This window comes from Streptococcus equinus (genome assembly GCF_900104225.1).
GTDB classification, from domain to species: Bacteria; Bacillota; Bacilli; order Lactobacillales; family Streptococcaceae; genus Streptococcus; species Streptococcus equinus_D.
In genome coordinates this window covers 288,357-346,027 of sequence record NZ_FNJK01000001.1, presented here as the reverse complement: position 1 = coordinate 346,027, position 57,671 = coordinate 288,357, and the positions used below count along the sequence as shown (strand labels likewise).

The window sequence follows — 57,671 nt, the reverse complement described above, 5'->3', positions numbered from 1 at the left end:
TCTAGCATGGAAAAAACGAACAAAAGAAGAAACCGATTCAGCCTTGACTACTATTAAGTAAAAATTTCCACCTTTCTTTTCACCAGAATATCAAAAAATCAGACAATACTATTACCTTAGGTTGGCCAAATCCCTTTAAAATAGGGTACAGTTCCTTGTACTAAAAATCTTTTCTTTATGATATAATTGAAATTGAGATTTTATCTTTAGGAAAAAAAGAATAAAGGAAGTTCCTACAGTGAAAAAAATGAAACAAATTGTCTCTCACGTGGTTAATACACGTTTGGGATTTATTTTGACACTTTTGGCCTTATACTGGCTTAAAACTATGTGGGCTTATCACGTTGACTTTAGTCTTGGACTAGAGAATCCGTACCAACTTTTATTATCACTTATCAATCCTATTCCACTCGGATTGTTATTGCTCGGGTTAAGCCTTTATATCAAGAGAACGCGTGTTTTTTATATTGTTAGTTGGATTATCTACACAATATTAAATATTCTTCTTATTTCTAACGCGATTTATTTCCGTGAATTTTCGGATTTTATCACGGTAAGTGCAATGCTAGCAAGTAGTAAAGTTTCTGCTGGTCTTGGTGATTCAGCCCTTAACTTGCTACGTGTTTGGGATATTGTATACATTATTGATTACATCGTTCTCCTTGCACTATTTGCTACTAAGAAAATAAAAGTTGATAATCGTCCGTTTAACAAGCGCGCTAGCTTTGCTATTACAGCTTTATCAACTCTTTTATTTTCAATTAACCTTTTCATGGCTGAAATTGATCGTCCTGAGTTGTTAACACGTGGTTTTTCAAATGTCTATGTTGTTAGAGCTCTTGGCTTACCGTCATTCACAGCCTACAGTGCTAATCAAACTTATCAAACTGAAAAAGTTCGTAGTGAAGCAACTGCCTCTGATTTAAAAGAAGCGCAAGATTATGTTTCTGAGCACTATGCAGCCCCTAACTCAAAATACTTCGGGATTGCAAAAGGACGAAATGTTATTGTTATTCACTTGGAAAGTTTCCAACAATTTTTGATTGACTATCATTTGCAAGTTGATGGAAAATCGTACGAAGTTACTCCTTTCCTTAACTCACTTTACCATTCAAATTCAACACTTGCATTTTCTAACTTCTTCCACCAAGTTAAGGCTGGTAAAACTTCTGATGCCGAAACATTAATGGAAACATCATTGTTTGGGCTTAGCAGTGGTTCTTACTTAGTTAACTACGGTGGTACAAACACAGCCTATGCTGCTCCATCTATCCTCGGACAAACCGGTGATTATACAAGTGCTGTTTTCCACGGTAACGTTGGTACCTTCTGGAATCGTAACAACGCTTATAAACAATGGGGCTACAACTATTTCTTTGATTCTTCTTACTTTACAAAACAAAATAGTGAAAATTCTTTCCAATATGGTTTGAATGATAAATACATGTTTGCTGACTCAATTAAATACCTTGAGCACATGCAACAACCTTTCTACACTAAATTTATTACGGTAAGTAACCACTACCCATACACTAGTTTGGCCGGAAATTCTGATGAAGAAGGTTTCCCACTTGCTAAAACTGATGATGAAACAATTAATGGTTACTTCGCTACTGCAAACTACCTTGATTCTGCCGTCAAAGCTTTCTTTGACTACTTAAAAGAATCTGGTTTATATGACAATTCAATTATCGTTCTTTACGGTGACCACTATGGTATCTCTAATTCAAGAAATACCAGCTTAGCACCACTTCTAGGAAAAGATTCTGAAACTTGGACTGATTATGACAACGCTATGTTGCAACGAGTTCCTTACATGATTCACATTCCTGGATTTACTGAAGGACACATTAGTAATACCTTCGGTGGTGAAGTAGACAACTTACCAACACTACTACACTTGCTAGGTATTGATACTAAAAACTATGTTCAACTTGGTCAAGACTTGTTATCAAGTGATAACAATCAAACAGTTGCCTTTAGAACATCTGGTGATTACGTCACACCAACTTATACAAGTTACAGTGGACATCTTTACTACACTGATTCTGGTCAAGAGATTACTAATCCTGACGAAAACACTCAAGCAGCAACTAAAGCTATTCGTGATGCAGTTGCTAAACAACTTTCCGTTAGTGATGAAGTTCAAACCGGAGATCTCCTTCGCTTCGATAATGATACAGGTTTGAAAGAAGTTGACAGTTCATCAATATCATATACTCACGCCTTGAAATCACTTAAATCAATCGAGAAAAAACGTGGTGATCAATCAACAAGCTTATACAGTGAGCGTGGTGACCAATCAACAGCTGATTTGTTCAAAGCACCAAGTTATATGCAACTACATGAAAGTTCAAGTAGCTCTAGTAGCAGTAATGAATAACCCAAAAAGAAACTGAGTAATTTAACTCAGTTTCTTTTTTTATCTCTATTAATGACCGCTTTGCTACTTCCACTTTAACATGAAAAAATCTTTAACTCAAAGTTATTTAAAACCTCCAATACATCATTGATAACTAAAAGAAGACTTGTTAATCATAAACTAAGTATTTTTAAAGAAAAAGCAGCTTAAAAGACTAATAAATAGACTTGCTACAATGCTGTTAGCAAGTTAATTTTTAATTTCCAAAGAGCGCAACTAACCTCAAATCAGATAGCAAACTAGTCTATAACTTCTCCTTAAACTCCGTTTTAAACCTGTGAGTGGACAAAGAAAAAAGCCAACCAAGTGGTTAGCTTTTTAATCATTCTTATTTACCAAGTTTAGCTTTAGCTGCATCTGCAAGAGCTGTGAAAGCTGCTGCATCGTTAACTGCTAAATCAGCAAGCATTTTACGGTTAACTTCGATTTCAGCCAATTTCAAACCGTGCATCAATTGTGAGTATGACAAACCGTTCATACGAGCTGCCGCATTGATACGAGTGATCCAAAGTTTACGGAAATCACGTTTTTTCTGACGACGGTCACGGTATGCATAGTAGTAAGAGTTCATTACTTGTTCTTTTGCAGTACGGAACAAGATATGTTTTGCACCATAGTAACCTTTAGCAAGTTTCAATACACGTTTACGACGTTTACGAGATACAACGCCACCTTTAACACGAGCCATTTATATTCTCCTCCAAATAATTCTTAATAATATCGAGTAATTGCTTTCGTCTTATTTAAGACCTGAAAGCATTGCTTTAATACGTTTGAAATCTCCTGAGTGCACCATAGCTGCTTTACGAAGATGACGACGTTGTTTTTTAGTTTTACCGTGGAAACGGTGTGAAGTAAATGCGCGGAAGCGTTTCAATCCACCAGAACCTGTACGTTTGAAACGTTTAGCTGATGCGCGGTGAGTTTTTTGTTTTGGCATTTTAGAATTCTCCTCTTAAAATAGTTTAAAATTGACAATTATTTTTTGTCTGGAATTGGAGCAAGTTGCATGAACATTTGACGTCCATCCATCTTAGCTCTTTGCTCAATAATAGCAATATCTTGCGTTCTTTCTGCAAATTCAGCCAATACCTTTGCTCCAATTTCTTTGTGAGTAATCATACGACCTCTAAAGCGAATTGAGACTTTCACTTTGTTTCCTTTTTCAAGGAATTTACGGCCATTACGAAGTTTAGTCTCGAAGTCACCTTTATCGATAACTGGGCTAAGACGAACTTCTTTAACAGTCACAACGCTTTGTTTTTTACGTTGTTCCTTACGTTTCTTTTGATACTCAAATTTGAACTTTCCGTAGTCCATAATTTTAGCAACAGGTGGCGTAGCTTGTGGTTGAATTAGAACCAAGTCAACATTAGCATCGTCAGCGATAGCTTGAGCTTCTGATAATGGTTTGATTCCTAATTGTTCACCATCAAGACCAACGAGACGAACTTCGCGAACGCGGATTTCATCGTTAATGAATAGATCTTTCTTAGCTATGATTTTCACCTCTTTATTTTTTTAGAGAAAAACGAAACGGACTTGATAACTCAAGCCCGCACACACGTAATATTCCTATCGGAATCTTTGACATGTTGGGCCAGACAACCGTAGTCGCAAGGCGAGAAGTTCTCACTTCTGCTTTTCTCATTGATTATATTCTATCATAGAGACTAGTCCATGTCAATGATTTTTTCTGCTTTTTCTTGAATAAATTTCACAACACCGTTAATATCAACACCTGTTGTATCAAATGTGATTGCATCTTCAGCAGCTTTTAATGGTGAAACTTTTCGATGACTATCTTTGTAGTCACGTTCTGCAATTTCACGTTTAAGTGTTTCAAAGTCTGTTTCAATTCCTTTTTCTTTATTTTCTTTGAAACGACGTTCTGCACGTTCTTCAACAGAAGCAATCAAGAAGATTTTTAGTTCTGCATCTGGTAAAACAACTGTACCAATATCGCGACCATCCATGATGATTGCACCATTTTCAGCAATGCGACGTTGTTGTCTTACGAGTTCTTCACGAACTTCTGGAATAGCAGCTACCCATGAGACGTTATTTGTCACATCGTTTTGGCGAATGGCAAGGGTAACATCTTTATCGCCAACAAATACTGTTTGACTACCATCTTCAGCACGACCAAATGACACTGGATTATTAGCCAAAGCTTTTAAAATACCTTCTACATCTTTTTCTGTTAATTTATTTTGTAATGCTAAATAAGTTGCTGAACGGTACATTGCTCCAGTATCAAGATAAGTATAGCCAAGATTTTTAGCAATAATCTTGGCTACCGTACTCTTTCCACTTGAAGCAGGACCATCAATCGCAATTCTAATTGATTTCATGATTCCTTTTTCTTCCTAATTAATATGTACTTCATCTCCAGGATTTGCATACCAGTATCCTGAAGTCATGTGGTCTGGATTGAGCTCGTATAGTTTATCAACTGAAATTCCTGCACGCGCAGCAATTGATGCCGCACCTTCACCAGACATGACTGTAATAGTATCTCCATTACTTTCACTTGATGACTCAGTTGTATCACTAGAACTATCATCTGTTGAAGGAGCCTCACTTGAAGCTGATTCAGAGCTTGTCGCTTCTGATGAAGAAACAACACTAGATGATGCGCCATAAAAGTTTGATGTTTCAGACGCTTTGTCACCACCACGATTTGAAGTGTAAAAAACAACAAACAAAATCGCAACAACAATAACAAAGAAAACACTCAATAAAGCTGTTAACAAAGGTGTGCTGATAACAGAACCTTTTGTTTTACGGCTAATTCTGATTTCGTTGTCATCGACTACTTTTTCTTCCCATGGTTGTTTTGCCATAATGTCCCCTTGTTAAATATATCAATTCATATTACAATGATAATATGAAAGTATCAATAATTCCTGAAAAATGTATTGCCTGTGGCCTCTGCCAAACATACTCTAATCATTTTGATTACCATGATGATGGCATTGTGAAATTTGCTGATTCTGATTTACTAGAACAAACAATCCCTGACTCAGACAAAGACACACTTCTCGCTGTCAAATCTTGTCCAACCAAAGCCCTTACAATTTAGTAGGGGCTTTTTTGTCAGACTTATAAGCCTCAAAATAATCAAGTTTAATAAAATTATCCGTCAATTCAACCGTACCACGAAAATCTGGATGAACTGCCAAAGCATCTAAGAAATACTTCTTAGGCCATTTTCGCATTGAAAAAATTCTATCTTTCTGATTTTTGACTTTTAAAATCAAACCTGACTTATTCACTTCAACACACTCAATTTGTGCAATTGCAAGTCTTGATCTCTTAAATGGATTTAACGAAACAATTCGAAGTTTTCCATCTTCTTCAATCACAAAATAACGATGGAATCCTAATCCAACTAAAATGATAAAAATAGCGAATAACACAAAAAATTGACTTGGTATCTTTGTCCGCTCAAATAATAATGATAAACCGATAAACATCGGAACCATTGCAATCGACCAATAAATAACTGACCAAGATAATTCTGGTTGCCAATGGTATCGAATCTTTCCAAAGATTTTAATCATTGCGGTCCTCCATTTAGCTAATTCTAACAAATAACGCTTAGATAAAGCTTAATTATTTTTGAACAATTCCAACAATAACATCAACTGCTTTTTCCATTGTTTGAAGGCTGACAAACTCAAAACGTCCATGCATGTTTTCTCCACCAGCAAACAAGTTTGGTGTTGGAATACCCATAAATGAAATCTTAGAACCATCAGTTCCACCACGAATTGGTTCAATAACTGGTGTAATGTCTAAATCTTCCATTACTTCCTTAGCTAATTCTACAGGAGTCATATCTTTTTCAATGACTTTTTTCATGTTGTAATACTGATCACTAAGCGTAACAAGAACACAGTCTTTGCCAAGTTCAGCATTCATTTTATCAGCAATTTCTTGAACTAATTTTTTACGATTTTCAAATGATTCATCTTCGAAATCACGAATAATATATGAACTGTGTGCTTTTTCAACACTACCTTCCATGCCATGCAAGTGGTAGAAACCTTCGTAACCTTCAGTATTTTCTGGACGATCAGCTTCTGGTAATTGATTATGGAAATCAATTGCTAATTGTAAAGCATTAATCATTTGATTTTTAGCTGTACCTGGGTGAACATTACGTCCCATGAAATCAATCTCTAAACTTGCAGCGCTGAATGTTTCATATTGAAGTTCACCAAGCGGACCACCATCAACAGTGTAGGCAAAATCAACATTGAAATCATCAACATCAAATTTATTAGCTCCGACACCAATTTCTTCATCTGGTCCAAATCCTACTCGAATTTCACCGTGTTTGATTTCAGGATGAGCCACCAAATACTCAATGGCTGTCATAATTTCAGCAATACCTGATTTATCATCTGAACCAAGAAGAGTTGTTCCGTCAGTTGTTACCAAGGTTTGACCTAAGTAATTATTCAAATTTGGAAATTCTTCTGGTGAAAGAGCATAACCAGATTTACCTAATTCAATAGAACCTCCAGCATAATTGTCGATAATTTGCGGATTGATTCCTTCTGCATTAAAATCGGCTGTATCCATGTGAGCAATAAATCCGATTTTACGTATTTTTGTTGAATCGTTAGCTGGTAGTGTACCAACAAGATAACCATTTGTTAAATAATGAACATCTTGCAAACCAACAGACTCCATCTCAGGTTTCAAAATGTTCAAAGCAAAATCGACTTGAGTTTGTGTCGATGGTGTTGTAGTACTATCTGGATTACTACGTGTATTAACTTTAACGTAGGTTAAAAAACGATTTAATAAGTTTTCGTAAGACATCATTCACCTCTATTTTTCTCGTTAACTATTATATCACATAATCGGTTACAAAAAAACAACCACATGGGTTGTTTTTTAGGTAAGCTTTACTTAAAAAAAGCAGAGTTATCGTGAAACATGATAGTAGGCCTTATTAGCCAAATCACCTGAATTGATGTCAGCTGATGAAATCACGCGATCTTTTGAAACGTCTGTGTTATCAGCTTGTCCATTTAGATAATCTGATGAAAATGAAGTCCCTGCAGGAACAATATACAAAGTAACATTTGATCTTGCACCAGTCTGAACATCTAATAACAGAATGCCATTTTGATCAATATCTAAGATATTAGGTGTCATGCCTTCAGTTGCTAAACCTTTGTCATTAAAAGTTAAAACATCACCTGCGGCATTTTGCCAATTTCCAGCCATAGTAGAATAATTTGCTTTTAAAATAGCACCTGTGTAAATTGGTTCAATGTCTTGTTCGGCTTGTGAAGATGAAGCTTCTGTTGATGATGATTGACTTTCTGAAGAAACCGATGACGAAATGCTACTTGAACTAGAAGTTGTGACTTTGGTACTTGTTTTAGTTGTTGAACTTTGTTTTGTATGATTTTCTGAGTGACTTGTACAAGCTGTCACCATACAAAGTGACAAGACTAAAGTCAGAACAAGTTTTAATCGCTTTTTCATCGTTATTCTCCCCCTTTTACAAAGTAAATCGACCAGTGTAATCAATACTTTCATCTAGCGCATGAGATAATTTTGGTGAAACACTTGTGTATTGCCATGCAGCTGTATTTGAATAGTAAGATAAAGACTTAGCTGATTCTTGATCCAAATAGGTATAAGCATACAAATAATGCGCTACCCAGAGATTTGACAAACCAAATTTAGCTGTGTTTAATTTTCCACCTTTAGTGTCCAACCAGCTCGCCATTGTGTAATAAACATTATTATTGTAACCAAGACGCTTCATCTCATCTTTCCATGCTTGTGTATTACCATTAAGGTCACCATTTAGCATTGCTCGTTCTTCCATATCATTAACCATTGTTGTTGATCCTGAAAGTCCCATTGATTTAGCAACACTGACAAAGTACTGCGCTTCTGCTCTTGCTTCTGCAGCTGTCTCATAATGAGAATAATGGTAGGCAGATACTTTTAAGCCAGCGGCTTGAGCATTGGTAATCTGTGCTCGAGCGTATGGATTCGTGTATGATGTTCCTTCAGTTAATTTAACAACAACCCCAGTAATTCCTTGACTCTTCAATGATTGATATTCACTAACTGAAATTACACCATTGTGGCTACTAATATCAATGAAATATGATGGGGCGTGAACCGGCTTGTCAGCGTTCAAAGCATAAGTTCCGAGATTGAATCCTGAAGTTGTGCCATCAGTGAAATCAACATAAACATGAACCGTATAGTCACCCTTGATATAACCATGATTTTTCTCATTAACCATCACAGTAACCACACCATCATAAATATCAGAAGTTGTATACCAGTGAAGATTAGATTGATTACTTTCTGACCATGCTGCAACACGAATCTGTTTAATACTTTTAGTATTTTCAGACTCAGCTACACGAACTTTTAAAGTACCACCACTTGCATCATGATTTTGAACCGTTACAGATGGGGCAACAACATATTTTTCAGTTGCTAAATCCACACCATTTGTCGCCGTTAATCCTTCAAAAGAATGACTAACTTGACTCTGACCATAGACATGAATGTTATAATGTCCTGATTCAAAATTGTGTTGTTTTGGTGAAAATGTTAATACATATGTGCCATCTGCTTGTTTAGTAGCCTGATACCATTTAATATCATCTTGACCATTCTTCTCTGTCCAAATTGGAAGCGTAATACCAGTAATATAAACAGGAACATTAGAAACCGTTACTTTAACCTTAACGTCACTTTCTTTAGTAATCGTTGCTTTAACCTCTGGTTTTGGAACGTTAATTGATGTCGCACTGATACATGTCATCTTGCCATTAATTACAGCATAGGTATGGATGAGATATGTACCATAATCACCTGTATAAGCAGCCGTCAATTGGCCATTAGCTGGAACTTTATACCACTTAAGATCATCTTGATCGTTTTTAGCTGACCAAACAGCATGTGACACTTGTAAATCTGTGCTAATATCACTTGGCATAGTAATTACAATACCATTTTGAGTGAGTTTTGCTTCGACATGGACATCGCCAAATTGATAACCTGCTTCAAAACGTGTTCCAAGAAGACCAACTAAACTATTTGTGACACGACTATTACCATACACATGAACATTGTATGTACCTGATTCAAAGTTATGTGTAGCTTCGCTAAAGATAACATAATAAGAACCGTCTGCTGCTTTAGTAGCTTTATACCATTGAATATCATCCTGACCGTTAGCTTCTGTCCAAGTTGGAACTTGAATACTATCAATATAGACAGGCACATCAGTAATGGTTACTTTATAAGTTGTGGCGCTCTCTTTTGTAATTTTTGCTTTAGCACTTGGTTTTGGAACATCAATAGATGTCGCACTCAAGCAAACCATTTGACCCTTGATGACTGCATAGGTATGAATCAAATAAGTACCATAATCACCTGTATACTTAGCTGTTAATTGACCATTAGCTGGGACTTTATACCAAATAAGATCATCTTGATCATTTTTAGCTGACCAAACGGCATGATAAACTGTCAAATCTGAACTGACATCACTTGTCATAGTAATTGCAATACCATTTTGAGTCAATTTTGCTCCGACATGAACATCGCCAAATTTATAATCACCTTGGAAGCTTGTCCCTGTTAAACCTGTTAGGGAATTAGTTACTGCACTTGTTCCATAAACGTGGACATTGTATTGTCCGCTTTCCATGTTATGCTCAGCAATGCTAAAAGTTCTAGTAAATGTACCATCCGCATTTTGACTTGTGCTATACCACTTGATATCATCTTGACCGCCTTTTTCAGTCCAAGTTGGTAGCTGAATACTTGTGATATAAGCTGGAATGTCACTAACGGTCACCTTGTAAGTTGTTCCATCAACTTTTGTAATTGTCACTTTAGCACTTGGTTTTGGAACATCAATAGAACGACCGTTTAGACCAGTCATTTGCCCATTAAGATTTTGGTAGGTATGAATATAGTATTTTCCATAAGAACCAGTATACTTAGCCACAACATGACCATTGCTATCAGCTGTGTACCAAATCAAATCATCTTGGCCATTGGCATCAGACCAAACGGCAAACATGATTTTAGCACCTGCGGGAATAGCTTGATTATACTGAATATCAAACCCTTTGTTTGTTAAGCTAGCACTAGTTACTTCTTTAACTGCTACTTTTGATGCAGCCAGTTGATTAAGTACTTTTTGACTGACAGCTTGAACATTTGATGTCGAAACTTTTGAGTCATTAATAACTGCTACTGCATCTTCTTTGGAAGTGTCATCAGCTAATTGATTATCTGTTTTTTGACTATCTGGTGATGACGTTAGCACATCTCCTTTAGAAGTTTCATCAGCTTCTTCTTTTTCTTCAGAAATGGAAGGATTAATCAGACTGGTTTGGTCATCGGCATTTTTTTCAGCTTCTTGACCATCAGCAATTGCTGAATCTTGCTTATCAGCATCGGTTAAATTTTGTGATTCATTTTGAACTTCAGATGATGGTAATGAGTTGTTTGTTTCATTATCATCAGAGATAACACTATCACTATTTAATTGAAGTGAACTAGACTGCTCTACCGATGATTGAACATTCTCAGTTACTGTCGTTGATTGGGTGGTTGTGTTTTCGTCAGCGAAAACTTGCCCCGAACTTAAAAAAGCTCCTATAATAATCGGAGATATTAGGCAGCTTCGAAGGATATTCTTTTTCAAATCAATCCCCCTCTTTCTATTCTTTACTCAAAGATATTGTAACATGATTTTGAAAGCCCTTCAAGCACATACACTTTCATCAAAACAAAAAAAGATAGCGTTTAAAAACGCCATCCTCTTTTAGATTAATCTGGATAAATGTAAGAAACATCACCACCCCAGAATGAATCAAGTGGGTTAAACCATCCGCGAAAATTACTAATGTATTGTTTGCCAGCGTAGTTTGCTTCTTTAACCTGAATACGTGTATTACTTGATACATCCGTTACGTAAGCAACGTGACCATAGCCACCACCATCATGAGGCCAAACAACAATTGAACCTACTCTTGGGGTTGTTCCAACTCTGAAGCCCTTAGCACGAGCATTGACTGCCCACCCACCAGCGTTTCCAAGCAAGTTAGGAATCCAAGGCGCCAAAGATTTTACAGCCCATGTACATTGACCAACTGGATATGTGTTAGTTTCATTGATATATGTTGTGATACGTGGAGTTGGAGTAGTGGTTGGTTTAGGAACATTAACTGCATTAAAGCCTGATGTTACTCTTAACCCTTCAAAATTATTACTAATAGCATTTTGTCCATAAATATGAACACTATAGTCACCAGATGCATAACCGTGATTCCCTAAATTGATTTGTGCTTTATAAATTCCATCTCCTATTTTTGTTGTCGTGTACCATTTGATATCATCTTGTCCATTTGCATTAGACCAAACTGGAACAGTAATTGAAGTAATATATTCTGGTACATTAGTTACTAATACATCATAAGTTGTGTCATTAACTTTATTAATCTGGTAAGAAACCTCTTGCTTATCAATTGTAATATCTTGACAACTTATCCCTGACATCTTTCCATCTTGTGATACATACGTATGAATATTGTATTTACCGTATCCACTATGATTTTTTAAGTCAGCAATTGTTGTTCCTGTACCATTATCAGCATACCATTTAAGATCATCTTGATCATTTTCTTCTGACCAAACTGCATAATAAAGCGTTCCATTAGTTGGAGCATAAATATCCGTAGACATTCGAATACCACCATCTTTGAGACTGAGTGTCGGCGCTTTTGGACTGATCCGTGTATTTTCCATGACAACTCCAGATCTACTACCATCAGTATAAGTAGTATAAACATGAGTATTATAATTTCCTGCATGATTACCATGATTAGCTAAATTAAATTGAACTTTAGCTTGACCATTCGAAACATTTGAACTTGAATACCATTTAAGATCATCTTGACCATTTTCTTCTGACCAAATAGCAACATCAATACTTTTAATCGCTTTACCATTAGTAGATTGCTGTGCAGTTACCTCAAAAGTCTTACTTGCTATATCAAATGGTGTTTTAATTACAAGGGCATCACCTTGTTGATCTGCCATAACCGAATTAGTAAGAAAAGCCATGCTAAGCACAGCAATTGACAATAGAGCTGATTTGATTTTATTCAAAAAGCTGTTCTCCTTTTTAATATAATGTTTTACATTATATCAATTCGGAAAAACAGCTAAAAACTTTGATAAAAATTTAAAATTATCCTTTTTCTTTAACGATATAAACAGGACGTTTTTTAGTTTCAAGGAATATCTTAGAAATGTATTTTCCGATAATCCCTAAAGCAAGCAACTGGATACCGCCAATAAACAAAATGATACAAACCAAACTTGCCCAACCTGAAACACTACCACCAATTGTGAGTTTACGAATAATGATAAATAGAATTCCAAGAATAGATATGATAAATGATGCTGCACCAGCCCAAAGAGATAAATCAAGCGGCGCTTCAGAAAAATTAATGAAACCTTCCATAGAATATTTTAACAAACTCCAAAAACTCCAAGAGGTTTCACCTGCAACACGTTCACGATTTTCGTAAGCGATGTATGTAACATCAAACCCAACCCAAGAAAAAATCCCTTTAGAAAAGCGGTTAACTTCGCCAAGTTCTAAGATGCTGTCTACAACTTGTCTTGTCATTAAACGAAAATCACGCGCACCATCAACCATTTCTGTATCAGAGACAGCATTAATAATTTTGTAAAACATTTTTGAAAAGAATGATCGGATAACGGGCTCACCTTTTCGATCGGCACGACGTGTCCCAACAACATCGTATCCCTCTTTGATTTTTTCATACATATCAATCAAAAGTTCAGGTGGGTCCTGCAAATCAGCATCCATAACAGTAATAAAATCACCATCTGCTGCTTCAAGACCAGCTAATAAACCAGCCTCTTTACCAAAATTACGTGAAAACGATAGATAATGGACGTTTTCAAAACGATTTGCAACATCTCGAAGGACTTTTAGTGTCTCGTCTTTTGAACCATCATTGACAAAAATATAATCAAAAATCAGTTGGTCCTTCATTTTTGTTTCAATTTTTTGAGTTTCCTCTAAAAATGGATAAATTGTTTCTTGTTCATTGTAGCAAGGAACAACAATAGATAGTTTTTTCATTGATTTCCTCTCAATCTGAGTTAACACGTCTATAAGTATAACACAGTCTAAAATAATTTTCATGAAAAACTATGAAAATAAAAAGAGAAGGTCTCCCTTCTCTAAAATAAAGATTAAGCGTCACTGCTTTTTCAATTTTTGTCTTACTCGATAAAGGGTATGGCTAATTTTACGAGCTCCTCTTTCAAGTTTGGTTGGTTCAGTATTCACGGTAATCAAGTCAGAAATGTGACGTAATGGTGTCTCAAGTGTTGATGAATCTTGATTTTTAATTTTTTCAATAATCTCTTTATAAGTTGTTTCAACACTATAAAGTTGTTTGGCTTTTGCTTTATCTTGACTAGCTTGTCCATAAATAGTTTCCTGATTATCCAACATTGATTTAATCATATCAGTCAATTCATCAATATCTCCAAGATGATACATAGAACCAATTTCAAAAATATCATAAGCAGTTTTGTGTCCCAAATTATCCGATAAAATCGTCGGAAGGCCTTTTAAAATTGCTTCAACATAGACTAAACCAAATGTTTCTTGGGCAGATGTGAAAACACAAATATCTTTATCTGTCAAATATTCCCATGGATTCGATTTGAAACCTAAAAACGAAATGTTTTTAAGTTGATGCTTATTAATATAGTTTTGGCACTCTTTTTTATAATCATCATCCCATGGACCAATAAAAACAAGTTCTAAATCAGAATGTTCTTTTGTTTGCAGACGTTCAAAACTCCTAATGAGTTCAAGTTGATTCTTACGTTCATTAATTCGACCAACTGAAACTATCCTAACCTTATCTCCCTTAGCCAATTCCATGTCTGGAATTTGAGTATAAGGAACAAAACATCCAATCTTTCTATTTTGGAACAATTGTTGAAGACTATTATTTAAATTTCCTGATACACTAAAAATCTCTGTAGAATACTCTGAAATAAAATCACATTTATCAAGATAATAAGAAAATTCTTTTTCAGGGAATTCATGAATCAACCAGTAATGTGGAATACCTGCAAGTTTTGCTGCCACCGCTCCTTGAAAGACATTAACAGTATTTGAAACAACTAAATCAATGGAGTATTCTTCAATGATTTCACCAATTTCTTTAATATTTCGACGATAAGATTCTACACGATGTGCTTTAGAACCTGGTTTTCCACCAGGTGCATCCTCCCACCACCACTTGGCAGCAGGAAGGTATATCATCTTAATTCCAACTTCATCATAATGTTTTCGATGTTCGTCTTGCTGCGGTTCTGGAATTTCCTGACAGACACTATAAATATTATATCCTTGAGATACCAAGTATTTCATTAGATAAAAAATAGATATTTCTGCACCATTATCAAATGTTGTTGTTGGTGTAACAAATAAAATATTTTTCATGTTTAACCTTTTATTTCTAAAAAATTCATTTTAATCGCTTTAGTAGTAGCGCGTGCCATAATTGTTCGATAAGCATTTTCAGCTATTTGACTACGATAAGCTTTATTAATAATTAAAGCCTCTAATTTTTCTTCCCATTCAGTATCTGAAGCCAAAATACCGTCAATACCATCTTCGATCATATCCTCAAATGAACCTATCCTACTAGCAACGGTTGGCACCTTAACAGCTGCTGCTTCTAACCACTTAATTTCTGATTTTGCTTCATTAAAGGTTGAGTGAACCAGAGGAGCTAAGTTGATATCAATAGCAGAAATCAATCGCGGTAGCTCTTTCCAATCAACATAGGGATGGGTTACAATTTGCTCACCAAAACAAGCAATGTCTTCAGGAATATCCAAATGACCAGCTAAATGTAATTCTAAATACGGGTATTTCTTCAATAACGAAATAATAGCTGGCTTAATCATTTCAAAATTTTCATTATGGGTTATTGAACCAGAAAAATATGCCATCTTAACTTTATTGTCATCAGATTCTTTGTGTGGTGTCTGTGAACTAATAGCAACCAATTCTTCTGATAAGACGTTACGATTTATAATCACAGTCTTTTTATAGTTTTTCAACTCTTTTGCCAACTGATTTGTCGAAGTAATGACTGCATCACATTTTTCAAGCATTCTGCCATAACCTCGAACACTCTCATCATAATTATTTTTATCTACTGCTGACAACCCCTGCGTATAAGCAAGTTGATCAGTGTATTTTGTATCAAAAACTAAATCATCAATGTCGTAGAAAACCGGAACACCTGTTTTATTTGCTAACTGACAAACTTGGTTTAAAATAGGAAGATCTGGTGCACGATAAATAATAATATGACTAGCAACTTTACAATCTAACAACTGTAGTTTTGACATGTCAACAACCTTCACATTATATCCTAATTGCTCAAGTTGCTCTGCTTTGTTTAATACACGATATCGAGTACATTGCGGAATAATATTCTCAACACCATCAATGATTAAAACATACTTTTGTTGTGCCTTTTTCTTAAAATCATCAATAATAGTCATGATGATTTCAACTGGATAATTTGTTTTTTCTTCAATGTATGAGAGAAGTTCAGGAATTTCGCTATGACGTTCCAATCCTTGCCAAATAAATTGATCATCATCGTAATTTGAGAATGCTGAATATTTTATTAAAGGAGATCCCTGTTTTAGAACTCGTAATGGATGTATGTACATCGCACTATCAGTTGTATCCCTAATCAAAGCATCATAACGAAAACCTAAATTAGCAAAATATTTTGTAAAATATGTTTCGTGTCTTCCAATCGCTTTTTGACGTGAATCTGTATCACTAAGTTTTTCCCAATAACGATAGAATGACTTTTGATGTAATAGACTACGTTCAATCACAACAAAATACGTTTGAATATGCTCCGGAATATAACCAAAAGGATTTACTCCTGTAAAGTCTGGTTGAACTTCTCCCAACGAAACACCCCAAAAATCCAATGACTTTGAATTAACTGTTGAAAAAACTTCTTCTAAATCTCGAAAAGGACCAATGTTAGTATCATTAACTAACAATAATTGATCATATTCCTTCAATTTTTCAGAGCCTAAATTTAGAATTCCTGCTCTAAAAGCCGCTACATCGTAACCCTTATTTTCTCTTAAAGTAACTTTCCCGATTTTTTCTAAGCGTTCAATGTCTGACTGTGATAACTCACCATTAACAACAATGTAAATATCATCAACAATTTTAGCTAAGGCCTCTAAGAAAATAACTTTATACTCTTGAAGTGTTTCTTTTCCTTCAAAAATATTATAAATCAAAACACGTTTTACACGTGGAAGATAGTCATTATCTCGAAAATAATCTCGAAAAGCACGAAGAATAATACATCTTATTTTAAAGAAAGCCTTCTTCCCAAAAAGAGCAACTTTTTTTAAAAGTTGTTTCATTTTATACAGTAGTGCTTTTAATTTTACAAAAAAATGTTTGTTACCAATAATCCTCATTTTCATTTCCAATCTTTTTTCTATTATATATTCTACACTAAAGCTTGCTTTTTTTCACTAGTAAATCTATTTTGAAGAATAATATTACAATATAAAAAGAGAGCTTTATTGCTCTCTCGATATTTTACTATTGAAAATCAAAGAAATCAGAATGCTTCAAAATATACCCTTTTCCTTCAGACAAATCATACTGAATTAATTTGAGATCTTTAGCAATTTCTTTACCATCACCATCAAGTTTATCTTTATCAACACTAGCTTTATTTAAAACTTCCGTTAACAATGCATAATAAGGCGATACACGCGAATTTGTATGGGCTAATAATTCAGCTGGAAAATCACTAGAATTAACTAATGGATAATCATCTTTAACAGTACCATGATTTGACCAAATAAAATAATCAGTCAAATACTGCAATTCAGGATTATCCTTAAAGATTGATTTTGGATAAATACCTGGTAAATGATCTCCATAGAATACAACCGTAATTTTCTTATCAATTCCTTCTAATTGCTGTAAAAACTCCGCAGTGCTGCTATCAGTATAACTCAAAAGTCTCGCATAATTCGTTAAGCTTTCATTTTGGTCACTTGTCAAACCTTCTCCACTTGCAGTAATATCAGTCAAATCAGTTGGAAACCATGGTCCATGGTTTTGCATGGTCATCACAGAAAAGAATTGGTTTTGATTAGTATCAATCTTAGAGAGAATATTATCATAGGTTGACGTATCACTTGGGTAAGCTCCCAAAATATTAACCTCTTCTGCAATATCATCTGACCCTGATGTAGCAACAAATTTATCAAATTTTAATTTCGTATACACTGAATTACGTGCATAGTGAGTAGCATCAGATAAATGAATGGCAATCCTATTTTCTGGCTCAAAGGCATTACTAATTGATGGAATATAATTCATCTTCGGAATTACCTCAGTATACAGAACTGAAATCATATCATTGTAGTTATACATTGGTAAACCTGTCAAGGTCTGGAATTCCATATTAGCTGTTCCACCACCATAACCATCGGATTTCATTAAGCCCGATGTTGTTCCAGCTTGAATCTGTTGAATTTGCGGTATTACTGGAGCCGATAAAGTTACCCCAGGAACACGAGCAGGATCTGCTAAACTTTCACTTAGAATGAAGATCACTGTTTGATCAGAAATATTTTCTGTCCTTGTGGCATTTATCTCACCAGCAAGATTTGTATATTTCTTATAAACTTTGTCAATTTCCTTTTGACTATAATTAGCTGGTTTTTCAATATCAGTAATTGTTAACTGTTTTAGCCATACAAAGCTCAAAGATTGAAATCTAGTATTAGCATTAATTCCTTGCCAATTGACATTATAAAGGTTATAAACAGAAGATAAAACTGGAATATGTTCAGAAATTCTTCCATCCTCTTGATTCTTAAATATCGATAATGTTCCTGAAAAAGCAACAACAATTGTAACGGCAACTGCTAATCGTTGTTTCCAATTTTTAAATATTTGCCCGGGCAAACACTTTTTCCTAACATAATACAAAATAACAATTGTCCAAAGGATCCCTACTATGCTTAATAAAAGAGCATTTTCACTAACATATTCTTTAAAAAATCCGATATCATTTAACCAAGTAAAATCTGCAATCAAAAATGGCTCATTACGTAAAGCAAATTTTTCAGCATTAATATAGCTGATTACAACTCCTAAAACAATGTTAAAAACTGTAGCTGGTAAATAGCGATTAATAGTAATATAAATCACCATGAAACAAGCAAAGATAATTAAAATTTGTAATATCGTTGCTCCTGAGGCGATATAATACCCATAAGATTCACCTTTTTCAGTCACTCCCGCTTGAATTGTAAAATTAAAAATAAAAGCCAACAACAAACTTGTCGCAACCGATAAAGAAGGGGTTGGCTTATTCTTAATAAGGTGACTTATTCCTTTAGCTGATGCATAAGTAACTAAACTGAAAAAGATATACATTCCAAGAGAATAATTAAACAATTGCCATGCATAAGCCGTCTTTTTAATATCCTCAACAGCAAAAAGTGAATTTGAAAGGAAACTATTTATTAATTGATTGCTTGTAACAATAAACATTGTTGCAATTTGACTCATTACTAAAATGTCATAGCATTTCTTTTTCAGAGAAAAAGCATTGATAAACTCATTAGAAAAATAACTTGAGAAATGATTAAAGACAAGAGCTAATATCAGCAAACATGCTAAAGGAATTAAAAAGTTAGTATCCCAAAAATGCTGAAATTTTGTCCAATCAAATTTTTCATTATTAAGATTTAAAGTGACTTTTACAAAATAAGCACCTATTAAAAAAAGTAAATAAATAAGTGGAAGATATAATAGCCACCATTTATTTCCCATTCTTTTTCGAATTTGGAGGGCATATAAGACAATAAAAACACCTAACAAAATCCAAATAAGCGGTGTAATAGTTCGATGATTTTCTAAGCCAATTACTATAATAAGATGTAAGTAGGTAATGAGAAAGGTTACAAAATAGGAAAGTAAAACACCTTTATTCTTCTTACAAAAATTACCTATTGATTTTAAAAATATCATTATACCTTTTGAAAATCCTTAACCTTTAAACTTTTTGTACAGACCAAGTAACTTATTAAACAAGGCAGCTGCCTTTTCTACTCCTATCCCTTTTGCCACCAAGCCAGTATATTTAAAACTTTTGTTTTCAATCTGCCTTGAATATTGTAACAAATATTCATAATTTTTTAAATAGTTTTTAATATCAAAGTTGTTTTTATATAAATGAACAAACGGCAAAATTGAAATATATGAAATTGCAAAATAGACTTTTAATGCTTCCTGTTTTTCAAATGGAAGTTTTTTGATATTATCAAGGCCAATTGAAATACTCTTTAAAATATCGAGAACATTTTTTTCTTTAACAACATTGGTGATACTTCCTGCTCGATTTTGACGATACATGTATTGTGCATTGTCAAAAACTGCATAACTTGTCATTAGCTTCAAAAGATTTGCACACCAAAGACAATCTTCTGAAAGGAAACCAACTTGAAAATCTAGAGAACCGTCTACAAACAAAGTTCTCTTTACACATTTATTCCATGCAGGTGCGGTTATCAATTCACGTTTAACTAAGTCTGTACAATCTTTCTTTATATTTCCCGATAATCCTTTATTACTGATTGTCTTCTTAACAATTTTATCGGTATAATGGTATGAGTAAGAATAGATAATAACATCAACAGAATTTTCATTAAGTCTATTGTTGATGTCGTTTAAAAAAGACTGACTTGACCAAAAATCATCTCCATCTAGAAAGATTATATAATCACCATTTGCTGCTTCAATTCCGCTATTACGTGCAGCAGATAATCCACCATTTTTTTGATGAATAACTTTAACTTTTTCGGATTTTTGGGCAAGGCTATCAATAATTTGAGGTGTTTCATCAGTTGCTCCATCATCAACAACAATAACTTCATAGTTATCATAATCTTGATTTAGAACACTTTCCACACACTCTTCGATATATTGTGCCACATTATATGCCGGTACAATAATTGAAAATTTCATTTTATCTCCTCTAATCATTTTTTACTTTTACAATAAACTGACGCAAACAGTGGTAACAAATAACATTTATCTAAAAGACTAAAAACTAACACTGCACAACGATTTGAAAATTTTTCGCCCTTCAAGCGACGTGATAACGGTGATATTTTTCTAGAAATATTTTTCTCACGTAAAAATGCTTTAATTTTCCTATTATAAGATAGAAATTGCTGTTTACTAGATGAACGTCCTGAAAATAAAAGATACCAAATATAATATCTAAAAATAAAATATGACAAATAATCATCTGGCTCTGGATTATTTTCTAAAATTTTCTCTAGTAAAATGCGTATATCTAAACGATCATCTAAGCCACGTTGAGAGGTATTAGATACACTATCATCATTAAACATCCATTTATAGCCAGAATAGGAAATAATATCAATATTTTTAGTTTTAGCTAAAAACTGTAGGTTAAATGCAACATCTTCTCCTATTCCATAATCAAAGAATTCAATTCTATTATCCAATAAAACTTGTCTTCGATAAAGCTTCGCCCAAGGGGCCATCACTATGTATTTTGCCCACTCAGTTTGACTTAAGCTTTCTTTAAACAAAACTTTTCCTGAATAAGTCATACGAGTATAGCCTGAAAAAACAGCATCAGCATTTGATTGAGAAATTGCTGTATACAGTTTTTCCAAATAATCTGTTTCTACTAAGTCATCATTATCAACAAAGGCGACAAAGTCGCCTTTTGCTTTTTGAATTCCTAGATTTCGTGTTTTTGAGACACCTTCGTTTTCTTTATTAACAAAAACAATATTGCTATACTGCTTCGCATAACGCTCACAAATTTCAGCAGACATATCTTTTGAACCATCATTTAAGAGAATGATTTCATAGAAATCACTCTCTAATGTTTGATGTAAAAGTGAATCAAGACAGTCTGATAAATGTTCTTGAGCATTGTAAACCGGAACAATAACACTAATCATCCAATTGTACTCCTATACCCAATAATATGCCCATAAGACAGCAAATGACACTGCAACATTGATTAGAATAATAATTGTTGATAGTTTAATAATTGATTTTTGACTAAATTCAAATCTTAGTTTTGACTGGCAAAGACTAAACAACGGTGCTAAATAAATCAAGAAAGGTGTGAAATAACGACCTTGTTCACCGTGAGCAATTCTATTCGCACCAACATTATCAGGATTAGATCTCAATGTCCAAGCAAAGTACATTCCAACAACAATAATAAGCACTTGCACTGGGAAAATTAAAGCTGATGAAATACCTTCTGTTTTAGTGACGGGAAGATATTCACTTAAATATATTAAAATCAATACAACAATATCAATAAAGACTAGCCATAACGGTAATTGAGTCGTTAACCAGCCAAATTCTCCGAAAATACCAATAGTTAACAAACCATTTAAATTAACGTTTTCTTGTTGTAAGAAAAAAGTATTAAACATTACCCAAATAAAGTGTTGAGTTCCACCCCAGCCTTTTAAGAAGAAATAAAACGCAACAATTCCTAAGCAAACCGCTCCTGTAACAAAATACCATCTATATTTCTTGAAGAAATTATAAGCTGGATTTAACACTTTTAAAAATCCTTCAAACTCAAAATCTATCATTACTAAGAACGGTAATAAAAGCAGGTTATTTGTTTTCGTTGAATAAAGGAATAAAGTTAATAAGATAAGCTGAAGAAACTTTTTATTAGTAAATGTTCTTTCTTTGATAAGATTAACAAAGAAAACAAAGAAACATGCAATCGAGACGTAATTTAAAACATCATAAGATAGAGAAGCTGCTTGCTGTAACATCATTGGTAATAACGAAATAAACATCAAAGCTAATTTACCGTATTTTGCTGCTTTGATAACAAAATACATTCCAATGATATAAACAAGAGCATTAACAATTCGTCCTACTAAAAGTATGACACCTAATGAAGGATAAATAGCTTTACCAATCAACATACCAATAAACTGTGGTAAATGCATCAATTTTTTTATTGAAAATTTTAATTTAAAATGATCTTTTGAAAAATCAACTTTCTTTTCAAATAATTTTCGGTAAACTTTTTTATTTAAAGCTTCAGGTTCAGATGAACTATTTAAAACTGCATCAGCTTGGTGAAAAACTAAGCTATTGAATTCATCTTCGTTTTTCACGTTATATCCAATCTCCCATGCTAGCCGTGAATGTTCTCCTTCATCTGGAACTTGCGTCACAGGAACCAAAAACATAAACAGTGCAACACAGGGAACTGCTAAGAATAAAAATAATTTTTCTATTTTCATTTTTTCTCCTTATATGAATCTTTAGCGCTAAAATAGATAATTAGAGATACTAGTAACCACGTTAACATTGATAATGTAAATGAAATTGATGCACCATAAATGCCATAATGTTCAACCAAAGGATTGGCTGAAAAATAGGATACACAAAATCCACTGGCAAATGAAATCACCAAAAGTTTTTGCTTACGCAAAACTGTCAAAATATTATCACAAACTGTCGCAAAAGTACTAGCAATACCCCCTACCATTAAAATAATAAATGCCACTAAATACCTATTTAAATTAGTCGAATAAACAATATTTAAAATTGGTACTCCAATAACAGACACAACTGCTAAAATCAAAAATGAAATAAAAACAAGCAGTTGCAGCAATTTCCTACGATATTGAACAAACGATTCAAATTCTTTTTTTTCAAGAAAAATAGCCATTTGAGTCATCATTGGCCTAAAGAAAATCATTGTCAAATTCATGGCAAAAACCGGCATAAAGAGAATATTAAAGTCCGTTTGAACACCAACTTCAAGTAAGCCTTGCTCAAATAAGTTGTCTAATGCATATTTTGGCTGATTGTAAATGGAAACCAACATAAAAGCATTAATAAATAGTGGACTACTTTCTACTAAAAGACCTCTGATTTGTTTAAATGAAAAATGAAATGCTTTAATTTTGCTAAAATATCGACTCAACAAGAAATCAAAACCGAAAACAAAAACAAAGGACAGTACATTCATGATAATCAATGATAATAACAACTCATGTGTAATAATCAATGTAATTGTAAAACCTACAAAGATAAATCCATTTCTAAAAAAAAGAGATTTTCCCGCAATATCAAGGCGTTCGTGCTGTTGAAACATTCCCTGAAAAACATCAGATAAGGCATCACTACAGCGATAAAAACAAATCAGTAAAACACATAAAGATTTGTAAGCGTCATAGCCATGCATAAGAACATAACCAAGGGCTACAAGCATCATAATAAAGATAGTTAACACACGTGCATAGAAATAATTATTAAAAGAATACTTCTCTTTAATATCTGTTGCTTGAAAGTCACGAACTTGAAAAGTAGCTACTGTAATCAATAGATTTCCAACAGCATAAGCAATACTAAAAACATCGGCGTTATAGCTATCCAATAAACGAGCTACAGATAACAGCAAAAGCGTTGACATAGCTGCTGAAGCTAAACTGCCCAAAATATTCCAAGCAAAGACTTCTTTTTGAGAAGCTTTCTGCCCAATTTTCAATAATTTAATCATCCTTCTTCTCACTTAATGCAATTTGTTGTGCCAAGCTTTTAATCTTTGAGCTTTGAATAGAAACAATGCGAGTTAGTGAGAAAAGAATCCACAAACTTAAGCAAAATCCAACAAAGAAAACCAGATTCATTGGGGAATAAATACCTAATAAATTAGCCAATACAACCAATAAATTTGGGAACCAAACAGCAATCAATAAAATAACGCTTAGAATATACCATGATAACGAATAACGAATAGATAGTTTATCCTTCTTAATCAAATGGAATGAGTATGCTACAAAAAGTACAATAACAATTGAGATAAAAAGGCTCGCTGTTTGTGTCATCTTATTTCCCCCTTAATTTTACAAATATAATAGCCAATGTCACTTTAATCATATAATAAACGGATTTTGTTGCAGAAATTGACGAAACACCACCTTGTCTCTCGTTCATAACAACCGGAATTTCCTTAACAGAATAACCTTTATTAAGTAAAGAAACAATTGTTTCTGGTTCTGGATAGTCATCTGGATAATCACCCGCAAACAGTTCAATAATATTGCGATCTATCATTCGCAATCCTGAAGTTGCGTCTGTGATTTTCTTACCTGTAAGCAAGTGAATCAAGCCCATAAAATAGCGAATCCCCAAACGACGCATAAACGATGATTGAAAGCCTTCTTTTTCTAGAAAACGTGAACCAATTACCATGTTAACATCACTTTCTATCAACTCATCAGCCATTTTGGATAAGAAAGCAGGATTATGTTGACCATCACCGTCTACTTGAACAGCTAAATCATAACCATGTTTTTTAGCATATAAATAACCCGTTTGCACTGCACCACCAATTCCAAGATTAATTGGAAGTGACACGACATTGAAATTATTTTTTTGACAAATTTCAAGTGTGTTATCTGTTGAACAGTCATTAATAATGACATAGTCAAAATCTGGTGCATCTTTTTTAATTGCAGCAACCGTACCTTCAATATTGCTGCTCTCATTATATGCAGGGATAATAATTAATTTTTTTAACACGCGGCTGCCTCCTATTGATTTGAATTCTGACTTTTTTGATAAAACTTAATCAGTAAGTTAGCGATAGCTTTTGGCCAAAGCAGCTGATACATTTGTAAATCTTCGTTTGTTCGTGTATTATTTGAAATCGTTGCCGTTGTTTCAGATTCCTCATGAATACGGTGAAACATCAAAGATTCCTTAATGTAAGAAAAACGCCCTTTGTATTTTTCAGAAATTGTGTACCATGCATACCAATCCAAACTTGTCTTCATCTCCTCATCAAATTGGAAGTCCGACAAACGTTTCATATTATATGAAACACTTGGACAACAAATAGGATTTCCAAATGATAGGACACGATTACGCCACCATTTTGAACTAGGTAGCACTGATAGAACATTAAGCATCAAACGTTTGATTTTTAAGTTCTGATTACTTGCAATATCCTTAGCTCCTTCTGCCATCATTTTTAATTCATGATAGTCTGTATAAACAATCGTTGAGTTCGGGTACTTTTCGAATGATTCCAATACCTTCTGTGTGAAAGTTTCATCATACAAATCGTCCTGGTGAACAATTGTCACATATTCTGTTTTACAATGTGAAAGTGCCTGATTCCAATCAGCTCCTATTGATTTTCGTTCACCAACATATAATGGAAGATGGTATTTTTCAGCCAATGATTTAATTAAATTATTTGGTGTTGATGTGTAAATGTAAACATCAGATGATACTGTTTGCTTTTCTACAGAAAGAATACATTCTTCCAAATATGAACTCTCACCATATGCGCAAATTGCAATGGTATGTTTTTTTTCACTCATTTATTCTGTTTTTCCTTAACTAATTTGATTAAATTTAGACGTTTTAAAAAATAAGTCAAAGTCAATAGCGTAGCCTTTTTAAAGAAACGCAAGACTAATTTAGCACTGATCGGATAATTAATACTACTTGGTACCTCAAGTTCTGATGCAAAGAGCATATCATTTACTTTTTTTGCATCAATCAAAGCAGGTAAACTTGCTTTATTTGGTAGCAAAACAAAATCATAGTGCTCTTTCCAATTAAAAATTGGAAGAATTTTTTCAAAATCTGAAAGCGTTAGATTGCCTTTGTTATTCCATATTTTTTGCAATCCATCTACCCTAATCCAATAAGCTGACCAAGCTTTTTCTATCATAGGATTTTTTATTTCTGCTTCGGAAATTTTCAATCTTTCAAAAACTTCTTTATCAATAGCCAATTGACAATCTTTATACCTTTCATATGAAAGCATGTCTGGGATGGCTAAACCGATTTTTTTATCATCAAGAAATATTTTCTTAATAGTATCCTCTGATGAAAACATTATCTCAAGTAGTTCCCTTAAACTATAGGAGTCAACCAATTGATTTAAAAAGAAATCCGAAACATGAATATAGGCTAAGCAATTACCATCGAACACCTTAGAAGAATCACTAATAAATTTTTGCCAATCACTAACACTTTCAACATGTGCGTAAGCATAACTAGTAATATCTTCTCGCTGGAACTGTTCTTTTACCTCTTCTAAGGTTTTATCTGATTCAGCACTAACTAAAGTTATAATATTTTTACGGCTCTTCAAAAAACTAGTCAAAATTTCTACACCATTTCGTGTTGAAAAATGCAGGTGCAAAATTGTCTTTGAAGGTTGCTTTAGCGTGTTATCAGATTGATTCAAATTTTTATAAGGTAATAAGAAAGATGTAGTCGGCGGCAATATACTAGAAAGATGATTAATGATTAAATCACCTGGATACTCACTTTTCTCCTCGATTGCATTTAAGACAAACGGTGCCAAGTGTGCCACATGACTAAAAGACTTAATTTTTACAAATGGAATACCTGCCTGCAATATCAAATCTGGTCGAAAAATTGAAACATTTCCAAGTTCCGGTTTACTTGACAAGTCAAGCATAGAACTACAACTGTAACCCGCTTTAACTAATTGTTCAGTCAATTCTGATTCATAAGAATCGATAACTTGTTGAACATTCTTATAGCTTTTAACATTTGACCAAAAATCAATAAATGCTTCACTCTCTACAACTTGCTTTTTAAAAGAGAGAAAATATGATTGCAGATGCTCTGCTACATAACTTCCTCCTTTTATTTTACAAGCAGCATGGTTGGTTAGTCCCCAAAAATCAACACTAGCATCTGATTCAAATTTTTCAAAAATCTCTTGCATATCCCACAAAGGACCAAAACAAGTATCATTCATCAAGGTTAAAGAATCAAATGACTTGACATAATCAAAAGAAGATAGAATTGCTTCCTTCCATGCTGCAAAATCATAGCCTTCATTTTGACGTTGAATCACATCATCAATTAGTTGATTTTCTTGCAATTTTTCAATAGCAGTCTTACTCAAATAACTATTAGAAATAAAACATATTGATGAAAATAAAGGCCTCAACTGTTCAAGTTGATAAAGAACATGAGGGCTCAGTTCATTAAATTTATTATAATGAACATAAAGTAGCATTCGATTCATCGATTTCTCCTGAATAAATTGATTATCTTCGTCGGAATTACCCAGCGTTTTGAATGGATAACCTTGTTATACTCGTTCAGCCAATGATTTTTTTCAGCAATTTGGCTTTCTAATTTTTCTTCAGTTGATTTTAATTTTGCCCTTTCTTCAAGTAATTCATCTAATATTACTTGAGCATTATTTAATTGTGTTGTTAATTCTTGCTGACGACGTGCAATAATTTTTTCACGCTCAGTATTTTCAGAGAATAAGTATCGTGTTAATACCTTAAAATCAATTCTTGAATAGTACTTTTCAAGATACTCTTCCTGTGTCTCCTGTAATTTTTCAAAACGCTCTGATAGCTTTTCAACTGATGCAGGATGTGAGTCCGAACCTTCGTGAAGGCGATAAACAGTAGTCGCTTCTGGTAAAAATGTTAACTCTGTTCTTGTAAACAACTCCAGTTGGAGACTAAAAGTATCATCAACTGCGTCAGGAGAAATAGCATCATTTACTTCCAACATCAAGTTGCGATCTACTAACCAAGTCGATGACATCGTCATTCCTCGAAATGCAAGCATCTCCTCGAAGCTTGACATTTTTCGAATAATACCATTCTCAATAGCTTTTTTCTGACGTAATTCACCACTCTCAGAGATAATGTTAAAATCAGAGCAAGACCATTTTGATGCTGTTGATCGTTCTAAGATATCAACCTGCTTTTGAAGTTTGTAAACATCAATCCAGTAATCATCACCATCACATCGAGCAATGTAATCACCTTGAGCTAACTGACAAATATCAAGCCATGTTTTTGTGATACCTAAATTTTCTTGATGAAAAACAGCCTTAATCTTATCAGGGTATTGATTCGCATAGCGTTCAATAATCTGAGGAGAATGATCGCTGGAAGCATCATCAACCAAAATGATTTCGTAATCAAAATCGCATTTCTGATTTAAGAACCCCTTAATAGCTTCTTCTATCCATGCCTCCTTATTATAATTTGTACAAATAATAGATACTTTCATTCCTTACCTCATTACTGAACCATTATTTTAAAAATCCCATTGGCCATTACGTTGAATCAAACCAGTTGCCGAATCAACTTCAGATTCATTATTATAATCAAGGTCATCACGTGTTAATAAAATAATTGGTGATTTTTCAGCTGGGACAAATCCAATCATTTGTCCATCTTTATCTCGGATTGTCACTTCCAATTTCAATTTCAAATCATTAACATTTGGAATATGACACGTATATTTAACCGTTTTCTTACCTGAACCTTTTGTCATACGCTCTTTTGAATTATCATTATAAATCCAAATATTGCGATCAATATCTGTAAATGATAACGCCACATAAGTGTCCATATCTTGAAGCATATTGTAGTTAACTTCAAAAGAAATTTCATCTTTTGGTGTTAAGCGTTTTTCAGACAATAAATTAATTGAAATATCAGAGATTTTATCATCTTCGTCTACTTCACGTTCCTCTTGAACATTGTCATCATACTCTTTTTCAGTATTATCATAGCTGTATTGGTTGGCAACATCAAATGGATTTCCGTAAGCTTTAACCAAACCGTTTTCAATAAGAACAGCGCGGTTACAATACTTCTTAACTGCTCCCATATCGTGGGTAACAAGAATTGTTGTCTTGCCACTTTCTTTACGTTCCATGAAATAATCATTACACTTACGTTGGAAAGCTTCGTCACCTACGGCAAGCACTTCGTCAAGAATGAGCACATCACCTTGAGCTTTAATGGCAACTGAAAACGCTAAACGAACTTGCATACCACTTGAGTAGTTTTTTAGCTTTTGATTCATGAAATCTTCTAGCTCAGCAAACTCAACGATGTCATCATACATGGCATCGATTTCCTCAGTTGTGAACCCAAGCATGGCACCGTTCATGTAGACATTTTCTCGTCCTGTCAATTCAGGGTTGAAACCAACTCCAAGCTCAATAAACGACACCATTTTACCATTAACCGTAACTGTTCCTTTTTCTGGAACATAGATTTGTGAAATGATTTTCAATAGTGTTGATTTACCAGAACCATTACGACCAACAATCCCAAAGAAATCTCCCTTGTGAACATCGAACGAAATGTCTTTCAAGACATGTTGTTCACGATATCCTTTAATTCCTTTAAAACGATTAACAAGTGCTGTACGTAAACTTTGAGTTGCTTCTGTAGGCAATTTAAAATACTTACTTACATGATCAACTTTTACTGCAATTTCTTTATCTGACATTATAAAATCTCCGCAAATTTCTTAGCATGTTTATGGAAAATATGATAACCAATTGCAAAAACTACAAATGGAATTAGGTATGGAATTAGTGCAATGAAGTTATTATTAATCAATTCCCAACCACGCATATTTCCAGAATAAACAATAAAATGACGCATATCTTGAATGACTTGCGCAATTGGATTTAGCATCATAATTTTTCCGATAGTAAAGTGATGACGTTGCAAAATAAATGTCAATGAATAAATAATAGGTGTACCATACATACCAGCTTGAAGAATAACTTCCCAAATTGGTCCTAAATCACGATATTTAACAAATAAAGTTGACAATATAAATGCAACACCAGCAGCTAAAGCAAACAATTCAATAAACAATGGAATAATAACTAAGAATCCGAAATTTGGATGAATACCATTTAACAAAGCGAAAACAAAAACGACCACCATATTAATGGCATAGTTGATTGCTGCTCCAACAACTGAAGAAATGACAATAATTTCTTTTGAAAAGTTTAATTTACGCAGTAAATCCCCACGCACAACAATTGAAAGCATTCCCATGTTAGTTGCTTCAGCAAAGAAGTTCCATGTCACCATACCAATTAACAAACCGATAGCATAGTGAGGAGTACCATCATCAAAGCGCAAGAAACGAACAAACACCAAATACATAATTGTGAAAAGCATTAATGGTTTTAAAATTGACCACAAATGCCCAATTAAACTTCCTTGGTAGCGAAGTTTAAAGTCCGTTTTTACCATTTCTTTTAATAAGATTTTATTTTCTTTACTAAAGAACTTCATTTATTTCTCCTATAACCAAATTTGGTAATAATTAATGTTCTAAACACAAGCGTATGGAAGGTACGATTTTTGCGTAAGCCATACTGATTCAATGTTTTTATTCGCTGAATCAGTGGCTTGTCCATAATCGTTGTGAAATTTTCAACCAAGTCTCTTTTTTCAGGGGTCAATGCTAAATCTAATAAAAAACGTGCTTGAGTTTGACTAGCATTAATCAACCACCAATATTTTTCAACTAATTTATGAGGCTTAATCCAATTTTTCATGCGTTTAGTCCATGTACGCGCCCCTAATACATTAGCATCATGTTGACGATACAATTCCGTTGGGTAATCAACATAAGCAAGATTACCTAAAGCGCTAGCAAGCAAAGCAAGATACCAATCGTGCATCAACAAATCTTCTGTTGATGTCCACAATTCAGCCAATGTATGATTTATCATTGCTGTACCACCAGTTACTGTGTTTTCAGTCAATTCTTGAACCAACTCAGTATTGGCATGATCAGACTGTGTTTTAATCATACTTTCATGTAAAACATTTAAATCTCGATCAACAATTTTCAAATCTGTATAAACCAATAAAGGTTTCTGACTATCATACTTTTGCGCTTCTGCTATAGTCACAGCTAACTTATCTTCTAGCCAAATATCATCTTGGTCAGAAAAGAAATAATAATCTGCTTCGCTATGTTTCAAAAGCGTATAAAAGTTTTTGATGACACCAAAATTTTCACGATTGTCGGCATTAATAAAAATAATACGTGAGTCAGCCTGAGCATATCGTTTAATAATTTCGGGTGTCGTATCACTAGAGCCATCATCACGAATATACAAAGTCCAATCTTTGACTGTTTGTTTCTGAATGCTTTCAATCTGTTCAGCCAAAAATTGTTCACCATTGTAGGTAGACATGAGAATATTAATCTTCATTTAAAAATAGTTCCTCGTACTCTCCAACGATTTTTTCCCATGTGTAATTTTGTTTAACAATGGCGCGCGCACGATTGCCATATTCCGTAAAATCATAATGACCATCGGCGTCATTAATCAAACATGAGAGATTACCTGATGTTTTATTCCAATAAAAAGCACTTGCTCCTGCAACTGACTTATTGAAAGGCACATCAAGTACAAGATTTAACTTGGTATGTCCTAGAGCTTCTAACAAACCAGGATTTGTTCCACCAACTTCATGACCGTGGATATAAGCAAAAGCATTCTCACGAATATAGTTCAGTAAGTCACGATCATATACAGTGCCGACAAACTTAACCCTGTGATCACGTTCAAAGTTTGTCAAATGTTTTAACTTGTCAAAATAAGCACTATTTTTGTGGTTAGAAATAATAATCAAATCACGTCTTGTATTTGATTTCATAAACTCACGAATTGCTGTTTCATAATTGTTTTCTGGCACAAATCGGCCAACGATCAGATAATAGCCATTTTCCTTAGTTTTCCAATTATCAAAACATTTTCTAACCTTATAATCATCAGCTGTTAGGGTTGATTTTTTCAAATCCGTTCCATAAGCAATAAAACGTGTCTTAGCATCTGGATAAGATTCTTTTATATAGTTTTCAATACCAATATTATCTGAAATAACCAAATCAACTGTTTTAGCCATCGATTTTTCAGCATATTTTAAATAAGCTTGAACCGGTTTTGACCATTTTGAGCGTTTCCACTCAAGACCATCTGGATTGACATAAACTTTCCCACCAAGAGCGTGAATTCTCCAAACAAAAGGTGCAATAAATGCTCCAATTGTGTTACCCAAAATATAAAAAATAGGGTGTTCAATACCAGATCTTTTTACCATTTGAAGTCCATAAGTAATTGCCATCATATCATAGGCAATCACTCGAGCTGGACCAATTTTAGGTGCCTTGATGGTAAAACAATCTGCGCCCTCATATTTAAAATGCGTATGATGTTTATCATCACTTAAACAAGCGACGTGATAAACAATATCTGAGCTCTGCTTATTTTTTACCAACTCCTCAACAAAAGTCTCAAAGCCACCATACTTTGCAGGCAAACCTCGACTTCCGATGATGAATACATGTTGCATGGCACACTTCTCCATTCTAAAATACAATCAAAAATATTATACCATATTTTAAATAAGCTGGCGATGGAAAAACGAAAGTAGCTAGAGCATACGGCTATCAAAGAATCAAAAAAACACCAGCATTTCTGCTGGTGTCATCTTTTATCTAATTCCCAAAGCAATGCGGGCATAACGACTCATTTTATCAACTGTCCAAGCTGGGTACCAAACCAATTTAACTTCGGTATTAGTAACCTCAGGAATCTCACGCATTGCATCGTGAATCTGATCGGTAAGAAGATCTGCTAGTGGGCATCCCATTGTTGTTAAGGTCATATCAATTTCTGTATGTCCATTTTGCTCAAATCGGATTTCGTAAACAAGCCCTAAATTAACAATATCAATCCCTAATTCAGGGTCGATAACTGTTTCCAAAGCTTCAAGAATACGATCTTTAATCTTTGCGACATCTTCTTCTGTATATTTTTGTTCAGACATAAGCGAACCTCTTGACTATTTTTTAATCTTCGATAAAATCACGGAGCTGTTTGCTACGGCTCGGATGGCGAAGTTTACGAAGTGCTTTAGCTTCAATCTGACGAATACGTTCACGCGTCACATTGAAGACTTTACCAACATCTTCCAATGTACGCATTTTACCATCATCAAGACCAAAACGCAAGCGCAAGACGTTCTCTTCACGGTCAGTCAATGTATCTAAAACTTCATCAAGTTGTTCACGAAGAACAACACGAGTTGTGTAATCTACTGGATTTTCAATAACTTCATCTTCAATGAAATCTCCAAGATGGCTATCATCTTCTTCACCGATAGGTGTTTCCAAAGAAACAGGTTCTTGGGCAATTTTCAAGATTTCACGAACTTTATCAGGAGTCATATCCATACGTTCAGCAATTTGTTCTGGTGTTGGATCTTGTCCAAGTTCCTGTAGAAGGTTACGTTGTTCACGAACAAGTTTGTTAATTGTTTCAACCATGTGAACAGGGATACGGATTGTACGAGCTTGGTCAGCAATTGCACGTGTGATTGCTTGACGGATCCACCAAGTAGCGTAAGTTGAGAATTTGAACCCTTTTGAGTAATCAAATTTATCAACAGCTTTCATCAAACCCATATTTCCTTCTTGGATAAGATCAAGGAATTGCATACCACGCCCAACATAACGTTTAGCAATAGAAACAACCAAACGCAAGTTAGCTTCTGCCAAACGTTGTTTAGCTTGAAGGTCACCAGCCGCTACTGCAACAGCCAATTCTTTTTCTTCTTCGCTTGACAACAAAGGCACAACCCCGATTTCTTTAAGATACATACGAACTGGGTCATTAACCTTAGCAGAGTTACTTCCAAGCAATTCTTCATCAGTCAATTCTTCTGGTTTTGGTTCTTCAACAACGTATTTCGTTGATGGGTTACCTTCTTTATCAGTAATTGAAATCCCACCATCTGTCAATCGTTCCAAAAGGTCATCAATTTGATCAGCATCCAATGAAAATGGAATAACCAATTTTTCTGTCACTTCATCATCGACAGCTGTTCCGTTCTTTTTATGGTTACGAATAAATTCTGCAACTTGAACATTAAAAGTAGTAATTTCTTTTTCTTTTGCCATATTTTCCTCTATTCCATATTTCTTTTTTGGGCAATGAGATTTTCCAAAGCCGCTAAAGCTGCGTCAACATCTCCAAGATTGCTAGATTCACGAATTAATTTACTTTGTTTTTGTAAATCTCTCTCTTGAAGTAGGCGATTACGCTTCTGAATAATTTCTTCAACTTCATTAGGCGCAATATCATCTGGTAGATTTTCTTCTAATACTTGATAATACATCTGCCGCGTTCGATCATCCAACTGCGCTAAATCATAAGAAGAAACTTCCCCCTGCTGCATCAATAAATCATAGAGTGTCTGCAACTCACGGGTATCAAAAGTAAATTCCTCTCGATTTCTAAATTCATTAAGAAGATAATCATGCGTTAATAGCCTTTGCATCAACTGACTTTCTGCTTTTATAATTGCAGAGATATTCTTTGATATCGGTAATTCAACAACCGTCACTCTTTGTTTAGCCGCTTCTGATTGAAGAGCCGAGCGATTTTGAAGCCGTTCACTATTTACCGACTGCTCAACTTGATAATAATCAAAGTCTGGCAATAAATCAGCCACCATATTAATATACGAATTTTGTGCCGTAATTGATGGTGACTGCGCGATAATCTTTGCAATCTGCTCGACATAGGCAATTTCAGCCTGGAGATTATCACTATTTTCCGGTTTTAAGTAATGAATAAAGAATTCAGTACTACTAATCCGACTATTTTCAAGCAAGTTCGCTAAAGCTTGTGGAGAATTCTTTTGAATGAATTCATCCGGGTCCATCTGTTCTGGAACTCGCACAATTTCAACATTAAAATCTTTTAAAAGTTCCAAAGACTTAGCAATCGCATTTTGACCAGCATTATCACCGTCGTATGTTAAAATAACTTTTTTAGCATAACGCCTTAAATGCCTTACATGCTCTGGGGTCAAAGCCGTCCCCATGGAAGCAACAGCATTTTCGATACCAGCTCGATAAGCCGCAATGACATCCATAAAACCTTCCATTAAATAGACTTCATGTTTTTTCGACATTACAGGTCTCGCCTTATCTAGATGATACAACTCATAAGACTTATTAAATAAAGCAGTTGACCTAGTATTCTTATACTTAGCCTGCTTATTCTCTAAATCTTCTTTGGTCCAAATACGACCTGAAAAGGCAACAACTTGACCACTATCATCCGTCAGAGGAAACATGATACGATTTTGAAACGCATCATAAACTCGATTGGTACGTTCAGACAAATTAAAAAGACCTGAAGCCATCAAAGCATTCTCTTCGTATCGTTTTGCAAGAGATTGATAAAGAAAATCAGGCTCATTTGGCGACAATCCAATGTTAAAATAATCAATCAATTCATCTGTTAAACCACGCTGGGCTAAATAAGCTTTCGCTTCTTGACCTTCCTTAGTCGTTTTCAAAACAGCATTGTAGAACTTAGCCGCATCCTTGTGAATATCAATCAAAACTTGATTAGGATTTTGTGGCTTTGCTTGCGCCTGCTGCGTCTCAATCGGTAAAGGAATGCCCGCACGTTCAGCAACAAGATGAACACTTTCTAAAAAACTAATCTGACGATATTCTTCTAAAAACTTAAAAACATCTCCAGATTTTCCGCAACCAAAACAATGGAAAAATTGTTTGTCTTCTATAACATTAAAAGACGGTGTTTTTTCCTTATGAAATGGACAAAGTCCAACATAGTTGCGACCTGCACGTGTAAGATTGACCACTTCGCCAATAACATCAACAATATTAACGCTATTTTTTATCTCGGTAATTAACTCTTTGTCAATCGCCAAAAGATCACCTCCACGCACTATTCCCATTTTAGTTTTGTATTTCATTATACCATTTTGAATGTGATTTGTAAATTCAGAAAAACCAGACTTTAGCCGATATTTTTGGTATAATAGTACTAACATATATAGGAGGTTTCTCAAATGATTAAAGAACTTAAAGAATTTTTGTTTAAAGCAAATGTTCTTGATCTTGCTGTCGCTGTTGTTATGGGGGCTGCATTTAACGCTATCGTTACTTCTCTTGTTGAAGATGTTATCACACCACTCTTCCTCAACCCAGCCCTAAAAGCTGCCGGTGTTGCAAAAATCGCCGACCTTTCTTGGAACGGGGTTGCCTACGGTAATTTTCTAAGTGCCGTTATCAACTTCCTTATCGTCGGGACAACGCTATTTTTCGTAGTTAAAGCCGCAAATGCTGCCGCTGCTCTTGGCAAAAAAGGTAAAGAAGACGAAGAAGAAACTGAAGCCGCTCCAACTCAAGAAGAACTCCTTACAGAAATCCGAGACTTATTGAAAGAAAAATAATCAATTCAGAAGTCTTTAGAGCATAAAAAGAGACGCTTAGCGCCTCTTTTTTTGTATCTAATATTTAATTAGAATTTTTTACGTTTGCGAGCTGCTTCTGATTTGCGTTTACGTTTTACAGAAGGTTTTTCGTAGAATTCACGTTTACGTGATTCTTGAAGAGTCCCAGCTTTAGTCACAGAACGTTTGAAACGACGAAGTGCATCGTCAAGTGATTCGTTTTTACGTACTACTGTTTTTGACATGTGTTTCACCTCCTCAAGACATTGTAACATTTACACGTTCCCTATTAGGATACCTAATTTATCAAAAAAAGTCAATCCTTACACGCGCTAAATGCCATAAAAATTTAAAAAATGTTTTCAGCAAAATTTCCATCACACTTATGATTTTTTTAAGGTTCCTTCACTATACTATAAACAATCCTAAAACTTTTCTTTTTCATAATCTCCTAAAAGACGACTGCAGAAATGCAGTCGTCTTTTTGTTATTTAGTATGTATTTTTCTTGCTTCTGGCATTTCGACAGTTATCTCAAAGTGTTAAGAAAAGCGGCAATCTGTTTATTCACTGTTACAGGATTATCAACATTGGAATTATGGGCAGAATCAGCAATCCAAACTAACCGAAATCCTGTTCTTTTAGACCATTCTCTGTTATAGGCTTTCACCTTACCTGTGGTATCCTTTTCACCTACTATCAAAAGTGTCGGACAAGGTATAGACAGTTCTTGATTATCTTCTAGGAACCCTGCATATCCAATTCCCATGAGATGGCACAGCTCCGCTTTATCATACTTGGCAATCATTGTTGCCATATTTTCTCGACCCCATTTCGTGATAGTATTTTTCTTCACAATAGATGATTTCAATAATTTCTCAGGGAATAATTTTGCCATCCACTCAATTTGATGTAGCCACCACATATCAGATTTTGAATAGTAATTGCCATACGGTGATGAGTCAATGGATACAAAGGCCTTCACCATTTCTGGATATCGCCTTATGAACGCCTGCGAGATAAACCCGCCCATAGACTGTCCGATTAGAATAACCTGCGATATACCACATTCAGTAAGGATTGTTTTTATGGCATTTGCAGCCTCACCATAGGTAAAAGAGACGTAAGGGCGAGACTCCCCATGTGCTGGTGCATCCCATGCGATGATATTATAATCATTTTCAAAAAATAAAAATTGTTGTTCAAACATCGTATGATCTGCTGTCAATCCATGAAGAAAGAACAGAGTATCTCTGGATAAAACAAAGACATCTGATTTCCAGTAAGCAATACTTCCATTGGGATTATTAATCTGCATTTTCTTCATAATCTATCACCCTACATTCCGTTTTAACTGTATACCCCACCTGTTGCGTGTTGTTTGTTGTTGCACTACTGATAATAGTATTATTCTTTTCATTATATCATATTCAAAATAAAATTGCAAAATGGTAACCTTGACAAAAAAGCCAACTGATGACTAAATCAGCACCAATCAGCTTTTACCACGTGTGATTATTATAGCAATTGTTTTGCTTCTGTAACGGTTAGTTCCAAGACACTTCGCAAAAATGGAAATTTTGTTTTCATTTCGTCAAATTCTGCGCCCTCATTGACCAATCTACCCGTTCCTAATATTCTAACCCCCGTCCCTTGATAGCCGTTAAATCCCTCTACTTGACGAGCACCACATGTCAGAATAAGATTCGGATTAACCTTTAAATCCTTTTCTGTACTATGCATCCCCGCTACTGGCAAGAGTATCCGATTATCTCCCTTTAAAACAAGATAAGAATTCCAAGTGCACGTAACATGCGGCATTTCTTCACCCCACGACATTATCGAAACAACACCCTCATGATTTAAAACATTTTTAAAAGTCTCAGTAAACATAAGAAATATCCTCTGTGTTCATATTTTGAGCTAAATCACGCTTCAACTCAGGGTCATTGTAACATCTCAATTTAAAGAAATGATTTCAGTTATGCTACAAGTAAACTTTTATAATTAAAAATTTTCTGGCATGATAATTATGATTTTTTAAGAATCTCCCTCTATACTATAGACAATCCTAATAAACTTTCTTTTTCATAATCTCCTAAGAACGACTGCCAATGGTGGTCGTTTTTTTTGGGGGGTGATATAAAAGAGAGTGAGACAAATAAAGTCTCCACTGCAGACTTTATTCATGAGCCTAAAAATTAAAAAGCGAATCAGTAGTTTCGCAGAAACTTGATTTCTCAGCAAGCCTCAATTTCTTGTTACTGACCTAAAACGGTCTATTCCAAGATCGTTTTTGACACTTACTTCGTAAGCTTTATTTCCCGATTATAAAAGTTCTCCGAACCTTTATAACTCACCCCCGCATGACTCAAAAGCTTGGGGAAGCTTTTGAGGTGGGAAATGAAGTCAAGCGCAACTTGATGTCAAAAAAGGGTTGTAAAAGCTGATTTATCAGCACATTAGGACCCACTCAGCAGTGATTGATTGCTCAAACAATTGAAAATTGTTTGAGGTTGGAAATCTACGTCAAAAAGTGCTTAATCAATTGTGCATGGGAAAATAAAGTCAGTAATCGCTGTTTTAATATTTCTTGACAGAGACCTCCAACAATCTATCGCCAGATTGTTGACCTTGTCAATAATCACTATGTAAACAAAGAAACTGGGTACTTTGTCCCAGCCTCCTTTATTTATTCATCTTCATCAACCGCATCGCCTGTAAGTTGTGCAGCATCTGAAATGAATTGCTTATATTTATCTTCTTTGGCTAATTTTTTGATAACTTTATTAACCGTTTTGACAAGTTTTCCGCTACCTTTTGGCATTGCTACAGCTTTAGCATCACCGTCACTTGTTTTCAATGCAAAATTAGCTAGCGCTAAATCTGAGTTTTGTGAAAGGTATCCTTCGGCAACTGGTTTTTCAAGGTCAACTGCTTGAACTTGACCAGATTTCAATTCGTTAATAGCCTCACCCATTGCTGTCAAAGAAATGATTTTTGAATCTTTCAATTGTTCTTTAGCCAAGCCTTCTTCAATTGTTCCTTTTTGAACAGCTACTTTAAGACCTGACAAACTATCAATTGAGTTATATTTATCAAGATCACTTGCCTTAACTAAAACAGCATTTTCTGTTTCATAGTAAGCATCTGAAAAATCATATGCATTTTTACGTTCTTTTGTTGCAGACAATCCTGAAATCGCCATATCTGCTTTTCCTGTTTGAAGGCTTGAAAGCACATTGTCAAAACTCATTGAAGATAATTCAAGTTTAACATCAAGTTCATCAGCAATCGCTTTAGCCAACTCAACATCAGCACCAACAATAGTGTCTTTACCATCGATCAAAGCTTTAAATTCAAACGGCGCGTAGTCTGGGCTAATAGCGACAACTAGTTTACCTTTTTTCTCAATCTTATCTTGTAAATTTTCATTAGATGAAGATCCACAAGCAGCCAAAGAACACACACTAACAAGCGCAAGTGCCCCTAGAACAAGCTTTTTAATTTTCATATTTATTCTCTCTTCTCTTAATATTATCTCTATTTTATCCATTTTTGAACGATTAGTCAATGATTTTTGAATAAAAATTCATTCATTTAAACATAAAGATAGTAACTCTAGTCCCTTTTCTAAAGTCTCTTTTTTACATGAATATCCTAATCTAACATATCCTTCTCGCTCAAAACGGTTTCCAGGAACCAATAAGACACCGTAATTTTTGAGCAGAGTCAGGCAAAATTCTTCAATTGGACAATCAACCTCCAATTTGACAAATGAAGTCGGCACTTCTGCTGGTCTTATATAGGAAGCTTTTTTCTCTTTTTTTATCCATTTGTCAAGAATTTCAAGGTTCTGTCTGATGATTTTGCGATTACGCTCTAGAATTACGTCCTTATGTTTCAAAGCTAAGCTAGCAACCATATCGTCAAACACACCCGCACAAATCATGGTATAGTCGCGATAATCACGCAAAATATCAGTTACTTTATCACAAGCGGCCACCCAGCCGACACGAATTCCTGGCAGTGAAAAGGTCTTAGAAAGACTATTTACCGAAATCCCCTTTTCATACAAATCAATAATCGACGAAACTTTTGTGTCCGTAAAAGGACGATAAACCTCATCGGCCAAAATATAAGCTCCGCAAGATCTAGCAATAGCGACTAATTCACACAAATAGTCATCATCCATAACAGCACCCGTCGGGTTATTGGCATTATTAATGCAAATCATTTTGGTATTTGGACGAATCAATTGACGAAGTTCTGCTAAATCTGGTAACCACTTATTTTCTTCACGGACCTGCCATAAATCAACATCTGCTCCCAAAGATTTTGGAATATCATAAAGTTGTTGGTAAGTTGGATACAAAGAAATCACATGATCCCCAGGTTCAATCAAACCATACAAAACCAGCATATTCGCACCCGTGGCACCGTTAGTTTGGAGAATTTGATTTTCAGTCACAGATTCATATAATTGACTGACCGCCTTTTTAAATTCTGGAGCCCCTTCAATCCAGCCATAATTTAATTTTTTAGCAAGTAATTCCTGATAAAAAGACGTTTCAGACTCCCCTGTCAATTCAAATAATTCTTGCAATGTTAGAGCTTCTATTGACACACCTGCAATGTCATACACAGCTTCTCTTTCGTGGCTATTGAGCCATTCTTCAACTCCAAATCGTGGTAATTTCATCGCTTACCTCTTTTGACTTTCTAAGATTATTTTACCATTCGTAAGGAAAAACTGAGAGCAATAACCCTCAGTTTCTTTTCACTTCATTATTCTGATTCAGAACTACTCTGCGTGTAAGTTGAAGCTTTTTCAATCCAAGCATCAAACTCACCTGATTTCTTAGCTTTCTTGATAACTTTATTCACAGAAGCAATTAACTTTTTATCAGTTCCTTTAGCAAAGGCTACAGCATAAGCATCTGTATCAGTTGATTTCAATGGCATATCTGCGATGGCTAAATCAGGATTTTGAGAAATATAGCCCTCAGCAATCGCTTTTTCTAGCACAACTGCCTGAAGTTGATTATTTTTCAATTCATTAATCATTTCACCGTTTGAAGTTAGTGAAACTAGACTTGAACTTGGTAATTGGTCTTTAGCAATGTTTTCTTGAATTGACCCTTTTTGTGCACCAACAGATTTTCCTGCCAAGCTTTCAAGACTTGTATAAGTCGCTAAATCAGCTTTTTTAAGAATCACGACATTTTCTGCTTCATAATAAGCATCTGAGAACTCGTAAGCTTTTTTACGTTCATCTGTCACTGAAATTCCCGCAATAGCGATATCAGCTTTACCAGAAGTCACAGAAGCGAGAACGTTATTGAAGGACATCACTGAAAAATCAGCTTTAACATCCAATTCTTTAGCAATTGCCTTAGCTAGTTCAATATCTGCACCAACCAAGGTATCTTTTCCATCAATTAAAGTTTTAAATTCAAAAGGTGCAAATTCTGATTCCGTCGCGATGACGATTTTACCTTTATTTTGAATACTTTTTTGACTTGTTCCTGACGTTGAACAAGCTGTCATCGTTCCTAATGCTAAAAGTAGAAACAAACCTCCTAAAAACTTCTTCATATCATTTTCTCCTTAGTTACTTGATTCACTAGTTGACAAAGCATATGCTTCTTGAACAAATTGATCAATTTTCCCTGAATCTTTCAAGTCTTTGATAACTTTATTGACCTCTTTAGTCAATTTGTCGTCACCTTTAGGAAGTGCTACAGCATAAGCATCCGCGTCATCATTTTTCAACTTGATATTAGCAATTGTCAAATCATCGTTATTAGCAGCGTAACCTTCTGCAATTGGTTTTTCAAGGACAACTGCTTGGATTTGACCATTTTTCAATTCATTAATCATTTCGCCATTTTGTGTCAAAGCAACAACTTTTGAACCTTTCAATTGTTCAGAAGCCACATTTTCTTGGATAGATCCTTTTTGTGTTCCAACTGACAATCCGTCTAATGAATTTGTTTTTGTATATTTATCAAGATCTGTTTTCTTAATCAATACAACATTTTCAGATTCATAATAAGCTTCTGAGAAATTATAAGCTTTTTTACGTTCAGGCGTTGCTGAAATACCTGAGATAGCCACATCAGCTTTACCTGATTGAAGACTTGCCAAAACATTGTTAAATGACATTGAAGAGAATTTCACTTTAACACCAAGCTCTTCACCGATAGCTTTTGCAATCTCTACATCCGCACCAACAATAGTATCTTTGCCATCAACTAAAGTTTTAAATTCAAAAGGAGCGAATTCTGGATTCATAGCAACGACAAGAGTTCCTTTATCTTTAATATCTGAAACTGATGTATCTTTTTGATTTCCTGAGCCACAAGCTGTCAATAGAAAAGCTGAAGCAACAAGAGCTAACCCACCAAACATTTTACTTACTTTCATAGTCATTTTCTCTTTTCTTTTTGATATGTATACATTTTATTTAATATTTATACATTTGTCAACCCTATTTTTATAAAAATTCATTATTTTTGTATTTTTCTGTATATACATAAAAAAGGCGAGGTTGCTTTAACAACCTCGCTTATTTAAACTATTGTTTATTTGCTGTGCCAGATTTCATCGTTATATTGTTCGATTGTACGGTCTGATGAGAAGAAACCAGCCTTAGCAATATTTTTGATAACTTTAGTCATCCAAGATTTTTGATCTTCGTAATCAGCAAGCATTTGTTCTTTAACAGCAATGTATTCTTTAAGGTCAATCAATGTCATGAACCAGTCTTTGTTAATCAATTCATTATAGAGACGTTCAAGACGTTCAGCATTACCATGTTTAACCAATTCATCACTAACGATAAAATCAACTGCTTCTTTAATTACTGGATCATTTTCATAATAATCAGTTGAAACATAACCTTGAGTAGCATAAAGATCAATGATAGTATCTGAATCTTTACCGAATGTATAAATATTATCCATACCAGCAAGTTCTGCAATTTCAACGTTAGCACCATCCATTGTACCAAGAGTCAAAGCTCCGTTTAACATAAATTTCATATTACCAGTACCTGAAGCTTCTTTAGAAGCAAGAGAAATTTGTTCAGAAATATCTGTTGCAGGAATCAAGTGTTCAGCCACTGTAACATTATAGTTTTCTACCAAGTGAACATTCAAATATTTATTAACTTCTGGATCATTGTTAATCAATTCTGACAAACAAAGAATCAAATGAATAACATCTTGAGCAATAATGTATGCTGGTGCCGCTTTACCACCAAAGATAACAGTAATCTTACGTTCAGGCAAGTTACCACGTTTGATTTCAAGGTATTTATGAATGACATAAAGAGCATTCATTTGTTGACGTTTATACTCGTGGAATCGTTTGATTTGTGTATCAATGATTGAGTTTTCATCAAGGTCAATACCTTTATTATCTTTAAGGTAACGTTTAAGTGCAAGTTTATTATTGTGTTTGATTTCAGCTAATTTAGTATGAACAGCTTCGTCATCAGCAAATGCTAACAATTTTTCAAGTTTAGTTGCATCAGTAAGGTATTCATCACCAATAAGTTCTTTAAGGTAATCTGCTAAATCTTGGTTGGCAAATTCAAGCCAGCGACGGAATGTGATACCATTTGTTTTGTTGTTGAATTTTTCAGGGTAAATATCATAGAATGGTTTCAATTCACTGTTTTTAAGGATTTCAGTGTGAAGTGCTGCTACCCCATTTACAGAAGTTGAGAAATGAATATCCATGTGAGCCATGTGAACACGACCAGATTCATCAATAATTTGAACGGCTGGGTCAGAGTATTCACTAGCTACAAGTTTATTCAATTTTTCAATGATTGTTACCAAGTGAGGGACAACTTCATTGAGGTAATCAAGAGGCCATTTTTCAAGTGCTTCTGCCAAGATTGTGTGGTTAGTGTAACCAACCATGCTTTTCACGATTGAAACTGCTTCTTCAAATTCAAGACCATGTTTTTCAGTCAAAAGACGAATCAACTCAGGAATAACCATTGATGGGTGAGTATCATTGATTTGAACATAAGCATAGTCAGCTAAGTCATGCAAGTTTGAACCGCGTTCAAGTGCTTCATCAATCAACAATTGTGCAGCATTTGATACCATGAAGTATTGTTGATAGATACGAAGCAATTCACCATTACGGTCTGAATCATCTGGGTAAAGGAAGAGTGTCAAGTTCTTCTTGATTTCAGTCTTATCAAATGAAATACCATCGTGAATCAAACCGTAGTCAAGTCCGTCAATATCAAACAAGTTCAAGTAGTTTTTAGTATCACGTTTGTAACCAAGAACATCAATACGGTCAAGACGAGATTTAAGTGTAAAATCTTTAAATGGAACATCGTAGCTGATGTCAGTTGGTACAAGCCATGAATCTTTTTCAATCCAGTAGTTAGCTTCTGCTTCTTGTTGGTTATCAACGAAGACTTGTTTGAATAGACCACAGTGGTAGTTAAGACCTACACCTTCACCGTTGATGCCAAGTGTTGACATTGAATCGATGAAACATGATGCCAAACGACCAAGACCACCATTACCAAGTGATGGTTCAAGTTCGACATCTTCTACTTCTGCGATTGATTTACCTGCTGCAGCTAGTTCAGCTTTAACATCTTTATAGATACCAAGGTTAATCAAGTTATTTGACAAAAGTTTACCAATAAGAAATTCAGCAGAAATGTAGTAAACTTTGCGTTTAGCTGTATTTTTTGGTTTTTCGGCAGCTAATTCTTTAACGTAGTGCAAAAGCGCTACATAGATATCTTCATTGCTCAATTCAGCAAGTTTTTGGCCTTTTGAAGTTACGTAATCTGTAAATTTAGTTGTCATTATAATATCCCTTTTTCTTTTTTATTTAAATGTATTTTTGCGGCAATATAGTGCTGTAATGTCTTTCAAGAATGCTTTGCGTTCATCTGTCAAATCTTCTTTTAACATACGCCATTGCCAGTTGCCACCAACAGTATTTGGAATGTTCATGCGAGACTCAGCTGGTTTGTCTAGAATGTCTTGCATAGTCGCAATTGCAATATCACTAACCGTTGCAAACAAGGTACGAAGCATTGTTTGTGTGATTGGTTCACCTTCATGACGATGTGTATAAGCATCAACAAATGCTTTTTGTTCATCAGTCAAGTTATCGTACCAACCATTGACCACTTCATTATCATGTGTGCCGTTGTAAGCAACACTATTTTTATTGCAGTTATGCGGAGCATCGATACTCTTACCTTCGGTATCATAGAAACCAAATTCAAGAATCTTCATACCTGGGAAAGCAGTGTCAGTTAACAATTGCTCAGCTTTGGCATCAATATAACCGAGGTTTTCTGCAATAATAGGAAGTTCGCCAAGCTCGTCACGTACGACATCAAACAAAGCGCGTCCTGGACCAGGTTGCCAGCTACCATCATTTGCAGTTTCGTAATCGCCACGAATTTCCCAATAATCTGAGAAACCTTTAAAGTGGTCAATACGAAGAAGATCATAAAGTTTGATACCTTCTTTAATACGGTAAACCCACCAGGCATAATTTGTTTTCTTGTGGTTTTCCCAATCATAAATTGGATTTCCCCAAAGTTGACCATCATCACTAAATGAATCAGCAGGGACACCAGCAATGCAAAGTGGATTCTTTTCAGCGTCTACTTTGAACAGTTCAGGCATTGTCCAAACTTCAACACTGTCAGCTGAGACGTAGATTGGCATGTCACCAATGATTTTAATACCATTTTTATTAGTGTAAGCTTTAAGTTCAGCCCATTGTTGGTAAAAGAAATATTGAGTGACTTTATGGTAAGTAATAACGTCTTTTAATTTTTCACGATAAGTTTCAAGAGCTGCTTCTTCACGGCGAACAACTGCTTTATCATCCCATTCTTGCAAAGCTTTATTTCCAAAGAACTCTTTGATTGCCATGAATTCAGCATAATCTTTCACCCATGTCGCTTCTTTTTCGAATTCTGCTAGAGCTTTTTGGTTATCAGAATTTTGCATAAATTCTGCAACTGCTTTCTCCAAAATTGGACGTCGTGCTTCGAAGATACGAGCATAATCTACGTTTTCTAAATCATCTCCGAAGTTAACTGTTTCAAAATCTTCTTTTGCCAAGTAACCTTGTTTACAAAGTAATTCTAAGTCAATTAAATGTGTGTTCCCAGCTGTTGCTGAGAATGATTGATAAGGGGAGTCACCATAACTAGTCGTTGTTAATGGTAGGATTTGCCAATATGTTTGGTCAGTTTCAACCAAGAAATCAACAAAGTTATAAGCTTCTTGACCAAATGTTCCCACCCCTTGTTTGCCGGGTAATGATGTGATATGCATCAGTACACCACTTGCACGTTTTTCCATATGTTTTCTCCTTTATCAACGATCTTTACATTGCAAATTATAACGCAAGCGTTTGCGTAAGTCAATCATTTTTTGCAAAAAATATAAAAAAACACCTCAACTGCTAAAACTAATAGCAATTAAGGCGTTTATTTTCATTTATAAAAACCGCTGGAATGGGAATTTATTTGTCTTCAACATGCAATTGACGGACACTTTCACGCTCTCTCAAGGTAAAAGGAACAATGATTTTTTCGGTAATCGCCGTTTCAGGAGATTTAATCAATTCGACCAATCGTCTGAAACTAGTTCGGCCTAAATTAGCAACATTAATATCAAAAGTTGTCATATATGGGTGAATCAATGTTGAATAGGCTGAGTTATTGAAAGTGATAATTGAAATATCATCAGGAACCTTCAATTGATAGTAAGATAAGAATTGTGCCAAGCGAACTGAGATTGTGTCAGCAATCACAATCAGAGCCGTTGCTTTACTTGATTCAATTTTTTCAATTAATGCTTCCAGAATCATTGGATCTCTTCGATCGAACAAAAGTGCTTTATCGCTTGTCAGACCAAGCTTTTCCATGCCTCGGAGGTAACCAAAATAACGTTCTGATGACACTTCAGATTTTAAATCATCCGTAACAAATAGAATCTCACGATGTCCTTTCTGATAAAGATATTCAACTGCTTTTTTACCCATCAATTGGTTATCATTATCTATATAAGTAATATCATTTTCGAAACCTTCGGGAGCACCGACAATCACAAAAGGTACATTATTATCCATTAAATACTTACGAACTGGATCTTCTGGATCAGAGTATAAGATAATAAATCCGTCTACACGTTTTTGGCGATACATTAATTTTACTTGTTCTTCTAATTCATCAACTGTCATACCAGTTGCAATAGATACTGTAAAATCATTTAATTTCGCTTCGCTAGTTATAGTAGAAAGAATTTGCATAAAGAATGGTTCGTTTAAACGATCTGGTGTGATTAACGGTGGAAAAATCAAACCAACATTATACGTTAGCCCACTGGCTAACATTTGGGCAGCTACATTAGGAACATAACCTAACTCTGCCATCGCTTTCCGAACTTTGTCTTTTGTTTTCTGAGAAATGGATTTATTATCCTTCAAAACACGGCTAACCGTCGAAGGATTGACGCCAGCTTTAGCCGCTACATCTTTAATTGTAACCATCTAAGTCTCCTTTGCATCTTACATTTTATAATAGATTTACTGTACTGACAAGGTTTTAGAGGTAAAAACTCTTATTTTTATCCCCTATTATACATAAATAAGATATTTCTGCAATTGTTTGCCCTATTTTGTGATATTTTTTAGAAAAATATTGTTTTTTCAAGCTATTTTATAGTAAAAACTGACCAATATATATCAGATTAACGCACTTATTATCACTTTCTTTGTTTGACCTTTCAAGTTTTTTAAACTTTTTTACAAAAAACGCTTGACATTAACTGCAAACGGTTGCATAATATAAATGTAAATAATATTACTAATCTTTCTCTAGGAGGGGAAACTCATGAAGAAGAACACATGGAAAAAAATGGTCCTTGCTGGTGCAGGTTTAACACTTGCTGGAAGCGTTTTAGTTGCTTGCTCAAATAACTCATCAACTAAATCATCTTCTGCCTCTGACAGCAAGACAATCAAACTTTGGGTACCAACTGGTGCTAAAAAATCTTACACTGCTATTGTTAAAGATTTCGAAAAAGAATCTGGTTACACAGTTAAGATGGTTGAATCAAACGATTCAAAAGCTCAAGAAAACGTTAAGAAAGACCCACAAAAAGCTGCTGATGTCTTCTCACTTCCACATGACCAACTTGGTCAATTAGTTGAATCAGGTGTTATCCAAGAAGTTCCTGAAGATTATGCCAAAGAAATTGCTACTAACGATACTGATCAAGCAGTAGCTGGTGCAAAATACAATGGTAAAACTTACGCTTTCCCATTTGGTATCGAGTCACAAGTTCTCTTCTATAACAAATCAAAACTTTCAGCTGACGATGTTGCTAACTACGAAACAATCACAAGCAAAGCAACATTCGGTGCAACATTTAAAGCAATGAACGCTTACGCAACTGCTCCACTCTTTATGTCAGTCGGTGATACACTATTTGGTGAAGATGGCGAAACAGTTGATGGCACTAACTGGGGTAACGATGCTGGTGTATCAGTTCTTCAATGGATTGCTGATCAAAAATCAAACAAAGGTTTCGTTAACTTGACTGCTGAAAATGCAATGTCTAAATTCGGTGACGGAAGCGTTGCTTCACTTGAATCAGGCCCTTGGGATCTTAAAGCTGCACAAGACGCTGTTGGTAAAGATAATCTTGGTATCGCTGTTTATCCAAAAATCTCAATCGGCGGTAACGAAGTACAACAAAAAGCTTTCCTTGGTGTGAAACTCTTTGCTGTTAACCAAGCTCCTGCAGGTTCAGATACAAAACGTATCGCTGCTTCTTACAAACTTGCTTCTATGCTTACTAGCGCAGAAAGCCAAGAAAACCAATTTACTTACGAAGGTCGTAACATTATTCCTGCTAACAAAGAAGTTCAATCATCAGATAAAGTTCAATCAGATGAATTGGCTCAAGCAGTTATCAAGATGGCTTCATCATCAGACTACACAGTTGTAACACCTAAACTTAGTCAAATGACTACATTCTGGACTGAAAGTGCTGCACTTCTCAGCGATGTCTACAATGGTAAAATTCAAAGTGGTGACTACCTCGCTAAATTGCAACAATTTGACAAAGATTTAGCTAACGCTAAGTAAGATGTTCTGAAGTGGGGAGTTACATCCCCACTTTATTTTTAGGGAAACTCTTGTCGGAGTTATTGCTAAGAACTTTAAGATTAAATTTTTAGCAGTGACTTCCAACAAGATTAATAAAAGGAGTTTTGTATGACTAATTCACACTATTTTGACAGTGTATCAGTTACAGAGGCTTTTAAAAAAGGGAAATTTGATACCAAACTGTCATTTCTGATTATGGGATTTTCAAATCTTTACCATAAACAGATTATTAAAGGTTGTTTGTTTTTACTATCAGAGATTCTTTTCTTAATCACTTTCTTCTCTCAGATTATTCCAAACTTGCAAGGATTAATCACTCTGGGAACACACCAACAAGGTCTTGTTGAACAAACCGTCAATGGGATTAAGATGAAAGTTGCTGTTGATGGCGATAACTCTATGTTAATGCTTATCTTCGGTCTTGCTTCTCTTATCTTCTGCCTTGTCTTTGCTTACATTTATTGGTGTAACCTTAAGAGTGCTAGAAATCTTTATGTCATCGATAAAGAAGGTTTGAAAGTTCCTACCTTTAAAGAAGACTTTGAAACTTTGGCAAACGGTCGTTTCCACATGACTTTGATGGCAGTTCCAATGATTGGGGTACTTCTCTTCACTATCTTGCCATTGGTTTATATGATTTGTTTGGCCTTCACAAGTTATGACCACAATCACCTACCACCGAAAAGTTTGTTTGACTGGGTTGGTTTTGCTAACTTCGGTAACATCTTTAACGGTCGTATGGCGGGAACATTCTTCCCAGTTCTTTCTTGGACTTTGATTTGGGCAGTATTTGCAACTGTGACAAACTTCTTCTTTGGTATTGTCTTAGCACTTATTATCAATACTAAAGGTTTGAAATTGAAAAAAATGTGGCGTACAATCTTCGTTATCACTATCGCCGTGCCACAATTCATTTCACTTCTTATCATGAGAAACTTGCTCAGTGATGCTGGTCCAGTCAATGCATTCCTTGAAAAAATCGGACTTATCTCTGCTGCAAACCCATTGCCTTTCTTGTCAGATCCACTTTGGGCTAAATTCTCAATCATCATCGTTAACATGTGGGTAGGTATTCCTGTCACAATGCTTGTCGCTTCAGGTATTATCATGAACCTCCCACAAGAACAAATTGAAGCCGCTGAAATCGATGGTGCCAATAAATTCCAAATCTTTAAATCAATCACATTCCCTCAAATCTTACTTGTGATGATGCCAAACTTGATTCAACAATTTATCGGTAACATCAACAACTTCAACGTTATCTACCTTCTTACTGGTGGTGGTCCTACTAACTCTAACTTCTACCAAGCTGGTAGCACAGACTTGCTTGTTACTTGGCTCTACAACTTAACTGTTACTGCAGCTGACTACAACCTTGCTTCTGTTATCGGTATTCTCATCTTTGTTCTTTCTGCTGTATTTAGTCTCTTGGCTTACACAAGAACAAGTTCTTACAAGGAAGGGGTTGCTAAATAATGAAAAACAAAAAACGATTAACACTGACTTTTGTCTATATTTTATTGATTGTTTTATCAATCATCTGGCTCTTTCCAATCGTTTGGGTTGTTCTTACTAGCTTCCGTGGCGAAGGAACAGCATACGTTAACTACTTCATTCCAAAAACTTGGACGCTAGATAATTACATTAAACTATTTACTTCTGATGCCTTTCCATTTGGGCAATGGTTCTTGAATACATTATTCGTCGCTTCTGCTACTTGTGTGATTTCAACATTCATCACCGTTGCTATGGCATACTCACTTAGTCGTATCAAATTCAAACACCGCAATGGTTTCTTGAAATTAGCACTTGTGCTTAATATGTTCCCTGGTTTCATGAGTATGATTGCCGTTTACTACATCTTAAAAGCATTCAACCTTGACCAAACATTGCTAGCACTTATCCTAGTTTACTCTGCTGGTGCAGCACTCGGATTCTACATTGCTAAAGGATTCTTTGATACAATTCCTTACTCACTTGATGAATCTGCTATGATTGATGGAGCTACTCGCGCTGACATTTTCTTTAAAATCACTCTCCCACTTTCAAAACCAATCATTGTCTACACAGCGCTTATGGCTTTCATCGGTCCTTGGATTGATTTCATCTTCGCTAAGGTTATCCTAGGTGATGCGACAAGTAAATACACTGTTGCCATTGGTCTATTCTCAATGTTGCAACAAGATACTATTAATGACTGGTTCATGTCATTCACTGCTGGTTCAGTTCTTATCGCTGTCCCAATCACATTGCTCTTCATGTTTATGCAAAAATACTACGTTGAAGGCATTACTGGTGGTTCAGTTAAATAAGAAGAAGTTCAATCACTTCTCCCCTTCTATTATTAATTATCAAAAAAAGCTTGGAACAATTGTTCCAAGCTTTTTGATTGTTTAAAATCTGGTTATTTAATAGGAAGAAAACTTATTACTCTTACCAAAATTCACGTAAGAAATCGTCTTTTAAGCGTTCACGATAAAAAAGTTCATTAAGATTTTCTTCCTCAAAAACTCGAAGTAAATTTAACATATCATAAGCCAAATCCAAGTTAGGTAAATCCTTACGTGGCACCCACTTAATCTCTCCCTCATCAGTAGAATGAATGTCACCTTCAAACTCAGACGTTCGGTACAAGAAAACAAGATAGCGTTCATCTTCTTTTGTATACCAATGTTTCATACCGACTAACTGAGGGTTCTTAATGACTAAGCCAGTTTCTTCTTTGACTTCACGGATAACCGACTCAACTAGCCCTTCATGAGCTTCAATATGCCCTCCTGGAAGAGCATATCCTGACCATGAATAACGTTTTGGGTCACGAATTTGCATAACGACATTTCCTTGACCGTCTTCAATCAAACACATATTGGTTAAAATCACACGTTGTGCACGAGACATTTTACACTCCTTTAACTAATTGTCTAAATTTTTTCAACAAATAAATAATGAATAAGAAATTAAATTTTAAACCCTCTGTTTAATCTAAGTTCATCTACAATTTTATTATTCGCTCTCTTATATTTCTCCATATTAGAAGAATAATCAGTTATTCTCATTTCAAACCATGAGTTAGGACTAACTACAATCCCCGTTACGTCATATTTTATTTGTGTAGCAAGTAGTACATACATTGAAGATATTCTATAAATATCATCTGGATTTCCACCTTGATTAACTCTATCATAATTCTCTTTTTGCATTAAAGCAAAAATTTTTATAGCATTAATAGAACCATAAGAGTAAATAGTATTCATAAGTTTTTTAAAAGTTTTCTGATTTTCTTTTGCTTTTTGTGAATCTTTTTTAAAGTGACTTGATTCCATTAAATCATCAAAAAGCTCTAAAATATCATATGGAACAGTTGACATTTTTTCAAGAGCAAGACTATCTCTACTTTTTCTTAACTCATTTTTAAAACTCTTCATTAAAGACCTATAAGTAACAATAAATCCTATAACTGATACTAGGCTGGTTATTAGCGTTGTTATAATTTCTTTAATCACAAAACTCTCCTAATCCATAGCTTTCAATTCTAATACCATATCACGCAGTTGAGCAGCTAGCTCGAAATCAAGCATTTCAGCAGCTTCATGCATTTGTTTTTGCAATTTCTTAATAGCATCTTTGCGCTCTGCCTTGTTCATACTTGAGTAATCTGGCGTATCCTCAGCCACTTCAGTATCTGTCGCTTTAGAAATAGAAATCAAATCGCGAATTTCTTTCTTAATGGTTTGCGGTACAATACCATGTTCTTCGTTGTAACGCATTTGAATCTTACGACGGCGCGCTGTTTCATCCATGGCTTTTTGCATTGATTCGGTAATCTTATCTGCGTACATGATAACATGACCCTCGCTATTTCGCGCAGCACGACCAATGGTTTGAATCAGACCACGTTCATTACGGAGGAATCCTTCTTTATCTGCATCAAGAATAGCGACCAAGCTAACCTCTGGCACGTCAATCCCTTCACGTAACAAGTTAATACCAATCAAGACATCAAAAACACCCAGACGCAAATCTCGAATAATTTCCGTACGCTCTAAAGTTTTAATATCTGAGTGCATGTATTTGACTTTGACACCCATTTCTTTGAGATAATCCGTCAAATCTTCTGCCATTTTCTTAGTCAATGTCGTGATAAAGGTACGCTCACCTTTTTCAACACGAGCGTTGATTTCACCAAGAAGGTCATCCATTTGACCCATGGTTGGACGAACTTCAACTTCAGGATCAAGAAGTCCAGTTGGACGAATAATTTGTTCAACAATTGTATCTGTTTGTTCGAGTTCATAATCACCTGGTGTCGCTGACACATAAACAATCTGATGAACATGACTTTCAAACTCTTCACGACGAAGCGGACGGTTATCAAGTGCACTTGGCAAACGGAAACCATAATTCACCAACATTTCCTTACGTGAACGGTCACCATTGTACATTCCTTTGATTTGTCCCATAGTCATGTGGCTTTCATCAACCATAATCAAAAAATCTTCTGGAAAGAAATCAAGTAATGTATATGGCGGTTCACCTTCAGCACGGCCATCCATGTGACGTGAGTAATTTTCGACACCGTTTGTGTATCCCATTTCACGGAGCATTTCAACATCATACTCAGTTCTTTGACGAATACGCTGTGCTTCAATGAGCTTACCTTCAGCCTCGAACTGCTTAACTTGTTCTTCCATTTCTTCCAAAATGTTTTTAATAGCATGTTCCAAATGTTCTTCATTTGTCATAAAGTGAGTGGCAGGGAAAATCGCCAAATGTTCGACTTCGCCAAGAACTTTACCTGTCAAACTTTCAATTTCTCGGATACGATCAATTTCATCACCGAAAAATTCTACTCGAAAGGCATGTTCATCACGGCTCGCTGGGAAAATTTCCACGACATCACCGCGTACACGAAAACGACCACGTTGAAAATCAATATCATTTCGTTCAAATTGAATGTCAACAAGGTCATTTAATAATTGGTCACGTGAGATTTCCTGACCTGGACGAAGACTTACAACACTATCAGCATATTCTTTTGGTGAACCCAAACCATAAATACACGATACAGAGGCTACAACAATAACGTCGTTACGCTCTAACAAAGCTGATGTTGCTGAGTGACGTAGCTTATCAATCTCGTCATTGACTGAGCTATCTTTTTCAATATAAGTGTCACTTGATGGCACATAAGCTTCTGGCTGATAGTAATCATAATAAGAAACAAAATACTCAACAGCGTTATCAGGGAAAAATTCTTTAAACTCCCCATACAACTGTCCTGCCAAGGTTTTATTATGGGCAATAACAAGCGTTGGTTTATTTACTCTCGCAATAACCTGACTCATGGTATAGGTCTTACCAGTACCTGTAGCACCAAGGAGAATTTGAGCTTTTTCCCCACCTTCAATATTATCAACTAAAGTCTCAATCGCTTGTGGTTGATCACCAGAAGGTTCGTATTTAGAGACTAGTTTAAACTTATTATCTTCTATTCTATCTATCATAACATTCCTCAAACTGTCTTTTTAATACCTTCATTTTATCATAAATAGGGGTAAATTACCCCCGTTTGAGATTGAATAAGAATCCTCTTTATTTTCCATGTTAGGTTTTCTAACATGAAGCAAAAACTAAAGTTGCCTAACTGTCTGAATTTTGATATAATTAATGAAATCAATTCAAAAGGAGACTTACATGAAGCACAAATTGAAAGCTATTATGCTAGCAATGATTTCTGCAATCTTTGTGTTTGGTGTTAATGCCAAAGCTGATACGATTAGTATTGTATCTGACACAGCATACGCACCATTCGAATTTAAAGATTCAGATCAAACTTATAAAGGTATTGACGTTGACATTATTAATGAAGTCGCAAACCGAGAGGGTTGGGATATCGATATGACATTCCCTGGTTTCGATGCTGCTGTTAATGCTGTTCAAGCTGGTCAAGCCGATGCCCTTATGGCTGGTACAACAGTTACAGAGGCTCGTAAAAAAGTCTTCACATTCTCAGATACTTATTACGATACCGCTGTTGTTGTCTACACTCGTAGCGATGCTAAAGTGTCTAACTATAAACAACTTTCAGGTAAAACTGTTGGTGTTAAAAACGGTACTGCTGCTCAAGCATTCCTAAAAGAAAACCAAAAGAAATACGGTTATAAAATCAAAACATTTGATACGAGTGACTTGATGAACAATAGCCTAGATGCTGGTTCAGTTTACGCTGCTATGGATGACCAACCTGTTGTCCAATACGCAATCAGTCAAGGTAAAAACTACGCTATCAATATTGATGGTGAAAAAGTCGGAAGTTTTGCATTTGCTGTTAAAAAAGGAAGCAAATACGAATACCTCATCAAAGAATTCAACGAAGCATTTGCTGAAATGAAGAAAGATGGTACTTATGATGCCATCATGGCAAAATGGCTTGGTGATTCTGAAAAATCTGATGACAAATCAAGTGTTGTTGCATCAAGCAGCCTAAAATTAACAGGTGACGCTTCTGCAAAAGCAACTCCAGTCAAATCAAGCTATAAAATCGTCATGGACTCTTCATTTGCCCCATTTGAATACCAAAATGACTCAGGTAAATATGAAGGAATCGACGTTGACTTAATTAAAGCTATCGCAAAACAACAAGGTTTCAACATTGAAATCTCAAACCCAGGTTTTGACGCAGCGCTTAACGCTGTACAAGCTGGTCAAGCTGATGGTGTTATGGCTGGTATGTCAATCACTGATGCCCGTAAAGAAATCTTTGATTTCTCAGATGCTTACTACACTTCAAACATCTTGCTTGCTGTTAAAAAAGGAAGCTCAGTAAAATCATACGATGACTTAAGTGGTAAAACTGTTGGTGCCAAAAATGGTACATCATCTTACACATGGTTGTCAGAACACGCTGCTCAATACGGCTACACACTTCGTGCCTTTGACGAAGCATCTACAATGTATGACAGTTTGAACTCTGGTTCAATCGACGCTCTCATGGATGATGAAGCTGTCCTTCGCTATGCTATCAAACAAGGTCGTAACTTTGATACACCAATCGACGGTGAAAAATCTGGTGAATACGGATTTGCCGTAAACAAAGGTGCTAACCCAGAATTGCTTGAAATGTTCAACAACGGTCTTGCTGCACTTGTTAAATCAGGTGAATACGATAAAATCGTAAATAAATACCTTGGTTCAGATGATAAGAAAAAAGCTACTTCTTCAACTGTTGATGAAACAACAATTTTGGGACTTATCAAAAACAACTACTCACAATTGCTTTCAGGTCTTGGAACAACTCTTAGCTTGACATTGATTTCATTTGCAATTGCTATGGTTATTGGTATCATCTTTGGTATGATGGCTGTCGCACCAAACAAAGTTCTTCGCACTATCTCTGCAATCTTTGTTGATGTCATCCGTGGTATTCCATTGATGATTGTAGCAGCCTTCATCTTCTGGGGAATTCCAAACCTCATCGAATCACTTACTGGCAAACAAAGCCCAATCAATGATTTCCTTGCTGCAACAATTGCTCTTTCATTGAATGCTGGTGCTTATATTGCTGAAATTGTTCGTGGTGGTATTGAAGCCGTTCCTAAAGGACAAATGGAAGCTAGCCGAAGCCTAGGTATTTCATACAGTAAGACAATGAAAAAAGTCATCTTACCACAAGCAGTTCGTGTTATGTTGCCAAACTTCATCAACCAGTTCGTTATTTCATTGA

General features: G+C 35.1%; 49 protein-coding genes, 1 pseudogene and 1 other annotated feature (1 of these 51 only partly in view). Of the genes and pseudogenes, 7 read left to right on the top strand and 43 right to left on the bottom strand.

Annotated elements, in window-relative coordinates; all coding sequences use genetic code 11:
* Positions 1-247: 247 nt before the first annotated feature.
* The gene (locus BLP98_RS01630) at positions 248-2,383 is read left to right on the top strand and encodes an LTA synthase family protein (protein ID WP_419177407.1); all 2,136 of its coding nucleotides are present in this window, start codon (positions 248-250) and stop codon (positions 2,381-2,383) included.
* A 367-nt stretch (positions 2,384-2,750) separates the two neighbouring features.
* Here the strand turns inward: BLP98_RS01630 and rplT are convergent, their stop codons facing one another.
* The 5 genes from rplT to BLP98_RS01605 all read right to left on the bottom strand — a co-directional run bounded on the left by rplT (position 2,751) and on the right by BLP98_RS01605 (position 5,268).
* Complete coding sequence (rplT, locus tag BLP98_RS01625) at positions 2,751-3,110, bottom strand: 50S ribosomal protein L20 (RefSeq protein WP_000124839.1); 360 nt, start codon at positions 3,108-3,110, stop codon at positions 2,751-2,753.
* A gap of 51 nt (positions 3,111-3,161) precedes the next feature.
* Complete coding sequence (gene rpmI, locus BLP98_RS01620) at positions 3,162-3,362, bottom strand: 50S ribosomal protein L35 (RefSeq protein WP_003065422.1); 201 nt, start codon at positions 3,360-3,362, stop codon at positions 3,162-3,164.
* A 38-nt stretch (positions 3,363-3,400) separates the two neighbouring features.
* Positions 3,401-3,931 carry a translation initiation factor IF-3 gene (gene infC, locus BLP98_RS01615; RefSeq protein WP_003065423.1) on the bottom strand — a complete coding sequence of 177 codons (531 nt, stop codon included), beginning with the start codon at positions 3,929-3,931 and terminating at the stop codon, positions 3,401-3,403.
* A 13-nt stretch (positions 3,932-3,944) separates the two neighbouring features.
* Positions 3,945-4,072, bottom strand: a sequence feature (ribosomal protein L20 leader region).
* 23 nt (positions 4,073-4,095) lie between these two features.
* On the bottom strand, positions 4,096-4,776 hold the full coding sequence (gene cmk, locus BLP98_RS01610) for a (d)CMP kinase (RefSeq protein ID WP_074481598.1): 681 nt from the start codon (positions 4,774-4,776) through the stop codon (positions 4,096-4,098).
* A gap of 15 nt (positions 4,777-4,791) precedes the next feature.
* The gene (locus tag BLP98_RS01605; RefSeq protein ID WP_074481597.1) at positions 4,792-5,268 is read right to left on the bottom strand and encodes an SAG1386/EF1546 family surface-associated protein; all 477 of its coding nucleotides are present in this window, start codon (positions 5,266-5,268) and stop codon (positions 4,792-4,794) included.
* A gap of 44 nt (positions 5,269-5,312) precedes the next feature.
* Here BLP98_RS01605 and BLP98_RS01600 point away from each other — a divergent pair, with 44 nt between their 5' ends.
* Positions 5,313-5,507: a ferredoxin gene (locus BLP98_RS01600; RefSeq protein WP_074481596.1), complete on the top strand. Its 195-nt coding sequence runs from the start codon at positions 5,313-5,315 to the stop codon at positions 5,505-5,507.
* Here the strand turns inward: BLP98_RS01600 and BLP98_RS01595 are convergent.
* The 25 genes and pseudogenes from BLP98_RS01595 to dnaG form a co-directional block, all read right to left on the bottom strand.
* On the bottom strand, positions 5,497-5,988 hold the full coding sequence (locus BLP98_RS01595; RefSeq protein WP_074481595.1) for an EbsA family protein: 492 nt from the start codon (positions 5,986-5,988) through the stop codon (positions 5,497-5,499). The genes BLP98_RS01600 and BLP98_RS01595 overlap by 11 nt on opposite strands.
* Positions 5,989-6,040: 52 nt before the next feature.
* Positions 6,041-7,258, bottom strand: coding sequence for a peptidase T (pepT, locus tag BLP98_RS01590; RefSeq protein ID WP_074481594.1), 1,218 nt, complete (start codon positions 7,256-7,258; stop codon positions 6,041-6,043).
* Between the two features lie 105 nt (positions 7,259-7,363).
* Positions 7,364-7,933: a DUF6287 domain-containing protein gene (locus tag BLP98_RS09440; protein WP_074481593.1), complete on the bottom strand. Its 570-nt coding sequence runs from the start codon at positions 7,931-7,933 to the stop codon at positions 7,364-7,366.
* 16 nt (positions 7,934-7,949) lie between these two features.
* Entirely contained in the window at positions 7,950-11,141 is a 3,192-nt protein-coding gene (locus BLP98_RS01580) for a GBS Bsp-like repeat-containing protein (RefSeq protein ID WP_074481592.1), read from the bottom strand.
* 125 nt (positions 11,142-11,266) lie between these two features.
* Positions 11,267-12,607 carry a GBS Bsp-like repeat-containing protein gene (locus tag BLP98_RS01575; protein ID WP_074481591.1) on the bottom strand — a complete coding sequence of 447 codons (1,341 nt, stop codon included), beginning with the start codon at positions 12,605-12,607 and terminating at the stop codon, positions 11,267-11,269.
* Between the two features lie 82 nt (positions 12,608-12,689).
* A complete protein-coding gene (locus BLP98_RS01570; RefSeq protein ID WP_074481590.1) occupies positions 12,690-13,616 on the bottom strand; it encodes a glycosyltransferase family 2 protein in 927 nt (308 codons plus the stop codon).
* Positions 13,617-13,736: 120 nt separating this feature from the next.
* Positions 13,737-14,999, bottom strand: coding sequence for a glycosyltransferase family 4 protein (locus BLP98_RS01565; RefSeq protein ID WP_074481589.1), 1,263 nt, complete (start codon positions 14,997-14,999; stop codon positions 13,737-13,739).
* Between the two features lie 2 nt (positions 15,000-15,001).
* Positions 15,002-17,038 (bottom strand): rhamnan synthesis F family protein, encoded by a 2,037-nt coding sequence (locus BLP98_RS01560; RefSeq protein ID WP_081341149.1) that lies wholly within the window; start codon positions 17,036-17,038, stop codon positions 15,002-15,004.
* Positions 17,039-17,159: 121 nt separating this feature from the next.
* Entirely contained in the window at positions 17,160-19,613 is a 2,454-nt protein-coding gene (locus BLP98_RS01555) for an LTA synthase family protein (protein WP_074481587.1), read from the bottom strand.
* Between the two features lie 18 nt (positions 19,614-19,631).
* A complete protein-coding gene (locus BLP98_RS01550; RefSeq protein ID WP_074481586.1) occupies positions 19,632-20,609 on the bottom strand; it encodes a glycosyltransferase family 2 protein in 978 nt (325 codons plus the stop codon).
* A 14-nt stretch (positions 20,610-20,623) separates the two neighbouring features.
* The gene (locus BLP98_RS01545) at positions 20,624-21,586 is read right to left on the bottom strand and encodes a glycosyltransferase (protein WP_074481585.1); all 963 of its coding nucleotides are present in this window, start codon (positions 21,584-21,586) and stop codon (positions 20,624-20,626) included.
* A 12-nt stretch (positions 21,587-21,598) separates the two neighbouring features.
* The gene (locus BLP98_RS01540; protein WP_074481584.1) at positions 21,599-22,912 is read right to left on the bottom strand and encodes a DUF2142 domain-containing protein; all 1,314 of its coding nucleotides are present in this window, start codon (positions 22,910-22,912) and stop codon (positions 21,599-21,601) included.
* Positions 22,909-24,177, bottom strand: a complete 1,269-nt coding sequence (locus BLP98_RS01535) for an MATE family efflux transporter (RefSeq protein WP_074481583.1) — start codon at positions 24,175-24,177, stop codon at positions 22,909-22,911. The genes BLP98_RS01540 and BLP98_RS01535 overlap by 4 nt, the downstream gene beginning before the upstream one ends.
* On the bottom strand, positions 24,170-24,505 hold the full coding sequence (locus BLP98_RS01530; RefSeq protein ID WP_004232324.1) for a DUF2304 domain-containing protein: 336 nt from the start codon (positions 24,503-24,505) through the stop codon (positions 24,170-24,172). Before BLP98_RS01530 ends, BLP98_RS01535 begins: the two co-directional genes overlap by 8 nt.
* A 1-nt stretch (position 24,506) precedes the next feature.
* Complete coding sequence (locus BLP98_RS01525) at positions 24,507-25,202, bottom strand: glycosyltransferase family 2 protein (protein ID WP_074481582.1); 696 nt, start codon at positions 25,200-25,202, stop codon at positions 24,507-24,509.
* Between the two features lie 11 nt (positions 25,203-25,213).
* Positions 25,214-26,008 (bottom strand): glycosyltransferase family A protein, encoded by a 795-nt coding sequence (locus BLP98_RS01520; RefSeq protein WP_074481581.1) that lies wholly within the window; start codon positions 26,006-26,008, stop codon positions 25,214-25,216.
* A complete protein-coding gene (locus BLP98_RS01515; protein ID WP_074481580.1) occupies positions 26,005-27,702 on the bottom strand; it encodes a rhamnan synthesis F family protein in 1,698 nt (565 codons plus the stop codon). Before BLP98_RS01515 ends, BLP98_RS01520 begins: the two co-directional genes overlap by 4 nt.
* Positions 27,699-28,715, bottom strand: a complete 1,017-nt coding sequence (locus tag BLP98_RS01510; RefSeq protein WP_074481579.1) for a glycosyltransferase family 2 protein — start codon at positions 28,713-28,715, stop codon at positions 27,699-27,701. Before BLP98_RS01510 ends, BLP98_RS01515 begins: the two co-directional genes overlap by 4 nt.
* A gap of 491 nt (positions 28,716-29,206) precedes the next feature.
* Positions 29,207-29,951, bottom strand: a pseudogene (locus BLP98_RS09635) (ABC transporter ATP-binding protein); the annotation flags it as partial.
* On the bottom strand, positions 29,951-30,757 hold the full coding sequence (locus tag BLP98_RS01500) for an ABC transporter permease (RefSeq protein WP_074481577.1): 807 nt from the start codon (positions 30,755-30,757) through the stop codon (positions 29,951-29,953). The pseudogene BLP98_RS09635 and the gene BLP98_RS01500, both read right to left, overlap by 1 nt.
* A complete protein-coding gene (locus BLP98_RS01495) occupies positions 30,754-31,689 on the bottom strand; it encodes a glycosyltransferase family 2 protein (RefSeq protein WP_074481576.1) in 936 nt (311 codons plus the stop codon). The genes BLP98_RS01500 and BLP98_RS01495 overlap by 4 nt, the downstream gene beginning before the upstream one ends.
* Entirely contained in the window at positions 31,679-32,833 is a 1,155-nt protein-coding gene (gene cps2T, locus BLP98_RS01490; protein WP_074481575.1) for a beta 1-4 rhamnosyltransferase Cps2T, read from the bottom strand. Before cps2T ends, BLP98_RS01495 begins: the two co-directional genes overlap by 11 nt.
* A gap of 141 nt (positions 32,834-32,974) precedes the next feature.
* Complete coding sequence (locus tag BLP98_RS01485) at positions 32,975-33,310, bottom strand: metal-sulfur cluster assembly factor (RefSeq protein WP_074481574.1); 336 nt, start codon at positions 33,308-33,310, stop codon at positions 32,975-32,977.
* A 22-nt stretch (positions 33,311-33,332) separates the two neighbouring features.
* Positions 33,333-34,442: an RNA polymerase sigma factor RpoD gene (gene rpoD / locus BLP98_RS01480; RefSeq protein ID WP_024343868.1), complete on the bottom strand. Its 1,110-nt coding sequence runs from the start codon at positions 34,440-34,442 to the stop codon at positions 33,333-33,335.
* 8 nt (positions 34,443-34,450) lie between these two features.
* Complete coding sequence (gene dnaG, locus BLP98_RS01475) at positions 34,451-36,259, bottom strand: DNA primase (protein WP_074481799.1); 1,809 nt, start codon at positions 36,257-36,259, stop codon at positions 34,451-34,453.
* A 114-nt stretch (positions 36,260-36,373) separates the two neighbouring features.
* Here dnaG and mscL point away from each other — a divergent pair, with 114 nt between their 5' ends.
* The gene (gene mscL, locus BLP98_RS01470) at positions 36,374-36,757 is read left to right on the top strand and encodes a large conductance mechanosensitive channel protein MscL (protein ID WP_074481573.1); all 384 of its coding nucleotides are present in this window, start codon (positions 36,374-36,376) and stop codon (positions 36,755-36,757) included.
* Positions 36,758-36,825: 68 nt separating this feature from the next.
* Here the strand turns inward: mscL and rpsU are convergent, their stop codons facing one another.
* The 10 genes from rpsU to BLP98_RS01420 form a co-directional block, all read right to left on the bottom strand.
* The gene (rpsU, locus tag BLP98_RS01465; protein WP_000048058.1) at positions 36,826-37,002 is read right to left on the bottom strand and encodes a 30S ribosomal protein S21; all 177 of its coding nucleotides are present in this window, start codon (positions 37,000-37,002) and stop codon (positions 36,826-36,828) included.
* Positions 37,003-37,285: 283 nt separating this feature from the next.
* Positions 37,286-38,083 carry an alpha/beta fold hydrolase gene (locus tag BLP98_RS01460; protein ID WP_033152917.1) on the bottom strand — a complete coding sequence of 266 codons (798 nt, stop codon included), beginning with the start codon at positions 38,081-38,083 and terminating at the stop codon, positions 37,286-37,288.
* A gap of 191 nt (positions 38,084-38,274) precedes the next feature.
* Positions 38,275-38,649 (bottom strand): pyridoxamine 5'-phosphate oxidase family protein, encoded by a 375-nt coding sequence (locus BLP98_RS01455; RefSeq protein WP_033152919.1) that lies wholly within the window; start codon positions 38,647-38,649, stop codon positions 38,275-38,277.
* Between the two features lie 799 nt (positions 38,650-39,448).
* Positions 39,449-40,270: a transporter substrate-binding domain-containing protein gene (locus BLP98_RS01450; protein WP_074481572.1), complete on the bottom strand. Its 822-nt coding sequence runs from the start codon at positions 40,268-40,270 to the stop codon at positions 39,449-39,451.
* A 78-nt stretch (positions 40,271-40,348) separates the two neighbouring features.
* Positions 40,349-41,458: an aminotransferase gene (locus tag BLP98_RS01445; RefSeq protein ID WP_074481571.1), complete on the bottom strand. Its 1,110-nt coding sequence runs from the start codon at positions 41,456-41,458 to the stop codon at positions 40,349-40,351.
* An 86-nt stretch (positions 41,459-41,544) separates the two neighbouring features.
* Positions 41,545-42,354, bottom strand: coding sequence for a transporter substrate-binding domain-containing protein (locus BLP98_RS01440; protein ID WP_074481570.1), 810 nt, complete (start codon positions 42,352-42,354; stop codon positions 41,545-41,547).
* A 12-nt stretch (positions 42,355-42,366) separates the two neighbouring features.
* Positions 42,367-43,185, bottom strand: coding sequence for a transporter substrate-binding domain-containing protein (locus BLP98_RS01435; protein WP_324609566.1), 819 nt, complete (start codon positions 43,183-43,185; stop codon positions 42,367-42,369).
* Positions 43,186-43,343: 158 nt separating this feature from the next.
* The gene (gene glgP, locus BLP98_RS01430; protein ID WP_074481568.1) at positions 43,344-45,608 is read right to left on the bottom strand and encodes a glycogen/starch/alpha-glucan family phosphorylase; all 2,265 of its coding nucleotides are present in this window, start codon (positions 45,606-45,608) and stop codon (positions 43,344-43,346) included.
* Between the two features lie 21 nt (positions 45,609-45,629).
* Positions 45,630-47,132 carry a 4-alpha-glucanotransferase gene (gene malQ, locus BLP98_RS01425; RefSeq protein WP_074481567.1) on the bottom strand — a complete coding sequence of 501 codons (1,503 nt, stop codon included), beginning with the start codon at positions 47,130-47,132 and terminating at the stop codon, positions 45,630-45,632.
* Positions 47,133-47,295: 163 nt separating this feature from the next.
* The gene (locus BLP98_RS01420) at positions 47,296-48,324 is read right to left on the bottom strand and encodes a LacI family DNA-binding transcriptional regulator (RefSeq protein ID WP_074481566.1); all 1,029 of its coding nucleotides are present in this window, start codon (positions 48,322-48,324) and stop codon (positions 47,296-47,298) included.
* A 343-nt stretch (positions 48,325-48,667) separates the two neighbouring features.
* Here BLP98_RS01420 and BLP98_RS01415 point away from each other — a divergent pair, with 343 nt between their 5' ends.
* From BLP98_RS01415 to BLP98_RS01405, 3 genes are all read left to right on the top strand, one after another.
* The gene (locus BLP98_RS01415) at positions 48,668-49,927 is read left to right on the top strand and encodes an extracellular solute-binding protein (RefSeq protein ID WP_074481565.1); all 1,260 of its coding nucleotides are present in this window, start codon (positions 48,668-48,670) and stop codon (positions 49,925-49,927) included.
* Positions 49,928-50,056: 129 nt separating this feature from the next.
* Positions 50,057-51,424, top strand: a complete 1,368-nt coding sequence (locus BLP98_RS01410) for a carbohydrate ABC transporter permease (protein ID WP_039696663.1) — start codon at positions 50,057-50,059, stop codon at positions 51,422-51,424.
* Positions 51,424-52,260 (top strand): sugar ABC transporter permease, encoded by an 837-nt coding sequence (locus BLP98_RS01405; protein WP_013852034.1) that lies wholly within the window; start codon positions 51,424-51,426, stop codon positions 52,258-52,260. Before BLP98_RS01410 ends, BLP98_RS01405 begins: the two co-directional genes overlap by 1 nt.
* A gap of 121 nt (positions 52,261-52,381) precedes the next feature.
* Here the strand turns inward: BLP98_RS01405 and BLP98_RS01400 are convergent, their stop codons facing one another.
* The 3 genes from BLP98_RS01400 to uvrB are packed head-to-tail and all read right to left on the bottom strand — an operon-like array spanning position 52,382 to position 55,452.
* Positions 52,382-52,846, bottom strand: coding sequence for an 8-oxo-dGTP diphosphatase (locus tag BLP98_RS01400; protein ID WP_074481564.1), 465 nt, complete (start codon positions 52,844-52,846; stop codon positions 52,382-52,384).
* Positions 52,847-52,905: 59 nt separating this feature from the next.
* On the bottom strand, positions 52,906-53,451 hold the full coding sequence (locus BLP98_RS01395; protein ID WP_074481563.1) for a hypothetical protein: 546 nt from the start codon (positions 53,449-53,451) through the stop codon (positions 52,906-52,908).
* Between the two features lie 9 nt (positions 53,452-53,460).
* Positions 53,461-55,452 (bottom strand): excinuclease ABC subunit UvrB, encoded by a 1,992-nt coding sequence (gene uvrB / locus BLP98_RS01390; RefSeq protein WP_074481562.1) that lies wholly within the window; start codon positions 55,450-55,452, stop codon positions 53,461-53,463.
* A 190-nt stretch (positions 55,453-55,642) separates the two neighbouring features.
* Here uvrB and BLP98_RS01385 point away from each other — a divergent pair, with 190 nt between their 5' ends.
* Positions 55,643-57,671, top strand: the 5' portion of a protein-coding gene (locus BLP98_RS01385) for an ABC transporter substrate-binding protein/permease (protein WP_074481561.1). It continues 176 nt past the right edge of the window; only the first 2,029 of its 2,205 coding nucleotides appear in the window; the start codon lies at positions 55,643-55,645; the stop codon falls past the right edge of the window.

Excerpts from the sequence above, each read along its gene's own strand:
- dnaG (WP_074481799.1), bottom strand. The coding sequence starts at position 36,259 with ATGGGAATAGTGCGTGGAGGTGATCTTTTGGCGATTGACAAAGAGTTA.
- cps2T (WP_074481575.1), bottom strand. The coding sequence starts at position 32,833 with ATGCAACATGTATTCATCATCGGAAGTCGAGGTTTGCCTGCAAAGTAT.
- BLP98_RS01435 (WP_324609566.1), bottom strand. The coding sequence starts at position 43,185 with ATGAAAGTAAGTAAAATGTTTGGTGGGTTAGCTCTTGTTGCTTCAGCT.
- BLP98_RS01415 (WP_074481565.1), top strand. The coding sequence starts at position 48,668 with ATGAAGAAGAACACATGGAAAAAAATGGTCCTTGCTGGTGCAGGTTTA.
- BLP98_RS01400 (WP_074481564.1), bottom strand. The coding sequence starts at position 52,846 with ATGTCTCGTGCACAACGTGTGATTTTAACCAATATGTGTTTGATTGAA.
- uvrB (WP_074481562.1), bottom strand. The coding sequence starts at position 55,452 with ATGATAGATAGAATAGAAGATAATAAGTTTAAACTAGTCTCTAAATAC.
- mscL (WP_074481573.1), top strand. The coding sequence starts at position 36,374 with ATGATTAAAGAACTTAAAGAATTTTTGTTTAAAGCAAATGTTCTTGAT.
- BLP98_RS01545 (WP_074481585.1), bottom strand. The coding sequence starts at position 21,586 with ATGATTAGTGTTATTGTTCCGGTTTACAATGCTCAAGAACATTTATCA.
- rpoD (WP_024343868.1), bottom strand. The coding sequence starts at position 34,442 with ATGGCAAAAGAAAAAGAAATTACTACTTTTAATGTTCAAGTTGCAGAA.
- BLP98_RS01555 (WP_074481587.1), bottom strand. The coding sequence starts at position 19,613 with ATGATATTTTTAAAATCAATAGGTAATTTTTGTAAGAAGAATAAAGGT.
- BLP98_RS01420 (WP_074481566.1), bottom strand. The coding sequence starts at position 48,324 with ATGGTTACAATTAAAGATGTAGCGGCTAAAGCTGGCGTCAATCCTTCG.
- BLP98_RS01510 (WP_074481579.1), bottom strand. The coding sequence starts at position 28,715 with ATGAAAGTATCTATTATTTGTACAAATTATAATAAGGAGGCATGGATA.
- rpsU (WP_000048058.1), bottom strand. The coding sequence starts at position 37,002 with ATGTCAAAAACAGTAGTACGTAAAAACGAATCACTTGACGATGCACTT.
- BLP98_RS01540 (WP_074481584.1), bottom strand. The coding sequence starts at position 22,912 with ATGAAAATAGAAAAATTATTTTTATTCTTAGCAGTTCCCTGTGTTGCA.
- BLP98_RS01570 (WP_074481590.1), bottom strand. The coding sequence starts at position 13,616 with ATGAAAAAACTATCTATTGTTGTTCCTTGCTACAATGAACAAGAAACA.
- rpmI (WP_003065422.1), bottom strand. The coding sequence starts at position 3,362 with ATGCCAAAACAAAAAACTCACCGCGCATCAGCTAAACGTTTCAAACGT.
- BLP98_RS01455 (WP_033152919.1), bottom strand. The coding sequence starts at position 38,649 with ATGTTTACTGAGACTTTTAAAAATGTTTTAAATCATGAGGGTGTTGTT.
- BLP98_RS01595 (WP_074481595.1), bottom strand. The coding sequence starts at position 5,988 with ATGATTAAAATCTTTGGAAAGATTCGATACCATTGGCAACCAGAATTA.
- BLP98_RS01560 (WP_081341149.1), bottom strand. The coding sequence starts at position 17,038 with ATGAAAATGAGGATTATTGGTAACAAACATTTTTTTGTAAAATTAAAA.
- BLP98_RS09440 (WP_074481593.1), bottom strand. The coding sequence starts at position 7,933 with ATGAAAAAGCGATTAAAACTTGTTCTGACTTTAGTCTTGTCACTTTGT.
- BLP98_RS01500 (WP_074481577.1), bottom strand. The coding sequence starts at position 30,757 with ATGAAGTTCTTTAGTAAAGAAAATAAAATCTTATTAAAAGAAATGGTA.
- BLP98_RS01485 (WP_074481574.1), bottom strand. The coding sequence starts at position 33,310 with ATGTCTGAACAAAAATATACAGAAGAAGATGTCGCAAAGATTAAAGAT.
- BLP98_RS01565 (WP_074481589.1), bottom strand. The coding sequence starts at position 14,999 with ATGAAAAATATTTTATTTGTTACACCAACAACAACATTTGATAATGGT.
- pepT (WP_074481594.1), bottom strand. The coding sequence starts at position 7,258 with ATGTCTTACGAAAACTTATTAAATCGTTTTTTAACCTACGTTAAAGTT.
- BLP98_RS01530 (WP_004232324.1), bottom strand. The coding sequence starts at position 24,505 with ATGACACAAACAGCGAGCCTTTTTATCTCAATTGTTATTGTACTTTTT.
- rplT (WP_000124839.1), bottom strand. The coding sequence starts at position 3,110 with ATGGCTCGTGTTAAAGGTGGCGTTGTATCTCGTAAACGTCGTAAACGT.
- BLP98_RS01460 (WP_033152917.1), bottom strand. The coding sequence starts at position 38,083 with ATGAAGAAAATGCAGATTAATAATCCCAATGGAAGTATTGCTTACTGG.
- malQ (WP_074481567.1), bottom strand. The coding sequence starts at position 47,132 with ATGGAAAAACGTGCAAGTGGTGTACTGATGCATATCACATCATTACCC.
- BLP98_RS01600 (WP_074481596.1), top strand. The coding sequence starts at position 5,313 with ATGAAAGTATCAATAATTCCTGAAAAATGTATTGCCTGTGGCCTCTGC.
- BLP98_RS01410 (WP_039696663.1), top strand. The coding sequence starts at position 50,057 with ATGACTAATTCACACTATTTTGACAGTGTATCAGTTACAGAGGCTTTT.
- BLP98_RS01520 (WP_074481581.1), bottom strand. The coding sequence starts at position 26,008 with ATGAGTGAAAAAAAACATACCATTGCAATTTGCGCATATGGTGAGAGT.
- BLP98_RS01605 (WP_074481597.1), bottom strand. The coding sequence starts at position 5,268 with ATGGCAAAACAACCATGGGAAGAAAAAGTAGTCGATGACAACGAAATC.
- BLP98_RS01445 (WP_074481571.1), bottom strand. The coding sequence starts at position 41,458 with ATGAAATTACCACGATTTGGAGTTGAAGAATGGCTCAATAGCCACGAA.
- BLP98_RS01630 (WP_419177407.1), top strand. The coding sequence starts at position 248 with ATGAAACAAATTGTCTCTCACGTGGTTAATACACGTTTGGGATTTATT.
- BLP98_RS01495 (WP_074481576.1), bottom strand. The coding sequence starts at position 31,689 with ATGAAGATTAATATTCTCATGTCTACCTACAATGGTGAACAATTTTTG.
- BLP98_RS01550 (WP_074481586.1), bottom strand. The coding sequence starts at position 20,609 with ATGAAATTTTCAATTATTGTACCGGCATATAATGTGGCACAATATATC.
- glgP (WP_074481568.1), bottom strand. The coding sequence starts at position 45,608 with ATGACAACTAAATTTACAGATTACGTAACTTCAAAAGGCCAAAAACTT.
- cmk (WP_074481598.1), bottom strand. The coding sequence starts at position 4,776 with ATGAAATCAATTAGAATTGCGATTGATGGTCCTGCTTCAAGTGGAAAG.
- BLP98_RS01515 (WP_074481580.1), bottom strand. The coding sequence starts at position 27,702 with ATGAATCGAATGCTACTTTATGTTCATTATAATAAATTTAATGAACTG.
- BLP98_RS01535 (WP_074481583.1), bottom strand. The coding sequence starts at position 24,177 with ATGATTAAATTATTGAAAATTGGGCAGAAAGCTTCTCAAAAAGAAGTC.
- BLP98_RS01405 (WP_013852034.1), top strand. The coding sequence starts at position 51,424 with ATGAAAAACAAAAAACGATTAACACTGACTTTTGTCTATATTTTATTG.
- BLP98_RS01440 (WP_074481570.1), bottom strand. The coding sequence starts at position 42,354 with ATGAAGAAGTTTTTAGGAGGTTTGTTTCTACTTTTAGCATTAGGAACG.
- BLP98_RS01450 (WP_074481572.1), bottom strand. The coding sequence starts at position 40,270 with ATGAAAATTAAAAAGCTTGTTCTAGGGGCACTTGCGCTTGTTAGTGTG.